This window comes from Nonomuraea sp. NPDC005501 (genome assembly GCF_040605905.1).
Taxonomy (GTDB): Bacteria; Actinomycetota; Actinomycetes; order Streptosporangiales; family Streptosporangiaceae; genus Nonomuraea.
Window position 1 is genome coordinate 1 of the sequence record NZ_JBEXDT010000016.1, and the last position, 56,174, is coordinate 56,174.

Genomic DNA, 56,174 nt, shown 5'->3' on the forward strand with positions numbered 1-56,174 from the left:
CGGGGGGCGCCGGGGGGCGGGCGGGGCGGGCGGCCCCCCCCCCCCCGGCCCAGAGCGCCACCCGGCAGGCTCCCCCGGGCGCCACCCCCGAGCCGGCGACGCCGGGCACCGGCCAGGAGCGGGGGGACGACCCGCCCGCCGCGGCGGGCGCCGACGTGCCCGCACCCGACGCGAGCATCCCCACCGACCCGGCCGAGCTGGCCGCCGCCCTGGAGAAGACCAGCACCGCCCTGTACGCCGCGATCGACCGCTGGACCCGCGCCGGCCAGGAGCGCCCGCCCCAGGACGTCGTGCTGCTCTCCCTGCACCAGCAGCGCGTCTACCGGGTGCTGGCCCGCGACGCGGCGCTGGCCCGGCGCACGGCCGAGCGGCTGCCGGCGCGGCTGGCCGCCGAGGCGCGCGACAACGCCAAGGCCGTCGGCAGCCTCCTGTCGCTGGCCCGCCCCATCAGCGCCGCCCGCCGCAAGCAGATGCGCCTGACCGAGCCGCTGCCCGCCGAGCGGCTGCGCGGCTACATGACGCGGGCCGAGAAGCGGTTCGGCGTCGAGTGGGAGGTGCTGGCGGCGGTCATGCTCGTGGAGACGAAGTTCGGCCGGGTCACCTCGTCCAGCTCGGCCGGGGCCCAGGGGCCGATGCAGTTCATGCCGGCCACGTGGGGGCAGTACGGGCTGGGCGGCGACGTGCACGACGCGCGCGACGCGGTGCTCGGCGCGGCCAACTACCTGAAGGCGTCGGGCGCTCCCGGCGACTACCGGCGCGCGCTGTTCGCCTACAACCACTCCGGCAACTACGTGGACGCGGTCCTCGCGCACGCCCGGCAGATGCGGCGCGATCCGCGCAGCTTCTACGCGTACTACAACTGGCAGGTGTTCGTGCTGTCCGCCAAGGGCGACGTCCGCCTCACCGGCCCCCGCTGAGCCGCCGTCTCCGCCTCGTCCGGAGGGTCCGGGCCGTCCGGGTCACCGCCAGCGCGGCGGCGACGCAGGCCACCGGGACGGCGGGCAGCACGTAGCGGTGGTCGAAGTCGAGCGCGGCCACCGGGGCGACCAGCAGGAACACCGCGAACGCCCAGGGCAGGACCGCCGGGCGGCGCTCCGCCTCTCCCCGACCGGCCTCTCCCCGACCGGCCTCTCCCCGACCGGCCGCACCGGGAGCGGTCCGCCTGAGGCGGCCCTCCCCCAGGCCGGCCGCCCCGAGGCCGCCCGCCAGCAGGACGACGCCGAAGACCGTGCCGTGCAGGAACCACGGATAGCGGTAGGCGGCCAGGACGGAGGCGTACGGCTCGACGGAGCTCATGCCGTGGATGTCCGTGTCGTACTCCCGGCGGACCTGGCCGACCAGCGGCTGCCGCTCCGGCAGCGGCCAGGAGCCGCGCGGGAAGGACGTCGTCGGGTTCATCCGCCGGGGATGGCGCACGGGCTCCCAGGTGAAGGCGAGCGCCGTGTCGCGGGCCACCTCCCGCAGGTAGTCGAGCGGCTGGGCGGCGATGGCGCGCAGCGCGAAGGAGCGGGCCAGGTCGTTGTGGGAGAACCGGTCGCCGGGCAGACGGTTCAGCGACGCGCCGGAGGCCCACACATACTCGGAGGCGGCGTCGGCCACGGTGCCGTTCGGGCAGAGCGCGGCTTCCTCCGGCGGCGGCTGGATCAGCGAGCAGTCGGCGAACGTCATCGTGCGGGCCCACAGCGCGACGCCGTCGGAGCCGCTGAGCGCGAACCGGCCGTGGTGCTGGGCGTACCAGCCGGCGTACGCGACCAGCGGCAGGGTCCCGGCGACGGCCGCCGCGGCGACCCGCCTCCAGCCCGCCCGCCGCAGGAGGAGGTGGAGGACGACGACGCCGAGCAGCGGGGCCGCGGCCGTGCGGGTGAGGCCGGCCAGGGCGATGAGCAGGCCGGCGAGGGCGGCGGCGCGCGTGGAGACCTCCTCGCGCCACATCACCACGAGCAGCGCCGCCACCAGCAGGAAGATCACCTGCAGGTCGGACAGGATCGCGTGCTCCAGCCGCAGGAACGACGGGTCGAACAGCACCGGGGCGGCGGCCAGGGTGGCGCCCCATCCGGGCACCGACCGGCGGCGCAGCAGCGCGTAGATCATCACGCCCACGCCGAGACCCATCGCGTGCTGCACGCCGGCGATCAGCTCCACGCTGTGGAAGGGCCGCAGCAGCCACAGGAACCACGAGTACCCGGCCGGATGGAAGGCGCCCTGCGGGCGCATGTGCACGGCCGTGTCCAGGTAGGTGAACGAGTCGTACCAGTACAGCTGCGCGGTGTCGTAGCCCAGCATGACGAGCACCCGGAGCGCGGCGGCCGGCATGAGGGCGAGGCAGAAGAGGAGATGTCCCTGGTGCCGCCCGCTGACGGGCGCTCCGGGCACGCGCGAGCGAAGGGACGCCGCGAACGCGGTCGCCATGGGTGTCCTCCCCGTGGACGGACCGGGCGGATCCGGCCATAGGGGAGGCAGTCCAGCGGGCGGGCGCTAACGTGAGGATCACCGAATTCGGTTATGCCCGCGTTACGCCCGTTGGGCGATACTTCCGGGGTTTTCGCGTCACATGGGGGCAACAGGTGCGTGTTCTGATCGCCGAGGACGAGCGGATGCTCGCCGACTCGATCGCGGAGGGGTTACGCGGGGAGGCGCTGGCGGTGGACGTCGCCTACGACGGTGACGCCGCGCTGGAGCGGCTGGGCGTGCACGACTACGACGTGCTCATCCTCGACCGGGACCTGCCGCTGGTGCACGGCGACGACGTGTGCTCGCGCGTGGTCCAGGAGGGCTGGCTGGTGCGGGTGCTCATGCTCACCGCCGCGGGCGACGTGCGCTCGCGCGTGGCCGGGCTGTCGCTGGGCGCCGACGACTACCTGACCAAGCCGTTCGCGTTCGAGGAGCTGGTGGCGCGGGTGCACGCGCTCGGCCGCCGCGCCAGGAAGGCCGACCCGCCGATGCTGGAGCGGGCCGGCGTGCGGCTGGACTGGGCGCACCGGCAGGTGTTCCGCGGGGGCCGGTACGTGCCGCTGGCGCGCAAGGAGTTCGGGGTGCTGGCCGAGCTGCTGCGCGCCGGGGGTGCCGTCGTCTCCGCCGAGGAGCTGCTGGAGAAGGTGTGGGACGAGAACATCGACCCGTTCACCAACACCGTCCGCACGACGATGATGAAGCTGCGCAAGAAGCTGGGCGAGCCCCAGGTCATCGAGACCGTGCCGGGAGCGGGGTACCGCATCCCATGAGCATGCGCCTGCGTTTCGCCCTGGCCTGCGCCGGGGTCACGGCCCTGCTGTCCGCGCTCGTGGTGACGGGCCTCTACCTGACCGTGCGGCAGAGCCTGGAGTACCGCAACGGCCTGATCACGCCCCGGTACATCAACGTGCAGGGCGGCCGGGGGTTCTACCGGTTCGACGACTACTACGAGGTGGCCCGTGACCGGGTCATGCAGGTCCGCTCCGTCTACGAGCGCGACACCCTGGCCAACGTACGCACGATCGGCGCGCTGGCCGCGCTCGCCGCCGCGGGCGCCGCGTTCGCCGGTGGCTGGCGGGCCGCCGGCTGGGTGCTGCGGCCGTTGACCGCGGTCACCGAGAACGCGCGCCGGGTCGCGCAGAACCACGACCTGACCGAGCGCATCGCGTACGAGGGCCCGCACGACGAGCTGAAGGAGCTGACCGACACCTACGACACCATGCTCGGCCGGCTGGCCCGCTCCTTCGACGGCCAGCGGCGCTTCGTCGCCAACGCCTCCCACGAGCTGCGCACCCCGCTGACCATCAACCGGACGCTGGTGGACGTGGCGGTGCGCCGCCCCGACGCCACCGACGACGTCAAGCGGCTCGGCGAGTCGCTGCTGCTCGTCAACGCCCGCCACGAGCGGCTCATCGACGGGCTGCTGGCGCTGGCCGAGGGCGAGCAGGCGGTGCTGGACCGGCGGCCGTTCGACCTGACGGACGTGGCCGAGCACGTGCTGGACCTGGCGGCCGACGAGGCGGCCGAGCGCGAGGTGACGATCCACCGGCTGCTCGACAGCGCGCCGACCACGGGTGAGGCGGTGCTGGTGGAGCGGCTGGTGCAGAATCTCGTGGAGAACGCCATCCGGCACAACCACCCCAAGGGCGAGGTGTGGGTGACGACGCGGCAGCGGGCCGAGCGGGTCGAGCTGGTGGTGGCCAACACGGGCCTGCAGGTGCCGTCGTACGAGATCGAGACGATCTTCGAGCCGTTCCGGCGGCTGCACGGCGACCGGCTGCGCTCGGACCGGGGCAGCGGCCTGGGGCTGTCGATCGTGCGGGTGATCTCGGAGGCGCACCGGGGCACGGTGGTGGCCCGGCCGCGCGACGAGGGCGGCCTGACCATCACGGTCGAGCTGCCGTCGGAGCCCTGACGGTTCCTTCCGGGGGCGGGGGCCCGGTCAGAGGGCGCCGGAGATCTCGTCCAGCGCGGCCGGGTCCTCGATCGTGGAGGGCGCGCGGTAGGGGCGCCCGGCCGCGATGTCGCGCATGGTGCCCCGCAGGATCTTGCCGGAGCGGGTCTTGGGCAGGCGGCCGACCACCACGGTCCTGCGGAAGGCGGCGACCGGGCCGATGCGCTCGCGCACCAGGGCGGCGACCTCTCGCTCGACGTCGGCCGGGTCCCGGTCGGCGCCCGCCTTGAGCACCACGAACCCGACCGGCAGCTCCCCCTTGAGGTCGTCGGCCACGCCGATCACCGCGCACTCGGCCACGTCCGGGTGGGAGGCGATGACCTCCTCCATCTGCCCGGTCGACAGGCGGTGGCCGGCGACGTTGATGACGTCGTCGATGCGCCCCATGACGAACAGGTAGCCGTCCTCGTCGACGTAGCCGCCGTCGCCGGTCAGGTAGTGGCCGGGGTAGCGGGACAGGTAGGACTCGGCGAAGCGGGCGTCGTCGTGGTAGAGGGTCGGCAGCGTGCCGGGCGGCAGCGGCAGGCGGAGGGTGACCGCGCCCTCCACGCCGGGCGGGCACTCCTCGCCGGCGGGGTCGAGGATGCGCACGTCGTAGCCGGGGACGGGCTTGGTCGGCGAGCCCGGCTTGACGGGCAGCAGGCCGAGGCCCGCGCAGTTGGCCGCGATGGGCCAGCCGGTCTCGGTCTGCCACCAGTGGTCGATGACGGGAACGCCCAGCAGGCCGGAGGCCCAGTGGTAGGTGTTCGGGTCGAGCCGCTCTCCGGCCAGGAAGAGATACCGCAGACTCGACAAATCCCATTTTTTGGCGAAATCCCCGGTGGGGTCTTCCTTCTTGATCGCCCGAATCGCGGTCGGCGCGGTGAACAGGGTCCGCACCCCGTGCGTGGCCACCACCCGCCAGAACGCGCCCGGGTCGGGCGTGCCGACCGGCTTGCCCTCGTAAAGCACGGTCGTGCAGCCCGCCAGCAGCGGCGCGTACACGATGTAGGAGTGCCCGACGACCCAGCCGACGTCGGAGGCGGCCCAGAACACCTCGCCGGGCGCGGCGCCGAACACGTTGCCCATGCTCCAGTGCAGCGCGACGGCATGGCCGCCGTTGTCGCGCACGACGCCCTTGGGGGCGCCGGTGGTGCCGGAGGTGTAGAGGACGTACAGCGGGTCGGTCGCGGCGACGCTCACGCAGCCGGCGGGCTCGGCGTCGCGCACGGTGGCGGCCCAGTCGAGGTCGCGGCCCTCGGTCAGGGTGGCGGGCTCCTGCGGACGCCGCAGGATCACGCAGTGGGCCGGCCGGTGCTCCGCCCGCTCCAGAGCGGCGTCGAGCAGCGGCTTGTACGCGACCACGCGGGACGGCTCGATGCCGCACGAGGCCGACAGCACCACGACCGGGCGGGCGTGGTCGATGCGGACGGCCAGCTCAGCGGCGGCGAACCCGCCGAACACCACGGAGTGGACGGCGCCGAGCCGCGCGCAGGCCAGCATCGCGATCACGGCCTCGGGCACCATCGGCATGTAGACGACCACGGTGTCGCCGGCGCCGACGCCGAGGTCGCGCAGCATCCCGGCGGTCCGCGCCACCTCGTCGAGCAGCTCGGCGTAGGTGTAGGCGCGCACGGCGCCGGTGACGGGGCTGTCGTGGATCAGCGCCGTGCGGTCGCCGTGGCCGGCCAGGACGTGCCGGTCCACGGCGTTGAAGCAGGTGTTGAGCCGCCCGTCGGGGAACCACCGGCCGTCGCGGAAGACGGTCGCGGGCGGCACGTCCCAGTCGACGCCCGCGGCGGCCTCCGCCCAGAAGCCCTCGGGGTCGTCGATGCTGCGCCGGTAGACGGCGTCGTAAGCGCTCACCCTTCGATCAGATCAGCGCGCGGACGCCCGGCGCAACCCCCGGCCGGGGCGCCGGCGGTCAGGAGGGGGCCGCCGGCTGCAGGTAGATCGTGGTGGCGAGCGGGACCCGGTCGCGGATGCGCCGCTCGGTGTCGGCCAGCGCCCGCGACGCCTCATTCACGCCCTGCTCGGCGGGCATGATCACGCGGGCGGCGACGAGCACGTCGTCGGGGCCGAGGTGCAGCGTCCGCAGCTCGGTGAACGACCGGATCGAGGGGTCGCTGTGCAGGACCTCCTCGATCGCGCCCAGTACCGCGGGCGAGGCGGCCTCACCGATGATCATGCTCTTGGTCTCCCGCGCCAGCGTGAACGACACGATGACCAGGAGCAGGCCGATCGCCACCGACCCCATGCCGTCGAACGCGGTGTTGCCGGTGACGAGCGACAGCGTCACGCCGGCGAGCGCGAACGCCAGCCCGGCCAGCGCGGCGGTGTCCTCCAGCAGCACCACGGGCAGCTCGGGGGCCTTGGCCTCCTTGACGAACCGGGCCCACGACCGCCCGGCGCGCACCTCGTTGGAGTGCCGTACGGCCGTGCGCAGGGACAGCCCCTCCATGACGATCGCCACCAGCAGGACGCCGATGGCCCAGGGCCAGCTCTCCAGCGGATGCGGGTTGACGATCTTCTCGTACCCCTCGTACAGGGCGAACAGACCGCCGCCGAAGAACAGCACCACGGACACCAGGAAGCCGTAGAAGTAACGAACGGCCCCGTAGCCGAACGGGTGCGCCCGGCTGGGCTTGTGCGCCGACTGCCTGCGGCCCAGCATCAGCAGCAACTGGTTGCCGGAGTCCGCGGTGGAGTGGATGCCCTCCGCCAGCATCGCCGACGAGCCCGTGAAGAAGAACGCCACGAACTTGGACACCGCTATCCCGACGTTCGCGGCCAGCGCCGCGAGTGTCGCCTCTTCTGATCCGTCCCTGCTCACGGTCGCCGCCTACCCTCCCGCGCGAGGATCTACCATGGCCCCGGTGCGAATCCGGGTCCGGCAGGTTCGATGACAGGTGCGATGACAGGGAAGGCGGCGTCATGGGTGCGGCGAGCCGGATCGAGCGGGCGAGGGAGCTCGACGAGGACGCCGTCTTCCGGGACGACGCCGGCGCCCTCGCCGAGGCGGACCGGGAGCTCGACGCGGTCGAGGCGGACCTCGCGCTGGCGCGCGGCCGGATCGCGCACGGCCGGTACCTGCGGGACCGTGAGGAGGGCCCTGAGGAGCTGCCGCTGTTCCGGCGGGCCGCCGAGCTGCGCCGCTCGCTCGGCGACGCGCGGGGCGAGGCCGAGGCGGTGTTCTGGCTCGGCACGTACCACCAGGTCGTACGGGGCGACCACGACGCGGCGGTGCCGCTGCTGGAGCGCTCGTACGAGCTGGCCGTGGCCGCCGGCGACGGGCTGACCGCGTCCTACGCGGCGCGTCACCTGGGCATCGCCGCGCATGTCGCGGGCCGCCTGGGCGTGGCGCGGGAGCGGCTGGAGGAGTCGACGCGGCTGCGCCGGGAGGCGGGGTTCCTGGCCGGCGTCGCCGCGAACCTCGTCGGCCTGGTCCATGTCGCCGTGGACGAGGGCCGGCTCGGGGACGCCGCGGCGCTGGCCGGCGAGGCGGCCGCGCTCGCCGAGGAGAGCGGCGCCCGGGCCGTGCTGCGCCAGGTGGAGGAGGCGCGTGCCCGCCTGTCCCCGTGAGGCCCTGACCGGGTCGAGGCAGCGGACGACGGTCCTCACGAGCCGGTCCTCACGAGCCGGACCTCACGAGCCGGTCCTCACGAGCCGGTCCGACATCACGACGACGCGCCGGCGTGGGCGCTCTGCCGCTTTCCGGCGGGTACGGCGTCACCCGTCCGGCGGCTCGGATGCGGGGCGGTGGCCACAGCGGGCCACGGGTCCGTCAGGATGAGTGCCGTGGCCACCAACGACGACGACACGCTGCCCCTCCAGCCGCCGGTCCGGCTGCCCTCCGAGACCGAGCTGGCCGCGGCCGTACGGACGACTCCCCTTGCGGCGGCGCTGCTGCGCGCGGCGGAGCCGGCGGACGGGACCGGTACCGGCGACGAGCCGCTTCCCGCCGGGGACCCGGAGACCGGGAAGCTGCTCGACGAGGCTGCCGGGGCCCGGGTGGCCGAGGTACTGCGGGAGGGCGACGACCGGCGGGTGCTCCAGACGTGGGCCGAGGTGTGCCGTGACGTCGTCACCCGCGAGGAGCAGGTGTTCCTGGTGCTGGTCCGCATGTTCATGCGGCGCGAGCGGCTGGCCGGCCCGCCCGGCGTCCTGGGCGCGCTGGGGCTGGTCCGGCGGCCCGGACAGGATGGGCAGCCCGCCGTGACCGGCAGGCGGGGACGCAGGGCGGAGAGCGGCCCGGCCGACGCGGAGCCGTACGTGCTGAGTCCCCTGGGGTCCTGGGCGGCGAGGGGCCTGATCAGCGAGGCGTCCGGGCAGGACATTCCCGTCATGGGAGCGTTCGCGGCGCGGGACGCCGCCGCGCTGCTGCTGGGCCTGCGCTCGTACCCGGAGCCGGAGCGGCTGGAGGAGCTCACCGGCTGGCTGGCCGGCAAGGACCGGGGTGAGGCGGCCGAGGAGGTGGGCGCCGCGCTCGCCACGGCCAGCCCGCTGAGCCGGGCCGTCGGGGTGGAGCTGCTGGCCACGGACTTCGGCGACGAGGGCAGGCGGGTGCTGGACCGGCTGATGGAGACGCCGCGGCTCGGCGCGGTGATCGCCGCGCGGCTCGGCCGCGACGAGCGTCCCTCGCCGCCGGAGGAGATCGCGTGGGCGCTGGTGGACATGGCGGCGACGCTGCTGGAGTTCGGCGGCGAGACGGACGAGGTGATCGCCTCGATCGCGATGGGGATGGACGCGGAGGAGCAGGCCGCGACCCTCGCGCTGTTCGCCCTGGGCGACCATCCGTGGACGGCCCAGGTGCTCCGGGTCTTCATCGACCACCACCCGGACGAGCGCGTCTCCGCCGCCGCCCGCAAGGCCCTCCGCCGCCTGCACGGCCTGGCCTCCGTCCGCGGCTAGGCGCCGTACGGCCCGCGGCCAGGCGCCGTACCGACCGCGGCCGGGCGCGGTACCGCCCACCGCTGGACGTCGTACGGCGGGCGCGGACCGGGGCGGGCCGCGGGTAGAGTCGGCGGCGATGACGAAGCACACGATCACTCCCCCCGCCGCCGCCATCCTGGGTGAGGCCCACGTCTGCGACTGCGGCGAGCAGCTGCCCACCCGCATGAGCGCCGAGGTGCACGCCGCCGAGACCGGGCAGTGCACCGTCTGCCTGGGGTCCGCGGAGGAGCAGGTGGCGCCGGGGTTCGCGCCGGGCCTGACGCGGGGCTGCACGTCGTGCGCCGCCACCGGCCGGCGGCGCGAGCAGGTCATCTGGCAGCTCGCCCACACCGAGGCCGAGCAGCTCATCACGATGAGCGTCGTCCGGGACGTCGTGGCGGGCTTCGACGGGCCGTTCCACCTGTCGGAGGTCGCCGACGCGGTCCGCGCCGGCCTGGGTGTCCAGGCGGGCCGCCTCCCGGTGGGGCCGAGGGTGCGCGACCTGCTGCTGGCTCTCCAGGCCGACGGTGAGATCACCATGCTGTCGGCCCCCGACGAGCTGCTGGCCGGCACCGACGTGGTCCTCTACCGCGACCCCCGGTGGCAGCGCGCCCGCACCCTCGGAATGTGACCGGGCGGCTGCGTCATGCCGTGACCTGGTCGAGAAGCTCGATGAGGTGGTGGTAGGGCTTCCCGGTGGCGCGGGTCAGACCCAGCTCACAGGTGCGGTTGACGGAGGCGTGGGCGGTGAAGTCGCCGCTCGTGACCGAGGCGGCCTCGGCCCGGGTGGCGGAGGCGGTCAGCTCCGGGTGGAGCAGGCCGCGGTCGCCGGCGAAGGCGCAGCACTGCCAGCCGTTGGGGACGACGACCTGCTCGGCGACCGCCTCGGCGACACGGCGGATGGCCCCGTCGAGGCCGAGCCGGGTCGAGGAGCAGGTGGGGTGCAGGGCGAGCGAGGCCAGGCGGCGGCCCTCGGGCAGGCCCGGCAGCACATGGTCCGCCACGAACTTCACCGCGTCGAGCACCTGGACGGCGGGCGAGGCCGTGGCGGCGAGCCGTTCGAAGCCCTCGGTGCAGGAGGCGGCGTCGCTGACGACCGGGATGCCTCCCCCGCCGGTGGCCGCCGCGAGCGAGTCGCGGACGCGGCGGGCCATCACGTCGTGGCCTCGGGTGAAGCCCTTGGACGACCACGGGGTGCCGCAGCACAGGCTCGCTATGTCCGTGGGCACGTGCAGCCGCACGCCCGCCCGCTCCGCGAGCCTGAGCAGCGCGGCCATGACGCCCGGCCCGCCGTCCGCCGGGGCGAACAGGGTGTTCAGGCAGGACGGCACGTAGACCGCGTCGGCGCCGGCGGCGGGTGCGGCCCTGCGCCGGGTTCCGCCCTTGGGCAGGTCGCGGCTCCACTGGGGGACGGCGTCGGCCCCGGCGACCGCGCGGGCGGCCCGTGCGGTGCCCTCGACGAGCCCGGCCGGCGCGGCCCCGGCCACGTCCATCGCCAGGTCGAGGGTGCGTGTCACGGCGCCCCAGTGGTCGGCGGCGGCCTTCCAGCCCGCCTGCGCGGCGCGGCCGTGCCGCTCGCCGCGCAGCCGCTTGGTGAGGTCTCCGGTGTTGATGAGGACGGGGCAGGCCGTGGCGCACATGCCGTCCACGGCACAGGTGTCGACGGCGTCGTAGCCGTACTCCTCCTCCAGCTCCCGCGCGAGGGCGTGGTCCCCGCGGGCGTGGGCGGCGGCGAGCTCGCGGCGCAGCACGATGCGCTGGCGCGGGGTGGTGGTGAGGTCGCGGCTGGGGCAGACGGGCTCGCAGTAGCCGCACTCGACACACCGGTCGACCTCGGGCTCGACGGTGACGACGGTCTTGAGGTCGCGCAGGTGGGCCCGTGGGTCGTCGGTGAGGACGACGCCGGGGTTGAGCGTGCCGCCGGGGTCGCAGAGCCGTTTGACCTCGCGCATCACGTCGTACAGCTCGTCGCCGTACTGGCGGCGGACGAACGGCGCCATGACGCGGCCGGTGCCGTGCTCGGCCTTGAGCGTGCCGCCGCGGTCGAGGACGGCGGCGACCATGTCCTCGGTGAAGTCGGCGTAGCGCTCCAGGTCCGCGCCGAAGCGCTCGTTGAGCATGAAGTGCAGGTTGCCGTCCTTGGCGTGGCCGAAGATGACGCTGCGCTCGTAGTGGTGCTTGGCGAACAGCTCGGTCAGGTCGTCGCAGAGGTCGGCCAGGGCCGGCACGGGGACGGCGACGTCCTCCAGCAGGGCGGTCGTGCCGCTGGGGCGGGCCCCGGCGACGGAGGCGTACAGCCCCTTGCGGATGTGCCACAGCGCGGCGCGGCCGCCGGTGTCCCTGCTCAGCCGTGCCGGGGCGGCGAGCTCCAGCTCGGCGAACGCCTGCCCGGCCGCGCGCTCGTGCTCGGCCAGCAGGTCGGCGTCCGGCTCCTGCCACTCCACGAGCAGCGCCGCGTGCCGGTCCACGGTCAGCGCGCGCAGGACGTCGTCGGCCCGCGGGTCGGTCTGCGCCACCCGCAGGGACTCGGCGTCCAGCAGCTCGACGGCGGCGGGGCCGGCGGCGACGAGCCGCGGCAGCGCCGCCGTCGCGGCGCGCAGCGTGGGCAGGATGAGCAGGCCGGTGGCGGCCTGGCGGTGCGCCGGGACGGTGCGCAGGACCGCTTCGGCGACGAAGGCGAGCGTGCCCTCGCTGCCGATGACCAGGTGGGCGAGGATCTGCGCGGGCGAGGTGTGGTCGAGGAAGCTGTTGAGCCCGTACCCCATGGTGTTCTTCAACGAGAACTGCCCGGTGATGCGGCGCACCGAGCCGGCGTCGCCGCGGACGCGGTCGCGCAGCCGTTCCAGGCCCTCGGCCAGCTCGGGTTCGAGGGCCCGCAGCCGGGCGTCGGCGTCGGGGGCGGCGGTGTCGACGACGGTGCCGCTGGGCAGCACCAGCACCATCGACTCCAGGGTCTGGTACGTGTTGGCGTGCGTGCCGCAGGTCATGCCGCTGGAGTTGTTGGCGACGACGCCGCCGATCGTGCACGCCGACTCGCTGGCCGGGTCGGGGCCCAGCTTGCGGCCGTACGGGGCGAGCCGGGCGTTGACCTGGCGCAGCACGGCGCCCGGCTGCACCCGCACGCGGGCGCCGCCGTCGAGCACCTCGATGTCGCGGAAGTGCCGCCGGGTGTCGACCAGCAGGTGCTCGCTGACCCCCTGCCCGCTGAGGCTGGTGCCGCCGGAGCGGAACGTCAGGGGCAGGCCCGTGCGCATCAGCGCGGCCACCTGCCCCGCGTTCTCGGGCACCAGGACGGCCTGCGGGGTGAGCAGGTAGTGGGAGGCGTCGTGGGCCATGCCCAGCCGGTCGCTCGCGCGTGACCGGGTGATCGCCGGCACGGCGTTCTCCACGGCCGCCAGGACGGCGGGGTCGGGGGCGCGCAGCCGCCGCGGTTCGGGGTCGGTCACAGTCGTGCTCATTTCCAGGGGTGGTTCTCGTCGCCGTGTCGACCGGGGTCCTATCTCGGGCCCACGACGTTCTGGCGCTGGCTGCCGAGCCCGTCGACGCCCAGCTCCATCACGTCGCCCGGCCGCAGCCAGACCTGCGGCCTGAAGCCCATGCCGACGCCCGGCGGGGTGCCGGTGTTGATGAGGTCGCCGGGCTCCAGCACCATGAACTGGCTCAGGTGATGGACGATGACGTACGGATCGAAGATCATCGTCTTGGTGGTGCCGGTCTGCCGCCGGACCCCGTTGACGTCCAGCCACATGCCGAGGTTCCTGACGTCGGCGATCTCGTCCGGGGTGACGAGCCAGGGGCCGGCCGGGTTGAAGGTCTCGGCGGACTTGCCCTTGGACCACTGGCCGCCGCGCTCCATCTGGAAGGCCCGCTCGCTGACGTCGTTGACGACGCAGTACCCGGCGATGGCGGCCGCGGCCTCCTCCACCGAGTCCAGGTACGAGGTGCGCCTGCCGATCACGATGCCCAGCTCGACCTCCCAGTCGGGCTTGGTGGACCCGCGCGGGATGCGCACGTCGTCGTACGGGCCGACGAGCGTGTTGGGCGACTTGGTGAACAGGATCGGCTCGTCCGGCACGGCCTGGCCGGTCTCGGCGGCGTGGTCGCTGTAGTTGAGGCCGATGCAGAGGATCTGGTGCGGGCGGGCGATGGGCGGGCCCACCCGCTCGCCGGCGAACTCACGGGTGTGACCCGCGGCGATCCGCTCGGCCACCGGCCCGGCCAGCAGGGCGGTGCCGCCCGCGCCGAAGAACTTCTCGTCGAAGTCGGGCGTGAGGTCGGAGACGTCGACGTAGCGGGCGTCGTCCACGCGGACGACGGGCTTCTCGGCGCCGGGCGCGCCGATGCGCATGAGGTACAAGGTGATCTCTCCGTGGGTTCAGGATCGGGACGACGGCGTCACGCGGCGCGCCTGGCCGGGCGCCGCGCGGTGGACCGGGACGGGCGCCGGAGTGGGCGCCGGGGTGGGCGTCGTGCGGTGCGCCGGGATGGGCGTCATGTGGTCCGCCGGCCGGTGACGATGGCCTGGATGGCGGGCAGGTCGTCGACGAGCCGCCGCAGCGGCGTGCGGTAGGCCAGGCCGCTGACGCTGACGGCGCCGCTGGGCACCGTGGGCGAGGTCAGGTAGGCCGGGACAGCGACGCAGTTGACGCCGGGCTCGTTCTCCTGGTCGTCCACGGCGTAGCCCCGCTCGCGGATGCGGACCAGCTCGGCGTGCAGCTCTCCGACCGTGCCGATCGAGCGCTCGGTGGGCCGTTTCAGCCGCCGGCCGGCGACCCAGCCGCGTACCGCGTCCTCGTCGCGCAGGGCGTCGGCGAGCAGCATCTTGCCGACGGCGGTGCAGTGCGCCGGGTTGCGGCCCCCCACGACCGAGGTCAGCCGCACCGCGCCGGCGGGCGGGTCGAGCTTGGAACGGTAGACGACCGAGGCGCCGTCCAGCACGGCGTAGTGCGCCGTCTCGCCGTAGCGCTCGCACAGCGCCTGGAGGACCGGGATGATCCGGACGTGGTCCGGCCGGGCCTCGTGGTGCTCGAAGGCCATCCGCAGGAACTCGTCGCCGAGCACGTAGCGGCCGTGGCTGTTCCTGGACGCGAACCCGGCGCGGCGCAGCGAGGCCAGGGCACGGTGGACGGTCGGCTTGGGGCTGGCCACGGCGCGCGCCATCTCCTCCAGGGCGATCCCGTCGGGATGCCGGGCCAGCTCGGCCAGCACCGCCAGCACGCGATCGGCTCCGACGAGCCGGGGCTCGGCGTCGCTCGCCGCGGCGACGAGGCCGGTCACCACGTCGGACATATTCCGGATGTTAGACCATCGTTCCGAAATCTGGAAGCTCACCCCCGAACCGCCGCCCCCGCCCGGCGCTCGAATCGGGTGGGGCTGCGGCAAGTAGGGGGTGGCCCTGGGTCAGGCGCGGCAGAGGATCTCGCCGTGCAGGACGGACAGCCAGCCGTCCTCGGCCGCTGCCCACTCACGCCACCCGTCGGACATGCGATGCAGGTCGTCGCGGGTGGCGGCGCCGGTGGCCAGGGCCTGGTCGGCCAAGGCGGAGCTGAGGATGCGCTCCGCCCACATGCCGCCCCACCACGCGCGGTCCTCCGGCGTGGCGAAGCACCAGGTGGACGAGGTGGCCGTCACGTCCTCGAACCCGGCCGCCCGCGCCCACGACAGCAGCCGCCGCCCGGCGTCCGGCTCGCCGCCGTTGCCCCGCGCGACCCGCTGGTAGAGGGCCATCCAGTCGTCGAGCGCCGGCACCCGGGGGTACCAGGTGAAGGCCGCGTAGTCACTGTCGCGCGCCGCCACGAACCCGGTGGGCTTGGCCACGCGCCGCATCTCGCGCAGCGCCCGCACCGGGTCGCCCACGTGCTGGAGCACCTGGTGGGCGTGGACGACGCAGAACGTGTCGTCCGGGAAGTCCAGCGCGTGCACGTCGGTCACGGCGAAGCCGGCGTTGACGACGCCGCGGGCGGCCAGCTCCGCCTTGGTGATCTCCAGCGCCTCGGGGGTCACCTCGGACGCGGTCACGTGCGCCACCCTGGACGCCAGGTCGGCGGTGATGGTTCCCGGCCCGCTGCCCACGTCGAGCACCGTCATGTGCGGCTTCAGCCACGGCAGCAGGTACGCCGCCGAGTTCTCGGCGGTGCGCCACCGGTGCGAGCGCAGCACGGACTCGTGGTGGCCGTGCGTGTATACGGCGTCCATCAGAACTCCTTCGTCCCCGTCCGGCCCCATGACCGGCCCGACGCGACAACCGTAGCTGCTGTCTCATGATGAGAGAAGATTCGTCTCGCAAAGCGAGATCACTGGAACAGGCGACGCCCCGCCCCTCCGGTCCTGTCCGGCCGTCGCGGCGGTCCGCCGGCGTCGGGGCGGGTGGATCGACGGCTGGATCGACGGGTGGATCGTCGGTGGGGGTCGCTAGGGTGGGCGGCATGGTGACGGTCGAGGACGTACGGCGGCTCGCGTCCACCCTGCCCCGGTCGTCGGAGCACCTCATCAGGGATCGGGTGAAGTTCCGGGTGGGGTCGATCGTCTACGTCGCGTTCTCGCGTGACGAGACCGTGATGGGCTTCGCGTTCCCCAAGGAGGAGCGAGAGGCGCTGGTGGCCGCCGAGCCGGACACGTTCATGATGCCGGACGAGCGCGACCTGCGGTATCACTGGGTGCTCGTCCGGATGGCGGCCATCGACCTCGACGAGATGCGGGAGCTGGTCGTCGAGGCGTGGCGGATGGTCGTGCCGAAGAAGGTCTACGCCGCGTACACAGCCGGCGTCCGCTGACCCCGCGCGCTCCCCGCGACGGCCGCCCGCGGGGAGGGCTTCAGCGCAGGCCGCGGTACAGGTCCGCGGTCAGGCGCGTGACGCGGCGCACCGAGGAGATCCACGTGCCGCCCGCCGGGTGCGCCGTCAGGACGGCCAGCACGTACCTGTCGTCCTTGCCCGCCAGGCCGGTCGTGTGCAGGACCGGCCGTCCCAGGTCCGGCACCCCGGAGCCGCGGGCGCGCAGCGGCCCGGCTGAGGTCGAAGCGTCCCGCGCCACGGCCGAGGCCCCCTGCGCCGCGGCCGGGTCCGGCCCGCCCAGGGTCACGGCCGAGGCCGACGGGGCGTGGGTCGTCGGGGAGGCCGGCGAGGCGGCGCAGCGTACGGGCGGCACCGACCCGAAGCCCGACCAGCCCTGCTTGACCGCCCACGGCCGGGGCACGGCACGCGGGATGCCGAAGTACTGGTCGAAGCCGTCGCTGCCGCACGGCGTTGCGGCCCGCAGGTGGCCGAGGATCGTGTCGCGGACCCGCGGCGCGGCCCGGTCGAGCAGGTAACGGTAGACGCGGACCACGTCGTACGCGCTGAGCGAGGTGTACCCCCAGAAACCGGGCTTGGAGGCGGGCGGCGGAGCCGTGTCGGACAGCCCGAGCCGGCGCGCCTGCCGCGTGATGACGGCGCCCTTGCCGGCCCGGTCCCACAGCGTCGAGGCGGCGTCGTCGTCGCTGGAGCGCAGCATGATCTTCAGCAGGCGGGCGTCGGCCGGCGCAACGCTCCTGCGGGACTCCAGGTAGTCGATGGCGAGCAGGATCTTCACCACCGAGGCCGAGCGGAACGCCCGGTGGGCGTTCCTGGTGGCCACGATCCGCCCCGTGCCACCGGCCCTCCGGTCGAACACCACCCAGGCGGCGGTGGTCCCGGCCGGCACCACGGGCGGCACCACCGACGCACGGGAGACCGCCGGAGCGGCGGACGCGGAGGGGAGGGCGGAGGCGGCGGCGGGCGGGGCCGACACGCAGCCCGCGGCGAGGGGGACGGCCGCCGCCACGGCGGCCCACGGCTTGATGCGCATCCGCCATACCTACCAGAACAGCCGCAACCACCGAAGATCGCGGCCCACGAGCTGCGGTGATATCAGGTTCCGTATGACGCGGCCGGTGGCGCAGTCTTGGACAGGCGGAGCCGGTTGTGGTCGGATGACCGCCATGCCCCAAGAGAACACCACGCGGAGCCATGCCCGGCTGACAGGCCTCGTCCGCCTGACCGGTGCGGCGGTGGCCGCAGGCGTCCTGGTCGCGGCCATCGCGCTGCCCGCCGTGGGCGGCTCCGGCGCGGTGGTGGTCTCGGCGGCCGAGGAGCTCGGCCTGCGGCCGATGGAGCTGGAGGAGCCGCCGCTGCCGCAGGCGTCCACGGTGTACGACGCCAAGGGCGGCCGGATCGCCCAGTTCTTCGCCCAGGACCGCAAGGTGGTGCGGCTGGACCAGATCTCCGAGATCATGCGCAAGGCGATCGTCGCCATCGAGGACGACCGCTTCTACCAGCACGGCGCGATCGACATCGAGGGCACCGTGCGTGCCCTGGCCAAGAACCTCAGCTCCGGCGGCGTGAGCCAGGGCGGCTCCAGCATCACCCAGCAGTACGTCAAGCAGGTGCTGCTCAACTCGGCCGACACCGAGGAGGGCAAGGAGAAGGCGCTGGAGGCCAGCTACGCCCGCAAGCTCAACGAGCTGCGCTACGCCATGGGCGTGGAGGAGAAGTACACCAAGGACGAGATCCTGGCCAAGTACCTCAACATCGCCTACTTCGGGGCGGGCGCGAACGGCGTGGAGGCGGCGGCCCGGCGCTTCTTCGGCGTGTCCGCGGCCCGGCTGAACCTGTCGCAGGCGGCGACCCTGGCCGGCGCCGTCCAGAACCCGAACCTCACCGACCCGGCCACCGGTGCGAAGGCGCGCAAGCTGCTGCTGGAGCGGCGCAACACGGTGCTCGGCCGGATGGCTGAGCTCGGCGTGATCACGCCCGCGCAGGCGGCCGAGGCCAAGACGGCCAAGCTCGGCTACAAGGGCGTCCGCCAGCCCAACGGCTGCCAGGCCAGCTCGTATCCGTACTTCTGCGAGTACGTCCGGTACGAGCTGCTGACGAACAAGGCGTTCGGCAAGACGCAGCGCGCCCGCGAGGAGGCGTTCCGCCGGGGCGGCCTGCGGATCACCACGAGCCTCGACCCCAAGGCGCAGGCCGCCGCGGACAAGGCCGTCAAGAAGTACGTGCACGCCTCCGACCGGGCGCTGGCCTCGGAGGCGCTGGTCCAGCCCGGCACCGGCATGATCAGGGCCATGGCGGCCAGCAGGCCGTTCGGCAGCGACACCAAAAAGAACCAGATCTCGTACAACCCGGTGGCCGACGTGCGGCACGGCGGGCTGATCGGGTTCCAGGCGGGCTCGACGTTCAAGACGTTCACGCTCCTCACGGCGCTCAAGCAGGGCATGAAGATCGGCGACGGCATCAGCGTCGGCGGGTCCTACTCCGCACCCTCCGCGTCCTCCTTCAAGGACTGCAAGGGCAACTCCATGGGCATCCCGTCGTGGCCGGTCACCAACGACGAGGGCACGGGCGGGTTCAAGACGCTGGCCACCGGCACGTGGGGGTCCGTCAACACGTTCTTCGTGGCGCTGGAGCAGCGGGTCGGCCTGTGCGAGACCGTGCAGACGGCCAAGTCGCTGGGCATCCGGCGGGCCGACGGCAAGAACCTGCACGAGGTCGAGACGTTCACGCTCGGCATCAACGAGATGGACCCGGTGACGGTGGCGTCCGCCTACGCGGGCATCGCCGCCCGGGGCAAGTACTGCGCGCCGCTGGCCATCACCAAGGTCACCGACGTCGCCACCGGCCGGTCCACCTCGTACGCGCCGCAGTGCCGGCAGGCGCTGGACGCGGGCGTGGCCGACGCGGCGGCGAACGTGCTGTCCGGCGTGTTCACCCAGGGCACGATGCGCGGCGTCGGCGGCATCGGCCGGCCCGCGGCCGGCAAGACGGGCACCACCGACGGGTACGCCAGCGCGTGGTTCGCCGGGTTCACGCCGGACCTCGCGGGCGCGGTGAGCATCGGCGACCCGCGCGGCTCGCAGCGGTACAAGCTGACCGGGATCACCATCGGCGGCCGGTACTTCGGCTCGATCCAGGGCGCCTCCGTGCCCGGCCCGATCTGGAAGGACACCATGATGGCGGCCCTGAAGGGGACACCGGCGACGCCGTTCACGCCGGTGGACACGGCCCGCTTCGGCGGCTGCGGCTCCTCCTGCGCGCCGGTCCGCGAGCAGGCCCCGGACGACGACCAGGAGCCCGCGGACGACGACGGTGTCATCGACGACACCCAGATCGCGGACCTCCCCGGGGGCGGCACGACCGGGCCCGGCAGCGAGGGCGAGATCGGCACCGACGGCGAGACCGGCACCGGGCCCGAGCCCGGGGTGGTGCTCAGCCCCGACCCCCGGGGGTAGGTTGCCAGGGAGCCGCCTCTGACCGAAGGAGCCTGATGCCCATCTCGACGGCGTACGTCCCCACCGACCGCCCGGAGCGCTACATCAAGCAGCTCGTCTCCCACCTCGGGCGCAAGGCCACCACGACCCTGTCCACCGACGGCCGGGCGACCATCGCCCTCTCGCACGGGGAGTGCGTGCTGGCGCCGGCCGGGGGCGCCCTGGAGATGATCGCGACCGCGGCGGACGCGGAGGCGCTGGCCGGGGTCCAGGACGTCGTCACGCGGCACCTGCTGCGCTTCGCCACGCAGGAGGAGCTGCGCACCGAGTGGACGGAGCCGGTCGCGGGCGACGAGCTGGAGATCCTCTCCCCCGTCGCCGGCGACTACCTGCTCACGCACTGCACCCAGCCGGACGAGCTGCTCCGGGAGCTGGTGGCGCGGACCCGCGAGGCCACCGGCGGCGCCGCCGGCATGCAGATCTCGCATGACGAGGGCGCGTTCCTGTCCCTGCTCGTCCGCATGACGGGGGCCCGGCGGGCGATCGAGGTCGGGGTGTTCACCGGCTACTCCTCCCTCTGCGTCGCCCGCGCCCTGCCCGAGGACGGCCACCTGCTCGCCTGCGACGTGAGCGAGGAGTGGACGTCCATCGCCCGCGAGTACTGGGAGCGCGCGGGCGTGGCGGACCGCGTCGAGCTGCGGATCGGGCCGGCGCTCGACACGCTGCGCGCGCTGCCCGCCGAGCCGGTCTACGACTTCGCGTTCATCGACGCCGACAAGCCGAGCTACCCGGCCTACTACGAGGAGATCGTCTCCCGGCTGCGCCCGGGCGGGCTGATCGTGCTCGACAACGTCTTCCAGGGCGGGCGCGTGTTCGACCCGGCGTTCCAGGAGGCCCACCAGGTGGCGATCCGGCAGGTGAACGAGCTGATCGCCCAGGACGAGCGGGTGGAGTCGGTGATGCTGCCGGTGCGCGACGGCGTCACGCTGGCCCGCAGGCGCTGACCACCCGCTCCACCCGCTCCACCCGCTCCACCCGGGAGGGCGCGGTCAGGCGCCGACCGGCTCCGGGTTGTGGGCGCGCAGGGACAGCCGGTCGTTCTCCACGTCCACCATCACCCGGCCGCCCTCGGCGACCTCGCCCGTCAGCAGCATCGCCGACAGCCGGTTGTCCAGCTCGCGCTGGATGGTGCGGCGCAGCGGCCGGGCGCCGAACTCGGGCTGGTGGCCGCGCTCGGCCAGCCAGTCCACGGCCGCCGTGGAGACCTGGAGGTCGATGTCCTGGCCGCGCAGCCGCTGCCGGGTGCGCTCCAGCAGCAGCTCGACGATCTGCCGGAGCTCCTCGCGGTCCAGCCGCTTGAAGATGATCGTCTCGTCGATGCGGTTGAGCAGCTCGGGCCGCATGGAGTGCCGCAGCAGGTCCATGAGGCGCTCCTCCAGGGCGGAGCCGTTCAGGGCGGGGTCGTCGCCCGAGTCGAGGATGAGCTGGGCGCCGATGTTGCTGGTCATGATGACGATCGTGTTGGTGAAGTCGACGGTGCGGCCCTGCCCGTCGGTCAGGCGGCCGTCGTCGAGCATCTGCAGCAGGATGTTGGTCACGTCGGGGTGGGCCTTCTCGATCTCGTCGAGCAGGAGCACCCCGTGCGGGCGGCGGCGGACGGCCTCGGTGAGCTGCCCGGCCTCCTCGTAGCCGACGTAGCCGGGAGGGGCGCCGACGAGCCGGGAGACCGTGTGACGCTCCTGGTACTCGCTCATGTCCAGCCGGACCATGTGATCCTCGCCGCCGAACAGGGCCGCCGCCAGCGCGCGGGCCAGCTCGGTCTTGCCGACGCCGGTCGGCCCGAGGAACAGGAAGCTGCCGATCGGGCGGTGCGGGTCGGACAGCCCGGCGCGGGAGCGGCGGACCGCCTCGGCGATCGCGACGACCGCCTCGTCCTGGCCGACGACCCGCAGGTGCAGGTGCTCCTCCAGCCGCATCAGCCGTTCGCGCTCCTGCTCGGTGAGCTGGCGCACCGGGATTCCGGTCCGGCGGGAGACGATCTCGGCGACGTCCTCGGCCATGACCTGCGGCGCCTCGTCGCGTACCTGCCGGGCGCGCTCCAGCTCGGGGCGCAGCTTGCCCATCTCCGACGACAGCTCCTTGGCCCGGTCGAAGTCCTCGGCGGCCACGGCCTGGTCCTTGTCGCGGCGCAGCGCGTCGAGGCGCTCCTCCAGGTCCCGCACGTCGGTGCCGGGAGTACGGGCGCGCAGCCGGACCCGGGCGGCGGCCTGGTCCATGAGGTCGATGGCCTTGTCCGGCAGGAACCGGTCGGGGATGTACCGGTCGGACAGGATGGCGGCGGCATGCAGCGCCTCGTCGGTGATGCGTGCCTGGTGGTGGGCCTCGTAGGCGTCGCGCAGGCCGCGCAGGATCTCGATCGTCTCCTCGACGGTCGGCTCGGGGACGAGGATCGGCTGGAAGCGGCGTTCGAGGGCGGCGTCCTTCTCGACGTTCTTGCGGTACTCGTCGATCGTGGTGGCGGCGATGACGTGCAGCTCGCCGCGCGCGAGGGCGGGCTTGAGGATGTTGGCGGCGTCCATGCCGCCCTCGGCCGAGCCGGCGCCGACGAGCGTGTGCATCTCGTCGATGAACACGATCGTCCGGTCGGCCTGGGCGCGCACCTCGTCCACGACCTTCTTGACGCGCTCCTCGAACTCGCCCCGGTACTTCGTCCCGGCCACCATGCCGGTCAGGTCGAGCGCGACGACGCGGCGGTCCTTCAGCGGGTCGGGAACGTCGCCGTTCACGATGCGCTGCGCGATGCCCTCGACGATGGCGGTCTTGCCGACGCCGGGCTCGCCGATGAGCGCCGGGTTGTTCTTGGTACGGCGCGACAGCACCTCCAGGGCCTGCTCGATCTCGTCCTCGCGGCCGACGACCGGGTCGATGCGGCCTTGGCGGGCCTCCTCGGTCAGGTCCCTGCCGAACTGGTCGAGCGACGGCGTGTCGCTCGCGGGGGCCCGGTCGGGCCGGCGTGGCTCGTCGCCGTACGCCATGGCGCGCTGGAGCTCCTGGACGGAGACGCCCTCTTCCTGGAGCAGCCGGGCGGCGCTGGAGCCGGGGTTGGCGGCGAGGGCGAGCAGGAGGTGCTCGGGGCCGATGTAGGAGGAGGCGAGGGCGCGGGCGATGCGCTGGGCGTCGAGGAGGGTGCGCTTGAGGCCCGGTGACAGCGTCGCGGGCGGCTCGCCGGCGGGCTCGCCGGGCGTGGCGGCGGCCTCGGCGCGTTCGCGCAGCCGCTCCACGTTGACGCCGGCCGCCTGGAGCAGGGCGCTGGTCCGGTCGGCCCGGGTCAGGGCGTCGAGCAGGTCGAGCACGCCGAGGTCCTCGGCGCCGCGCCGCCCGGCGGTCTCCATGGCGTCGGCGAGGACCTGCCGGGCCGGTTCACTGAGCAGCCTGCCGATGTCGACGCGCTGCACACTGGGCCGGGCGGGGGGCCACGCGTCGCCGAACATCCGTCCGGTGAGCTCCTCGAACCGCTTGAACGGGTCTCCCCCAAAGAGCGACATATCCGACATTACGGGTCCCTTCTCGCGCACTGAGGGAACCCTTAACCGGGGACGCCGCAAGCCAAAGCCAACCCCGCGCCGCCGAACGGCAAAACCCTGACGGCCCCGGACCCGCGGCTCGGCGCGGGAAGCGGCTCAGCGCACCGAGGCGATCGCCTCCGGGATCGGCGTGTCGCCGGAGACCAGCTCCAGGACCCGGCCGATCGCGGCCCGCTCGCGCAGCAGCTCGGCGAGCACGGCGGCCACGTCGTCGCGGGGCACCGTGCCGCGCGGCACCTCCGGCGCGAGCCGTACCCGGCCCGTGCCCGGCTCGTCGGTGAGCCCGCCCGGCCGGACGATCGTCCAGTCGAGCCCGCGGCGGCGCAGGTCCTCCTCGGCCGCGGTCTTGGCCGTGATGTACGCCGTCCAGACCTCGTCGCTTCCCGGCGCGGGCGGCCTGCCCGCGCCCATCGAGGAGACCTGCAGGAACCGGCGCACCCCCGCCCGCTCCGCCGCGTCGGCGAGCAGCACGGACGCGGCCCGGTCGACGGTGTCCTTGCGGGCCACGCCGCTGCCCGGCCCGGCCCCGGCGGCGAAGACCGCCGCGTCGGCGCCGTCGAGGATCGCCGCCAGCTCCTCGACTCCGGCGCTCTCCAGGTCGCAGAGCACGGCCCGGGCCCCGGTGGCCTCGACATCGGCCACGTGCGCGGGGTTGCGCACCAGGCCGGTGGCGGCGCTCCCGAGCAGCCGCTCGAGCCGGAGCGCGATCTTCCCGTGACCGCCCGCGATGATGATCCTCATCCGCTCATGGTGTCATGGAAGCATGAGTGACTTCCCGCAGGCCCCCACCCCGGCGTTCCTGTTCGACCTCGACGGCACCCTGATCGACAGCGTGTACCAGCACGTGATCGCCTGGCGGCAGGCGCTGTCCGGGATGGGCATCGACCTGTCGGTGTGGCGGATCCACCGGCGCATCGGGATGAGCGGCGGGCTGTTCGTCAGCGCGCTGCTGCGGGAGACGGGGCTGAAGCTCAGCCAGGAGCAGATCGACGAGCTGCAGAACACCCACGCCGACGCCTACACCGAGCAGCTCCGCTCCGTCCGCCCGCTGCCCGGCGCCGCCGAGCTGCTGGCGGAGCTGTCCTCGCGCGGCGTGCCGTGGGCGATCGCCACCAGCGGCTACGCCCGTACGGCGCGGTCGGCGCTCGGCATGCTGGGCCTGCCGGAGGACACGCCGATGGTCACCCGCGACCTGGTGCGCCGCGCCAAGCCGGACCCTGACCTGTTCCTGGCCGGTGCGGCGCTGCTCGACGTCGATCCGGCGCATGCGATGGTGGTGGGAGACAGCGTCTGGGACCTGCTCGCCGCCCGAAGGGCGGGCGCGCTCGGGATCGGGCTCCTGTCCGGCGGGTACGGCAGGGACGAGCTTGAGCGCACAGGAGCCTTCCGGGTGTACGCCGATCCGGCGGACATGCTGGACAGGCTGGACGAGCTCGGCGTGCGCGGCACCGACTGAGCGGGTGCGGCCCGGAGCGATCGGCGTGGCGGGGAATATCCGGTCGAACTGACGAGGCTTGACCGTGCGTATCCCCGATAGAGGAGCTGAAATGGACTTGGCAGACATCGGCGTCACCGGTCTGGCGACCATGGGACGCAACCTGGCCCGCAACCTGGCCAGGCACGGCTACGCGGTGGCCGTGCACAACCGTTCCACCAGCCGCACGCAGCAACTGGTCAAGGAGTTCGGCGGCGAGGGCACGTTCGTCCCCGCCGAGGAGCTCTCCGGCTTCGTGGCCTCCCTGAAGCGGCCCCGGCGGGCGATCATCATGGTGAAGGCCGGTGCGGGGACCGACGCGGTGATCGACCAGCTCGCGGAGCTGATGGAGCCCGGCGACATGATCGTCGACGGCGGCAACGCGCACTTCGCCGACACCCGGCGGCGCGAGGCCGCGCTGCGTGAGAAGGGCATCCACTTCGTCGGCACCGGCATCTCCGGCGGCGAGGAGGGCGCGCTCAACGGGCCGAGCATCATGCCGGGCGGCTCCACGGAGTCGTGGGAGGCGCTCGGGCCGATCCTGCAGGACATCTCGGCCAAGGTCGACGGCGTGCCGTGCGCGGTGCACGTGGGCCCCGACGGCGCCGGGCACTTCGTCAAGATGGTGCACAACGGCATCGAGTACTCCGACATGCAGCTCATCGCCGAGTCGTACGACCTGCTGCGGCAGGCGCTCGGCGCGACCCCGGCCGAGCTGGCCGAGGTGTTCCGTGAGTGGAACCGGGGCGAGCTGGACTCGTACCTCATCGAGATCACCGCCGAGGTGCTGGAGCAGGTCGACGCCGCCACCGGCAAGCCGTTCGTGGACGTGGTGGTCGACCAGGCCGAACAGAAGGGCACGGGCCGCTGGACCGTGCAGAGCGCCCTCGACCTGGGCGTGCCGGTCACCGGCATCGCCGAGGCGGTCTTCGCCCGTGCCCTGTCGGGCCACCCCGAGCAGCGCGCCGCCGCCGCGGGCCTGGAGGGGCCGAAGCTGTCGGGAGTCGGCGGGCGCGAGCTGATCGAGGACGTGCGGCAGGCCCTGTACGCGTCCAAGATCGTCGCGTACGCGCAGGGCTTCGACCAGATGGCCGCCGCCTCCAGGGAGTACGGCTGGGACCTCGACCTGGGCGCGATGGCCACCATCTGGCGGGGCGGGTGCATCATCCGGGCCAAGTTCCTCGACCGGATCCGCTCGGCCTACGACGCCGACCCGGCGCTGCCGACGCTGCTCGCGGACCCGACGTTCGCGGCGGCGCTCAACGTGGCGCAGGACGCCTGGCGACGGGTGGTCACCACGGCCGTCCAGATCGGCGTGCCGACGCCGGGCTTCTCCTCGGCGCTCGCCTACTACGACGGGCTGCGCCGCGACCGGCTGCCGGCGGCGCTGGTGCAGGGGCTGCGCGACTTCTTCGGCGCGCACACGTACCTGCGGGTGGACCAGGAGGGCGCCTTCCACACGGACTGGTCGGGCGACCGCGCCGAGCACCCGGCGTAACCGTACGGCTCGACCTCGGGTGCCGGACGCGCCGCGTCCGGGGGCTCGGGGCCGGGCGGGCCGGGTCTGGCGGGACCCGGCCCGTCGCTGTGCCGCCCCGGCGTCCCCGCCGGGTCTGCGCCCTCGGGGCGGTCTGGCCGCCGAGACGCAGAAGGGGTGGCCCTCGGGGTCGGTGAACACCGTCCACTCGTCCTCGCCCGGCTGGAAGTCCGGCACGGACGCGCCCAGGGCGACCAGCTCCCCACGGGCGACGCCGACGTCCGGCACCTGGAAGTCCAGGTGGAGGTGCTTGTCGCCGCCCGGCCAGCCAGGGCCGCCGCCGTAGCCGTCCACCCGCTGGAAGGCCAGTGTGACGGGGCCGCCCTCGACGGTGGCGTAGTCGGCGTCGCCCTGGCCGAGCCGCCAGCCGGCGGCCTTGGCGTAGAAGGCGGCGAGCGCGGCCGGGTCGGCGCAGTCGAAGATGATCGTGGAAAGAGTCGTCATGCGGCCCAGCCTGCCCGGTCGCGGACGCCACGGTCTTGAACATCCTTGCACCCCGGCCACGCCGCCGGAATTGTCGTACCCGGGGCGTAGCGTGCCGGGGGTGCGTACAGGTGTGCGGCTCGGGGGCGGGCCGGGGTTCACGGTCGACGCGGTGACCTGCGTCGACGACCATCGCGGGTGGTCGCCCGCCGAGGTGGGGTCCGCGTACCTGCTGGTGCTGGTGCGGCGAGGCCGGTTCCGGCGGATGGCGGACGGCCGGGGCGCGCTGGCGGACCCGACGATGGCCTACCTGGCGCTGCCCGGCGAGGAGGAGCGCTTCGCGCACCCGGCGGGCGGCGACGTGTGCACCTCGAGCTGGGCGTCTCCCTCACCTGCTACCGCAACCGGGTGCGCGTCGGACGGGCGCTCGACCGGCTGGAGGCCGGGGAGGAGAGCCTGGCGCGGCTGGCGGCCGACCTGGGCTTCGCCGACCAGGCCCACCTGACGCGCACGGTACGCCACCACGCCGGCCACACCCCCGCCGTCCTGCGCCGCCTCCTGACGCCGCCGCGCGCGGGCGCTCCGTGGAGAGCCTAGGATGCCCACGTGCACGATCAAGGTGAAGACCCGCGACCCCTCCGCGGCGCGGTGCGTGAGATCCACTCGACGGCCCAGGCCGCCACGCTGGCCTACTCCCCCGATCTGGACGGCCTGGCCGACCCCGGCGAGATCGTCTGGGCGTGGGTGCCGTACGAGGAGGACCCGGCGCGGGGCAAGGACCGTCCGCTGCTGGTCGTCGGCCGTACCGGGCGGAGGCTGCTCGGCGTCATGCTGTCCAGCAAGGGCGACGACGGGCCCGACTGGGTGGAGGTCGGCGCCTGGGGCCGTGACGGCAGGGTGTCGCACGCGCGGCTGGACCGGGTGTTCGTGCTGGACGAGGACGACATCAGGCGTGAGGGCGCCGTGCTCGACGTCGACCGCTTCACCCGGGTGGCGGCCCGCCTGATGAAGCTGCACGGCTGGTCCGCGGGACGATGACGCGGCACGTCGCGTTCGAGAGGGTGCACAACTTCCGGGATCTGGGCGGCTACCGCACCCGGGACGGTCGCGTGCTGCGCTGGGGCCGGCTGTACCGGGCGGACTCGCTGGCCAAGCTCCAGGGCGCCGACTGGGACCGGTTCGTGGAGCTGGGCGTCCGCACGGTGATCGACCTGCGCTACCCGTGGGAGATCGCGGCCAAGGGCCGGGTCCGGCACCTCGACGGGCTCGCCTACCACAACCTCAGCGTCGAGCACCGCCCGTACGACCAGGCGGCGCTCGGCCCGGACGTCGACCCGGCCCGCTTCCTGGCCGACCGGTACGCCGAGGTGGCCTACGACGGCGCGGCGGAGCTGCGGCGGGCGCTGGAGATCATCGCCGCGGACGACAACGCGCCCCTGGTGTTCCACTGCGCGTCCGGCAAGGACCGCACCGGGCTGCTCGCCGCCCTCGTGCTGGCGCTGGCCGGGGTGGACGAGGAGACCATCGTCGCCGACTTCGCCCTCACGGAGCTGGCCTCGGCACGGCTGATCGCGGACTGGCGCGCCGCGCACCCGGACCGGACCTTGGTCTGGCCCGGGTACGGGCGGGCGCCGGGTGACATCATGAGGTTCTTCCTGGCGGACCTGGCCGCCGCGCACGGCTCCGTCGAGGGGTACGCCGCGGAGCGCCTGGGGGTCGGTGGCGACCTGGTGGAGGCGCTGCGCGGGCACCTGCTGGAGCCGTGACGCGGGCGGCGCGGATCACCTCTCTTCCACCGCCCCCGTCCTGGGCGCCGGGACACGCCAGGCCCTGACGCGTTCCAGCGCGTGGGCCGTCGCGGCGACGGCGAGCGCGAGGGCCACCAGCGCCACGCTCACCCAGAGCGGCGAGCGGTAGCCCAGCCCGGCGCCGATCGTGACCCCGCCGAGCCAGGGGCCGGCGGCGGCGCCCACGTTGAAGGCCGCCGTGGCGAAGCTCCCGGCCAGCGTCGGCGCTCCCGGGGCCGCGTACAGGACCTGGGACACCAGGGTGGAGCCGACGGCGAACGACAGGGCTCCCTGCGTGAAGACCAGCACCGGCACGGCCGCCGGCCGGCCGGCGGCCGTCGCGAACACCGCCCACCCCACGACCAGCGCCGCCCCGCCGGCCGTCATGAGGAGCCGGGGACGGCTGTCGGCCAGCCGCCCGCTGACGGTGACACCGGCGAACGAGCCGAGGCCGAACAGCACCAGCAGAACGGGCATCCACGCGGGCGCGATCCCGCTGACGGTGGTGGCCAGCGGGGCGAGGTACGTGAACGTGCAGAACGTGGCGCCGTTGACCAGCGCGGCCAGCAGGAGGAGCACCAGGAGCCGCGGGTCGCGCAGCGCCCGCGCCTCACGGCGCGCCGCGGCGGGCCGGCCGCCTCCGGCAGGGCTGCCGCCCGTCCCGGCCACGACCGTCTCCGTACGGGCCGCAGCGGCCGGGACGGAGCGCAGGACGGCGACGACGGCGGGCGCCGACAGCAGGGCGACGGCCCAGAACGCCGACCGCCACCCCCACAGCTGCCCCAGCAGCGCCCCGGCGGGAACCCCGGCGACGCAGGCCAGGGTGACCCCGCCGAGGAGGATGGACGTGGCGCGGCCCTTGGCGGCCGGCGGCGCCAGGGCGGCGGCGGTCGCCACGGCCACCGCGAGGAACCCGGCGTTGGCCACGGCCGCCGCGAACCGGGTCACCAGCAGCACCTCGAAGCCGGTGGTGACCGCGCCGAGCACGTGGAGGAGCAGGAACGAGACCAGGAACACCAGCAGCGCGCGGTGGCGCGGCCAGCGCAGGCTGAGGACGGCCATCAGGGGCGCGCCGACGATCATCCCGGCGGCGAACGCCGAGGTGAGCGCTCCGGCGGCCGGGACGGACACGTTCATGTCGGACGCGATGTCCGGGACGAGCCCGGACAGCATGAACTCGGACGTGCCCATGGCGAACACCGCCAGTCCGAGCAGGTGAAGGGCGAAAGGCACGGCGAAACTCCGCAACGATGTCTCGTGATCGATTCGTCAGGTGAGCGGAGGCGGGCCGGCCGCGTTCGACGAGAGCCGTCAGGCCGGCACGCCCAGGCACAGGAGTGCCTGGGCGTGCCGAGACGGCGGTCGGGTGAGTCTGTGGTTCGAGGCGGACGCGGCCCGCGCTACGGCGATCCGGTGGCGACGGCGACCACGGCGGCCACGGCGGGGGAACCCTCGGGCCGCATCGGGCGGGAGGGGTGCCGGGCAACGTCGGAAGAGGCCACCGGACGACCGGCGGCTAGCGTCTTGACGCCTCGGGGCTGGACATGAGGCCACACCCTAGTGACGCCCCGCCGGACGTGTCCACCCGTTTCCCGGGGGCGCGTCCGCGCCAGGTGGTCTCATGCACGACTCGGCGGATCCCCTTCCCGCGTCGCTCCTAGAGCCCTCGTACCAGGGCGACGGTGAAGGGCAGGGTCGGCGTGCCGTCCCCCATCGGGCCGCCCTTGTCGAACTGCGAACGGACGACGTAGAGACCGTCCGGGTGCCAGGCCAGCGTCGTGGGGAGCTGGAGGGCCTCGTCGGTCACCCGCTTCTCGACCCGGGCGGCCGAGCCGTCGCGGGCGACGCGCCACCGGCTGATGGCGTTGACCGTGTTGTGCACCACCCACAAGGTTCCGCTTCGCAGTTCGAGCCCGTCGGCGTGGACCATGTCGCCTCCCTCCAGCGCGACCTTGCGGACGGCGCGGGTGGCTCCCGTGGCTCTGCCGGCCAGGTCGATGCGGTAGAGGCCGCCGCCGGTCATGTCGGCGGTCAGCAGGTAGCGGCCGGCGGGGTCGGCGACGATCCCGTTCAACGTGTAGGTCCCGGGCGCGACGGGCCCGGGCAGGCCGCTCAGGTCCGCGTACGGCGTGAGCGGCGCGCGACCGCCGCGCGCCCGGGCGAGCTGGCGCGGCGTCACCCGGTAGACGACGGCCCGCACGCTGTCGGTGAGGTAGGCGCTGCCGTCGGGCCCGACGGCGACGTCGTTGACGAATCTCGGCTCCTCCCCCGCGACCTCGAACCGGGCGAGCAGCGCGCGGGTGCGCATGTCGTAGACGGCGACGCCCCTGGTGGAGTCGGTGACCCACAGCCGGCCGGCCCGGTCGGCCTCCAGCCCGTTGGCGGTGTGCCGGCCGTCCGCGCCGGCCGGCAGGAACGTCTCGGCGACCCGGTTTCCGTGCGTCATCCTGAACACGGTCCCGTCGGTGAACGATGCGGCGTACAGGTCACCGGTGCGCGGGTCGGCGGTGACGCCCTCGGGGTAGACCCGGTTGCCGGGCAGCTCGAAGGCGGTGGAGATCTCGACAGGGGCGGCGGCGGTCAGCGCGGCGGGAGCGGCCGGCGCGGTGGCGTGGGCCTGGGCGGCGGTGAGGCCGCCGGTGAGCAGGGCGGCCAGGGTGGTGCCCGCGACGCCGGCGGAACGGAGGAAGGACATGAGACCCCATAAGTTATTCGCCTATTTGAACGCTTACATACGATAGTTAGAGCTCTAATGTTCGTCAACGCCTATCCGACAGGGTCGTTAACATGCGGAGATGACGTCAATGCCCGCGCCCGAGCGTCTGGGATTCCATCTCAAGCGCGCGGAGCAAGCGCTCAACGCGGCCAAGAACGCCGTACTCAGGCCCGCCGGCCTGACCGTGCCCCAGTACGCCGCGCTGCTCCACCTTGAGGAGAACCCCGGCATCTCGGCCGCGGCGCTGGCCCGGGCGTGCGGCGTGACGCCTCCGACGATGAACACGGTGCTCAAGAACCTTCAGGAGCAGGGACTCATCGAGCGGACGCCGCACGAGTGGCACAAGAACATCCTGGAGACCCGCCTCACCCCGAAGGGCGAGCGGGTGATGACCGCCGCCGACTCCGGCGCCGTACGCGTCGAACGGGGACTCGCCGCCGCCTTCAGCGATGAGGAGCGGGAGCTGCTGGTCGCCCTGCTCTCGCGCTGCGTGGAGCATCTGGAGAAACCGCAGCCGGAGCCCTAGCCGAGACCGCGCCCGCCCGAGGACGTCCGCATCGGCGTCGGTGGAGGCGGCGGGTGCGATCCGCTCACGAGCGGTGTCACCCCTGGATGAGGGCCAGCGCACGACGGGCGGCGTGCTGGTACCGCTCGTCGGCCCAGACGTCCCAGGACGTCACGCGGGCCCGGCCGTTCGCGATGAGCTCCAGTTGCGGTACGGCGTGCTCGGCCGCGGGGCCCATCAGGCCCAGGGCCTCGACCGCGCGCAGCCCGGAGGCCGGCCCTGGGTGGCCCGCGGTGGGCAGGGGCCTGACGGTGATGGCGTTCAGCAGCGGCGCGACCAGCCCGTCGCTCTCGCCGGTGATCGCCCACAGCGCCCGCGCCGGCGCCACCTGGTCGGCCTGTCCGCGGCACTCGGCGTCGTGGAGCTGCTCGCGCAGGACGGGGACCGCGATCCCGGCGGCGGGGCCGAGCTGTTCGAGCAGCGGCGCGATGTCGTCCGCCGCATGTGGGCCGAGGCGGGCGAGGCGCTCGGTGAGCAGGGTCGCCGCCTGTCCCGCCTGTCCCGGCTCGCCGGTGATCCGCCATGCCGCCCAGGCCGCCACGTGCCGGGACTGCTCGTCGTCGAGCAGGGCCAGCACCCGCGGCAGGACCTCGGCGGCCGCCGGGCCGACCGCCCCGAACAGCGGCAACGCGACGGAAAGGCACATGCCGGGGACCCGGGCGGCGATCGCCGGCACCACCGGCGCCGCGACCTCGCCCCACGAGACCAGCGCGTCCATGCAGTCCACACCCTGCATGCCGCCGCCACCTGAGGGTGACGAAGGGCCGAGCAGGGTTCGCAGGGCCGGTGTCAGCGCGGGCGCGTGCGCCACCATGGCGGGGATCATGTCGGAGACGTCGAGATGCTTGACGTGGCCGTACTCGTCGAGGAGGGCCGCGACGAGCCAGGGCACGCAGCGGCCGTCACCGAGCCTGGCGAGGCCCTCCACAGCGGGAGCGGCCACCTCCGGCCACGGCTCGGCGGGGTCGCCGGTCAGCATCCCGGCCAGCAGGTCGGCCTGCGCCGCGGCGGCCTGCCCCGACTCGGAGATCACCCGGACCGCGTACGCGAGCGGGTCCCGCCGGCCGCGTTCGCGCCTGCGTGGTCGCGCAGGCGCGTCCGCGATGAGGTCCCGCACGGTGTCGGCGAGCATCGGCAGCAGCTCCGCCGGGGACGCCCGCCAGGCGCCGATCGCCTGGCGGGCGGCGAGGCGGGCATGGTCTGTCTCCCTCTGCTCCGGTCGGCCCAGCAGCTCCCGGGCCAGGGCGCGATGCCAGCGCTCGGCACGCAGGAGAGCCGACCCGAGGGGCGTCATGCCATCGCCGTGCCAGGGGATGCGGTGGAAGACCCTCCTCGGGTCGGCCTCCGCGTCGGCCAGCAGCGTGATCACCGCTTCGCTCGGCGGTGCCGCTTCGGGTGCGGCCAGGGCCCGCCCCGCGGCCGCGGCCGCGCGTACGTCACGCTGCGCGACGCCGGCGGCGAGCAGCCCCGCGAACCAGTCCGCGTGCTCGGCCGCCGCCAGCCATGCCACGGCGAGCACGCAGGCCACCGCTCCGGTGTCGCCCGCCCGCCGCGCGCCCTTCTCGGCTCGCGCTCGTAAGGCCGGGACGCTGCTCGGCGCGGCCTCAGGCAGGCAGGCCAGCAGCCGCGCCGCCGCCACCACGACCTTCGGCGCGACATCGTCCAGCGACAGCACCAGCGCGCCGGCGCACTCGACCATGGCCGCACGCGCCAGTGCCGCGTGATCGGGCTCGGGCCCGGCACGGAGGTCCCGGAACGGGTCACGGTGGGGGGCGCTGAGCGCGATGCCCGTCATGAGGTCCAGGACCAGCCCCCGGTGCGGCTGCCTCGCGACCCCGGCCGCCTCCACCAGGTACGGCACGAGGCAGGGAGCCGCGCCGACGACCTCGCGGGGCTCAAGGGTGGGGAAAAGCCCGTGCCAGAGCCGCCGCACCGGCGACTCCGCGCGACCGCCCGACGGCGCCGCCGCGATCTCACGCAACAGGCCGGGCACCGAACCCGTCCCACCGAACCCGAGCCACTTCCACGGCACGTCCTCCACGCCCTCGAACACCACATCACCCTCTCTACGCCGTCGTCCTATGATCACCGGCCCTTGGGGGCGAAGGCCCTGTCGTCAGCGGGGTTGTCGCCCTGTGTCGGCTCGTACATCCCGGCGGACCTGCGGCGGAGGTTCCGGTCGCCTGGGCGGGCCGTTCGCGTCCTTGTCCGGGGCGGTCGCCGGGTGGTGGTCCGGGACGGGCTGGAATCATGGCGGCATGCGGGTCGTAGTGATCGGAAGCGGGATCGTCGGGGCGAGCGCGGGCTACCACCTGAGCCGTCGCGGAGCGGACGTCATCGTGGTGGACGCGGCGCTGGAGGGGCAGGCCACGGCGGCCGGCGCGGGGATCGTGTGCCCGTGGGTGGACCATCCCGGTGACGACGCCTGGTACGCCCTGGCCCGCGAGGGCGCGCGCCACTACCCGGAGCTGGTGGAGGCGCTGGGCGAGGACATCGGGTACGAGCGGGTGGGGGCGCTGCTGGTCGCCGAGGATCCGGCGGAGCTGGAGCCGGTACGGGCGCTGCTGGAACGCCGCCGGGCCGGTGCGCCCGAGATGGGCGAGGTGACCGTGGTGCCGGACCCGTCGCGGCTGTTCCCGCCGCTGGCGGCCGGGCTGAGCGCGCTGCACGTGCCGGGCGCGGCCCGCGTCGACGGCCGTGCCGTACGGGACGCGTTGCTGCGCGCGGCGGTCCGGCAGGGGGCCGAGGTCCGCACCGGCACGGCCACGCTGACGGCGGAGGGCGAGGTGCTGCTGGCTTCGGGGGCTGCGGCGTCGTCCCATGACGTCGCGGGCCTCCCCGCGGACCGTCTCCGGGAAGGGCGGCCCGGGGAGGGTGGCGCGTTCGCGGGCTCGGGGACGGGCACGCCGGGGCGGGTGGAGACGGACGGCGGTGGGTCGTGGCGGCAGGCCGCGCCCCTCTCCGCCGATCGCCCCGCGCCCCTCTCCGCCGATCGCCCCGCGCCCCTCTCCGGTGATGGCACCGCGTCCGGCTCCGGCGATCGCCCGGCTGCTGGCTCTGAGACCCGCGGCCGGGAGGCCGCCGGCGGGGAGCCCTCCGGTGAGCAGGCCGCCGGTGGGGAGAGGGTTGCGGCCGATGTGGTGGTCGTGGCGGCGGGGGCGTGGACCGGGGCGGTGTGCGGGCCGCTCGGGGTGGAGGTGCCGGTGTTCCCGAGGCGGGGGCAGATCGTGCACGCGACCCTCGACGGCGCCGACACGGCCGGGTGGCCGATCGTGCTCCCCCACAACGGCCCCTATCTGCTGGGGTTCCCGGGTTCGCGGGTGGTCGTGGGGGCGACGGTCGAGGACGTGGGGTTCGCGCCGCGCGTCACGATGGGCGGGCTGGACGAGGTGCTGCGCGCCGGGCTCCGGCTCGCGCCCGGGCTGGCCGGGGCGACGATGGCGGACGTGCGGGTGGGGCTGCGTCCGGTGCACGCGGGCGGGCCGCCGATCGTGTGCCGCGCCGGCGAGCGGGTGGTGGTGGCCACGGGGTTGAGCGCGTACGGGCTGACGGCGGGGCCGTTCGCCGGACGCCTCGCCGCGGACCTCGCGCTGGGCGAGCGCCCGCCGCTGGACCTGTCGCCCTATCGCCCACGTTGATATGCGAAGATCCACAGGGGTGCGGCGCGGCTCGCGGCCTCGCCGCGCCTGGGGCACGAGCAACCGCTCGCGGGGTGCCGCCGGGCAGCGGGACGGCGACCGGTAGGTTCGTCCAACCGGTGGCGGTCGCCGCCCTGGTGACGTGTCCGGCCTCGCCGCGCGCCGCGAGCGTCAACGGCGCCGGCTACGTCATCGACGGCGGAGCGATCAAGGCAGCATGAATCTATCGCGATATATCGTCGTATCGGGAACACCACGGGCGCCCCGCTCGGTTGAGCAGGACGGAACATACTTCCAGGGGAGAGTGAACGGATGGCGGCACTGCGGACGGCACGACGGATCCTCATGGGCGGGGCGGCCCTGGCCGTGGCGGGGTGGGCCCTGCGCGACGTACCCGCGGAACTGGGCGTGCGGCCCCTGAACTCGGGGCCCGGGCGGGTCGAGCGGATCAGGCGCTCGCCGCAGTTCAGGGACGGCGCGTTCGTCAACACCATGCCCGAGGCGACGGAGGTGCTGAACACCCCGCCGGCGAACATGCTGGGCGAGCTGGCCAAGGACCGCGACCAGCGCCGGCCGGCCGGGCCCGTGCCGCTGCGCGTCCCGCCCGCGGGCGAGGCGCCGCCGGACGGCGTGCGCGCGATCTGGTACGGCCACGCCTCCACGCTGGTGGAGATCGAGGGGCGGCGGGTGCTGTTCGACCCGGTGTGGAGCCGGCGCCCCTCCCCCTCGCAGCTCGTCGGGCCCAAGCGGCACCACCCGGTGCCGGTGCCGCTCGCGGGCCTGCCGCTGGTGGACGCCATCGCGATCTCGCACGACCACTACGACCACCTCGACATGGCGACGGTCCGCACGCTGACGGCCACGCAGAAGGCGCCGTTCCTGGTGCCGCTGGGCATCGGCGCGCACCTGGAGCGCTGGGGCGTGCCCGCGTACCGGATCATCGAGCTCGACTGGGAGGAGGAGGCCGAGGTGGCGGGGCTGCGCTTCGTCGCGACGGCCGCCCGCCACTTCTCCGGGCGCACGCTCGCCCGCAACGACACGCTCTGGGGCTCGTGGGCGGTGGCCGGGCCGACCCGCCGGGTCTTCTACGCGGGCGACTCCGGCTACTTCGAGGGTTACCGCGGCATCGGGTCGGCGCACGGGCCGTTCGACCTGACCCTCATGCCGATCGGCGCCTACAGCCCCGCCTGGCCGGACATCCACATGAACCCCGAGGAGGCGGTCAACGCCCACCTCGACCTCGGCGGCCGGCTGCTGCTGCCGGTCCACTGGGCGACGTTCACGCTGGCGCTGCACCCGTGGGCGGAGCCGGTGGAGCGGCTGTGGCGGGAGGCCAAGGCGCGCGACGTGTCGATCGCGGTGCCGCGACCCGGCGAGGCCGTGGACCCCGACGCCGCCCCGGCCGTGGACGGCTGGTGGGAGACCCTCGCCTGACGGCTTGACCTCGGAGGCCGGCGGCTGATGACCGGAGATCCGGCCGTACAGTCACTGCATGAGCAACCTGGAGCGGGACCCCGGCGCGATGGTCCGGTGCGGCGCGGCGGACGGCGGCGCGACCGAGCTGCTCACCGGGAGGGAGGTGCCGCTGGGCGGGCCACGCGCGATGCGCGTGAGCAGGACCCTGCCCGGCGTGCACCGCCGGATGATCGGCGCGTGGTGCTTCGTCGACGCCTACGGGCCCGAGGTGGCCACGATGCGCGTGCCGCCGCACCCGCACACCGGCCTGCAGACCGTGAGCTGGCTGCTGTCGGGCGAGGTCCTGCACCGTGACAGCGTGGGCAGCCTCCAGGTGGTACGCCCGGGGCAGCTCAACCTGATGACCGCCGGGCGCGGCATCTCCCACTCGGAGGAGTCGGGCGAGGAGCTGCTGCACGGGGTGCAGCTGTGGGTGGCGCTGCCCGGCGAGGCCCGGGGCATGGAGCCGGGGTTCGAGCACCACGCGGAGCTGCCGCGGGTGTCCGGGCCGGGCTTCGGCGCGACGGTCGTCATGGGGTCGTTCGCCGGGGAGAGGTCGCCGGCGACGGCCCTCACGCCGCTGACCGGGGCGGAGGTCACCGTGTCGGGGACGGCCGAGCTGCCGCTCGACCGGGGGTTCGAGCACGGGCTGCTGCTGCTCGACGGCGAGGTCGAGCCGCTGGAACGGGGGCCGCTGCTGTACGTTCCGCCGGGCCGTACGAGCCTGACCCTGCGCGGGGACGGGCGGGTCCTGGTGATCGGCGGCGAGCCGTTCGCCGAGGAGATCGTGATGTGGTGGAACTTCGTGGGGCGCGACCACGACGAGATCGTCGCGTTCCGCAAGGAGTGGATGGAGGGCGAGGGGTTCGGGACGGTGGAGGGGTTCGACGGCGATCCGCTGCCCGCGCCCGTCCTGCCCGGCACGCGGTTGCGGCCCCGGGGCCGCAGCCGCTGAGCTCACCTCCGGACGTGGGAGAAGATCACGTCCATGGCCCCGCCGGGCTAGTAGACCGAGATGTGCGGGTGGTCGTAGTGGTTGGCGGTGGCGCCGCCGCGGTCGGACATCATCCGCCAGGTTCCCCTCCGGGCGTGCCAGATGCGCTGCCGGTAGATGATGTACATGATCCCCAGCCGCTGGGAGTTCTTGATCGCCCAGGCGGCGATCTCGTTGCCGCGCGCCACCTCGGCGGCCGTCGGCATGGCGCCGCCGCGGCTCAGCATGAAGTCGCACGCCCGCCCGAGCGGGTGCTCGCCGCCGTCCTGGATGGTCCGGTAGCAGCCGATCCCGAACGGCACGTCGAAGCGCTCCTGGACGAGGGCCTTGACCAGGCGCATCCGGGGCGTGATGTGGTCGGGCCCCTCGGGGAGCTGCGGCACCCAGGTGCCGTCCGAGCGGCGCACCCCCGGGGCCTGGTAGAGCTGGTCGATCTTGTCCTTGATCTTGTCGATCTGCTTCTGCGCCTTCTCCTTGCTCCCGGCCAGGTCCTCGATCTGGTCGGCCAGCTCGGCGGTGCGGGCGGCGGCCTCGGCCTCGGCGGCGGCGTGCTCGTCCCTGACCCGGGCGAAACCGGTCAACCTGGCGTGCTGCCGGTCGGCGAGGTGGCGGGTGAGCGCGAGCCGGCCCAGCAGCGCGCCCGGGTCCACGCTGGAGATCAGCTCCTGCTCGCTGGGCACGGCGCCGGTGTACTGGGCGACGGCCATCGCGCGCAGCTCCGACGACTCCCGGTCGAACACCTCCTGGGCCGCGGCGAGCCGCGCCTTGGCGGCCTTCTCCGCCTTCTCGGCCTTCTCGTGGGCGATGCGGCCGTTGTAGTAGTCGGTGATGAGCCGGTCGGAGTCCTTCTGCAGCGCGGCGAGCTCCTTCTTGAGCTGCTTGACCGTGGGTTTCGGCGCGGCCTGCGCCGGGCGGACGAGGGGCTCCGCGCGTGCGGACCGTAAGGCCGGCTCGGCCTGCGCCGGCTGGCCCGTCATGGTCCCCGCCAGGGTCAGGACCAGCGCCAAGGGGAGGTGGAGGGTTCCGAGCGGGCTGCGCCGCCGATCGGCGGGGGACGCAACCGCCACGCTTCTCCTTCGGCCGTGCCGCAGGGCGGAGCCGGCCGAAATCCGTGACGGTCCGGCGAACGCCCTCTTACCGAGGGTAGATAGTAGGGGATCACACCACTCCGCCGGGAATCGCCGCGTTCGTGACGGCTGACACGGCCGGGTGCGCGACGGGTGAGACGGCGGCTCGCCCAGCAGCGGGGTGTGCGGCGGGTGAGCCAGCGGCTCCCTCGGCGGCGGCTTGCGCGGGGGCGTAGAGGGCTCCGTCGGCGGGGCGGCCGTTCCAGATGGCGAGGGCCGCCGCGAGGGCGGCCACGGTGGCGAGCAGGAGCCCGCCCGCGACCGCCCGCCTGGCCGTGGGACTCAGCACGGCCTGGAACGGGTCGCGCTGCCGCCGGGGCATGGGGGCCGGCGGCGCGGGGGCCGGCGGCGTGGGGGCCGGTGGCGTGGGGGCCGGTGGCGTGGGGGCATCGTGGTGGCCGGACGGGCGGGGGGACGCCTCTCCGTCCTGCCCCGTCAAGACTGGCCCCGTCAGGTCGCGTGCGCCGGTCAAGCCGCATCGGCCTTTCGTCTTGCGTGGACCCTTGACGTGGTTCGGCCCCGTCACGTCGCGTTCCGTCACGATGGCGGCGCACCTCCCGACCCGATATTCAATCCTTTTACGCGATAAAGATCCTGATGTCGGGACGTTACCTCTCAGTGACGCCGCGTGTCGAGGCACGGGCCTGCCGCACCCGTAACCTCGACATGATGGGTATTTCCCCTTGCGCGAACCGCCGAGTGCTGCCTCACGCGGCCCGGGTGGCGGCTGTGAGGAGGTGGCGCACGTTGGAGGCGGCCGTGCGGCCCGCGCGGTTCGCGCCGATCGTGCTGGCCGACGGGCCGTAGCCGACGAGCTGGAGCCGGGGCTCGGCCACCACCTGGGTGCCGTCCACCGCGATCCCGCCTCCCGGCTCGCGCAGCCGGAGCGGCGCCAGGTGGTTCAGGGCCGAGCGGAACCCGGTCGCCCAGACGACGGCGTCGGCGTCCTCCTCGGTGCCGTCGGCCCACGCGACGCCGTGCGGGGTGAGCCGGGCGAACATCGGCAGCCGTTCCAGCGCGCCCTTCTCCATCGCCTCGCGGACGACCGTGGAGGAGCCGAGGCCGGTCACGCTGACGACGCTCTGCGGCGGCAGCCCCGCGCGTACCCGCTGCTCGACCTGGGCGACCGCCTCGCGGCGGGCGTCCTCGCCGAAGTCGTCGTCCCGGAACAGCGGCGGGCGGCGGGTCACCCACAGCGTGCCCGCCGCGACGCCGGCCAGCTCGGACAGGACGTGCGCGGCGGAGCTGCCGCCGCCCACCACGACCACCCGCAGGCCCCGGAACTCCTCAGGCCCCCGGTAGCCGGCGTAGTGGAGCTGCCTGCCCCGGAAGTCGCGGGCGCCCGGATAGTACGGCCAGTGGGGACGGGTCCAGGTGCCGGTGGCGTTGACGACGGCACGCGCGGCCCACTCCCCCGCGCCGGAGGCGACGGTCAGCCGCTCGCCCGGACCGCGCGTGACGGCGCTCACCTCGACCGGGCGGAGCACCCGCAGGCCGAGACCGCGCTCGTAGGAGTCGTAGTAGGCGGGCACCACGGCGGCGGCCGGGCGGTCGCCGCCGGCCGTCCGGTCGCGCCTGCTGCCGGGCAGGTCGAAGACGCCGTGGACCTTGTCCATGGTCAGCGTCGGCGACCGGTGCCGCCACGCCCCGCCGGGCCCTTCGGCGGCGTCCAGGACCAGGGGGTCCAGGCCGAAGCGGCGCAGGAAGTACGCGCTGGACAGTCCCGCCTGCCCGGCGCCGATGACCACGACGTCGATCTCCTCCACGCCCCTTGCAACCACGCGCTCCCGCCGGGTCTTCCCCCGTGCTCAGGGACGCGGCGCGCCGAGCGCGGGCACGAGCGTGGCGTGGTCGGCTTTGGTGTGCGGCAGCGCGATCCGCACGGCGGCACCCCTCTCACCGGGTCGGGGCGTGGTGGGACGGGGTGCCGTCACCGTGCTTCCCGTCCGTACGGAGGACGTGGGGCGGCCGCCGAGGCGAGGAAGCGTTCGTACGCGGCGTCGTAGGCGGTGGCGAGGGCCGGGTCGCGGGGCAGGGGCTCGCGGGGCAGGATCGGGACGTCGTCGAGGGAGCCGCCGGCGTGCCCGGCGATGAGGGCGGCGCCCGCGCACGCCGCGTCGCCCGCCGGCACCACCTCCACCGGCGGGGCGGACACCGCCGCCTTGACCCGCATCCACAGCGGGACCCTGACCTGCCCGCCGAACACGGCCAGCCGCCGGACCTCCGTCCCCGCCAGCGCGGCGAGCTCGGCCAGCGTCCAGCGGGTGTGCAGGCAGGTGCCCTCGATCGCGGCGGCCAGCAGGTCGCCGGGCCCGTGGCCGGCGTCGAGCCCCGACAGCGTCACGCGCCGGCCGGGGTCGGGGGCCGGCGCGGCGCGCCCCCGCAGGTACGGCTCGGCGATGACGCCCGTGGGCAGAGCCACGTCCTCCAGCAGGCCGGGCAGCGCGGCGTACCGGTCGGCGGCGGAGGCGGTGGGCAGGAGGAGGGCGAGGAGCCAGTCGAGCAGCGCGCCGCTGCTGGACAGGCCGCCGACCAGCATGACGTGCCGGCCGTCGAGGGACGGGTCCGCCGTGATCCCGAGGTCCAGGGCCGCCCGGGGGCCCGGCGGGGCGGTGGCCGGCACCATGACGGCCTCGGCCGTGCCCAGCGAGTCGCCCGCGTCGCCCGGACGGCGGACGCCGGCGGCCCAGCAGCCCACCGCGTGGTCGTGGCCGGCGATCATCACCGGAGTCCCGGCCGTCACCCCGTCGAGGCCGGCCACCGCGCCGCCGACCGGCTCCACGGCACGCGCCGGCGGCGGCAGCCGGTCGGGGTCGAGGCCGGCGAGCGCGAGCAGGCCGGCGTCGTACGCGCCCTTCGCCGGGTCGTAGGCGAGGGTGCGGGCGGCGAGCGTCTCGTGGGTGCGCAGCGCGCCGGTGAGCGCGTGGGCGACGGCGTCGGGCGCGCCGGCCCACCAGCGCATGCCGTCCAGTACGGCCGGCTCGTGGCGGCGCAACCACAGCCACTTGGCCAGCGGCGTCTTGGCGGTGGCGCGGTGCCCGGTGACGGCGAACAGCGCCACCTCGTCACGGGCCAGCTCGGCGGCCTCCTCGGCGCCCCGGGGGTCGGTCCACCAGATGAGCGGGGTGAGGGGGCGGCCACCGGCGTCGAGCGGCACGCCGGTCTCGGCCATGCCGGTGACGCCGATGGCCTCGGGCGGGCGTCCGGTGCGGTCGGCGCACCGGCGCAGGCCCCCGGCCACGGCCGCCACCAGGCCGGGGAGGTCGCGCGGGGTGGGCCACCGGTCCTCGGCCAGGCACCGGCCGGTGTCGTCGTGGAAGGCGACCTTGACGTGCGTCGTCCCGACGTCCACACCAGCCAGTGCCCGCATGGGCGGGAGCCTACGCGAGAGCGGGCCGGGCGTAGGAGCCGCCGATCCACGCCTCGTCCACGCGCAGGCGGGCGGCGCCGTGGGTGCTGACCTTCTCCAGCCGCACGTACCGGGCCGTGGTGGCGGGCACGTCGATGACCTGCACGCCGCGCTGGTTCGGCAGCGTGCCGGTCTTGATCGCGCTGCCCCAGCTGGAGCCGTCGGAGCTGACGTACACCCGGTAGGAGTTGATCCGGGCCGAGTTGGCGGCCGGGTAGGTGGTGGAGTCCTCGCGCTGGTTGAGGCCGATGTAGCGGATCGGCTTGGCGCTGCCGAGGTCGAAGCGGAGCGACACCGGCTCGGCGGAGCCGGCGTCCCAGTAGGTGAGGTAGTCGCGGTCGCCGGCGTGGGAGGCCGGGTGGCCGCTCGCGGAGGCGGACGCGGACAGGGTGACGCCCGTGAGGATCCCCTCCCGTCCGCGTGAGACCACCTTGAACACCGTGTCGTACTGGTCCCACGAGGAGACGCCGCTGAGCTTCAGCGAGCCGTTGGACTGGGTGAAGGAGACGGCGGCGCCGGTGCGCAGGTTCGTGACGGAGGCGATGCGGTAGCCGTTGTCGCGCAGCGACAGCGTGCTCCCGGACGGGCGGGTGAGTACGTGGACGTAGTGCAGGTTCGGGTCGGCGCGGCTGACGGTGGTGACGCCGTGCGCGCCCGAGTTCCAGAAGCCGGGATCGAGGCCGCCGTTGAGGTAACCGCCGCCCTCGGTGCCGCCGATCGACTCCCAGATGGCGCCGAGGTAGCCGTCGGCGAAGGTGTTGAACGCCTCCTGCGCGGGCGGCATGCGGCCGGCCTTCATCGGCGTCTCCGCCATGAGGGCCTTGACGGACGAGCCCACGTTCGTGATCAGCCGGCCGAGCGTCAGCCGCCGGTCGACGGCCTGGTCCGACCCGCCGTACCACCAGGGGCCCGCGGTGGGCAGCTTGAAGTCGGCCTCGGTGAGCCGGGGCAGCGCCGTGTAGACCGCCTGCGGGTAGTCGTAGTCCGGCGTCATGCCCGTCTTCTGCTCGTTGCTGATCATGTCCATGATCGGCGTGTCCTCGTTGTTGTTGGACAGCGTCATGTCGGGACGGTCGCGGCGGATCCGCTCGTACAGGCCGTTGCGCTCCCAGTAGGCGTTGTCGTTGTCGATCCAGAAGCCGGCCAGCTTGGGGTAGCGGGCCATCTGCTCGACGAACAAGTCGTAGCTGTACTCGCCGAACCCGTCGCGGGTGTGCAGGTCGACGGTGTGCCCCTTGTAGGCGGAGTAGGCGGCCGAGTCGAGCCACGACTGGCCGGCGGACAGGCCCTCGTTCCACCACTGCGGGTCGTCGGTCATGTAGTGGATGACCTTCAGCCCGCGCGCGTCGGCGGCGTCGATCAGCTCCCCGAGGAAGTCCCTGCTCGTCCGGCAGGAGCCGGGGATGCCGGAGGGGTACGGCCGGGCGTAGCCGAGCCGGGAGTGGAAGGTGGCCAGCACGATGTACTGGGTGTGCAGCTTCCTGGCCTCGTCGACCCAGTAGTCGGGTTTCCAGCCTCCGGCGGTGACGGCCGACTCCCAGGCGGAGCAGCTCGTGTGCTGCGGTGCGGTGCGCATGCCCCAGTGCAGGAACAGGCCGCCGACGGCGGAGCGCAGGAACGCCTGGCGGGGATGGGTCAGCTCGGCGCGGGCGGTTCCCGCGACCAGGAAGGTGAGCAGGAGGGCGAGCACGGCGGGTAACGCCATGCGGCGGGATCGGCTCATGGGCGGCTCCTCAGGAGGGCGGGGGTGGACGGTGGGCGGGGAGCCGGGTCGACGGCCGGTCCCGTGACGCGCCGGGCCCTCGGCCCGTCGCGTCCGGGGAGGTTCATGTGACGGCCTTGTACGCGCGCAGGTTCGTCAGCAGCAGATGGCAGTCCTGGAGCGAGCCGGAGGTGTCGCCCAGCGAGCGGTAGATGCCCCACTTCGGGCGGACCCGGTCGCCGAGGAACGTGTCGACGCCGGTCTTGACGGCGTCCACCACCGTGGCGCCGCCCTTGCGGACCACCCAGCGCACCCCGCCGGCGCCGCCGTCGCCGATCCTGAGCTCGTAGTCGATGTCGATCCACGTGTTCTGGAGCGGCGTCAGGTCGGTTCTGCCGACCAGGATGTCCGGCTCGAACACCTTGTGCTCGATGGTCTGCGCGCCGTTCACCCGGCGCAGCGAGGTGACGGTGATCGGGCCGGTGCCCGTGCCCGGCATCTTGGTCTGGAAGATGTGGGTGAAGGTGGTGGTCGCCTTCAGGGTGCTCGGGATGTACATCGAATAGGTGACCCGCCACAGCTCCCCGGACTTCCACTTCAGGTAGCCGCCGCTCGTGCGGTTGCCGGTGACCTCCTGGCGCTGCCTGTCGGTGCTGGTGTCGCGGTCGGCCAGGTGCATGGTGAAGCGGTAGTCGTTCCCGTCGGGGCGGATGTGCGGCTGACCCGCCGGGTGCGAGTCGGCGCGGTCGTCCTCGACGGTCTCCCACGCGTTCATGCCGTCCGAGGACGCCGACGGTGACCACAGGAGCTGCCAGCGCATCCCGGACGGGAGCAGGCTGGCGGCGCGGGCGGCCCCGGCCGCGCGGGCCGGGACGGCGGAGAGGGCGGGGGTGAGGGCGGCGGCGCCGAGGAACGCGCCGAACCGGCGTCGTGAGATGTCCATCTGTCCTGCCTCGGTTTGATGTCTCGGAGGTTCTCAGGGGTTCTTTCAGGGGGTGATTCTGCGGCGGTCAGCGGATGTCCGTCCTGCGGATCACGTCCGCCGGGCCGCTGCCGTTGTTGTCGGAGTTGGTGGAGCCGAACCAGATGGCGCTCGCGTTCGGCACCTTCTCCACCGCGCGCAGCCGGCCGTACGTGCCGTTGAAGTACGAGTCGACCGTCGAGGCCGCCCTCTCCGTCCGTGGGTCTGGACGTCGGGGACGGTGCCGACCTGCGTCTTGGCGCCACCGGCGGTCAGCTTGTACACGCGGAAGGTGTCGCGTTCGGTGACGAGGGCGAACGAGCGGCCCGGCGCCCAGGAGACGTTCCACGGCACGTCCCAGCCGCTCGCCACCGTGGTGGGCGGCTGCGGGACGGTGCCGCACGCGCCGGTGGTGAAGCTCGCGGACGCGGCGCTCGGGGTGGAGAGCCGTCCGGCGGTGTCGCGGGCGACGACGTCGAGCTGGTCCGTGTGGTCGCACTCCAGCGGGACCGTCGCGGTGGTGGCCGGCGGGGTGCCGGTGACGGTCTGCAGGACGGTGCCGCCCTGGTCGCGTACGAGGTAGGCGCGCACGCCGCCGTCGTCGGTGGAGGCGGCCCAGGCGACGGTGGCGGAGGTGGGCCGGACCCCGGACACCGTGGGGCGGCCGGGCCGCGACGCCGATGTCGTCGGGTCGAGGCCGGTCTCCGGGGCCTTCGTAAGATCATGGGTGCTCCTGCTGGGGGTGTGATCGTTGGAGTAAAGATGGGAGCTTTTCATGGTGTTCCCACAAATAGTCACGCCCGTCAACAGATTCCGGATCTTGGAACGCTCCATTTCTTAGTAAACTTTCCTAATCCGAGGTTGATGGTCGAAGGTAAGACATCCGATATAAGAGGGCCTGAACGCGAGAAGATCGCTGATGTAGCGCTCTCAAAGGTGTAAAGGTGGGATCTGTCTGCACTGAGATCGGTTGGGCGTGGGCCAGAACCTCCGCAGGTGCGGTGAGTTCGTTTTTGATGCTGCCTCACCGGGGAAATGCTGCCTGGTGAGACATAGGATGTCTCGCCCAGGCAGATCCCCATACGGTTCGGCAGACCCAGCTCTTCACCGAGTGGACCAGTCGCGCTCGGTCCAGGAGGACGAGCAGCACAGCGGCCGCTGCGAGGGCAGCCCCGATCAAGCAGACCGGCGTGAGAGCCAGCCCCGTTTTCCGCACGTGGGTGATCGTCTGACAGTTTTCTGGGCGGTGGCTGCCGTCAGCCCTTGTGTTCGTGGTCGTAAGCGGCCTGGGCGGCGGCGACGGCGGCGCCGTGTCGCTTGGCCCAGCCGGTGAGCTCCAGCAGCGACGTGTGCAGCTCCCGGGCCATCTCCGTCAGTGTGTACTCGACCTTGGGCGGAACACCGGATGGACGGTGCGTACGAGCAAGCCGTCCCGCTCCAGCTTGCGAAGCTTGAGTGTGAGCATGCGCCTGCTGATTCCGCTGATCGAACGTTCCAGCTCCGTGAACCGAACCGGACCCTGCGCAGCGGCTACCAGGATGCCGATGCTCCACTTCCCGGAGATGTGATCGAGGACCTCCGAGACCGGGCACGCCTCGCTGGCCAGGGCTGACACATCGATGTGACTCTGGGACATGAAAGTGCCTTCTTCCGCTGGGCTCGACAGTCACCAATCATGTACTCCGTATCAAATCGTGCACCAAACCGGAAGGCGGCCCTATGCTGCAGGAACTCGCAGACCGCACCGCGATCGTGGACGCCGTCATCGCGTATGCGACGGCCCTGGACACCAGGGATTGGGAGACTCTGGGCGCGCTGTTCACCGACGACGCCTGCTGGGAGTACAGCGGTTCGGGCGAACGGCTCTGCGGGCCCGACGCGATCATTGCCAGGATCAGTACCAGCTTGGAGCGATTCGACGCCACCCATCACCTGAACGGCAACCATGTCACCGTAGTGCACGGCGACGAGGCCGAGCACACGTGCTACTACCAAGCCCAGCATGTCCGCCTTGGTCTGCCCGATGGCGAGAAGTTCCTTGGCGGGGGTCGCTACGACGACCGGCTGCGCCGCACCCCGGACGGCTGGCGGTTCACCCACCGCAAGATCACCAGCGTCTGGAGCGAGGGAAACCCCGCCGTGATCACGTCCTGACGGCAGGCGAGTGATCTTCAGCGGAGGTCTCGTGCATCGATGTCGAGAAGGGCTGGAGGTGGATTAGTGGGATGGCCGGGGGTGACTAGCCGCGGGTGCCCCGGATCAGCCGGATGCCGGCCAGCGCGTCGATGATGAGCTTGCCGGTGGGATCGCGAGGCGGCCGACCCCCGACGTACGGAAAACGGGGCTAGCGCGTGGCGAAGGCGACTGCCGTGGTGGAGGCGATCAAGGTGGTCACCACCACCATGATCAGCACCGAGCCCAGCGGGCTGCGGCGTTCGCGTGCCGGGGCGGCCTGCTTGCGGGGCGGGTGGAACGCCGCCCGGGTGGGCGTCGGCTCCGGCTTCGGGGACGTGGTGGGCGAGGGCACCGGTGCCTCGGTTCGTACCGTGTGGCGTGCCGGGGCGCGGACCGGCGCCGAGCTGCGTATCGGTGTGCTACGGACCGGGACCGGGGTCCGGGTGGGAGTGGGGCGGCGGGTCGGCGTCGCCCGGGGCGTGGGGATGCGGGTCGGGGCCGGTGGCGGCGTGAGGGTGGGGGTCGGTCTGACCGTGGGAGCGGGCGCCGCCGCCCGGGGCCGGCGGCACGATCCGATCTCGACGCTGACCACCGGCGGCACGTCCACGCAGACCGGGCCCGGGGGCGGGCCGCAGGAGCCGATGTGCACGACGGCCACCGGCAGGTCGGCGCACACGGCGAGCCCGCCGCCTCCGTGGTCGCCGCCCAGGAGGTCCAGCACGCCGCCTCCGTGGTCGCTGCCCGGGTCGTCCAGCTCGTCCGCCAGAGGGTCGGCCGCCAGGCGCAGGTCCGCCCGCACGGCCGCCGGCCGGCCTCCACTCCCGGATCGGCGGGCTCCGGCCACGTGGTCGGCAGGTCCCCGGGTGCGCCCCGATGACCGCGCCGCGCTCAGGCCCCGCCCGTCCGTGCCGCCGGCCCCCTCGTTGCCGCCGGCCCCCCTGTTGCCGTCGGTCGCCTCCCGGGCGCGGGCGGAGAGCGGCGCCAGGGGGTGCCCCGGCATGCCGGTCAGGTGGTCGCCACCGGCCGGCGATCCCGAGGTGGCGGCCGCCGTGCCGGCCGGTGGCCGGTCGGTGGACGGCACGCCGGTGCCCGGCCCGGGGGCCGCGGCGAGAGGCGCGCCGGCCGTCTCGGACGCGGGTGCGGGGAAGGGGGCCGCCGTGGCCGGGGCGCCCACGTACAAGGCCAGCAGGACACCGGCCAGGAGGAGCGGCGTGCGCCCGGCGCCCACGGTCACACGCCTCCGCCGATGCGCGCGAACTCCTGCAGCGCCGCCTTGAACGCGTCCGGCCCCACCGCCAGCGGCCCCGCGAACACGTGCGCGATGTCCCACGTCAGGTACGTCCCGAAGCCCAGCAGCGCCGCCATCGCCACGAGCGGGGCGAGGGCGACGCCGCGCGGCCGGGCACCCGCCAGGAACGGGAAGACGATGACCACGATCCCCGTGAGGATCGTCAGGAAGAGCAGCCCGGGCGGCGGCGTGGAGGCGGCGTCGGCGGCGCGCTGGGAGCGGGCGGCGGCCAGGTCGGCCACGTGGTCGAGCACGGTGGCCCTGGCGTCCTTGGCGTCGTCGTCGTCCGTCACGATGGCGGCGACCCGGGCGCGCAGTGCGTCGAGCCGCTCGGTGCCGACGGGGTGCATGCGCCCCTGCTCCATGGCGGGCCACTCGTCGCCGACCACGAACGTGACGTAGTCGCGCAGCGCGCCGCGGACGAGGCCGGGCGCGGTGCCGGGCAGGCCGGAGGCGGCCCAGTAGGCGTCGACGGCGGCCTGGCTCTCGGCCTGGGTGTTCTGCCGGGCGGCGTCGGCCGTGGTCCAGGGCACGATGATGGCGATCGCGAACACCAGCAGGAACAGCGCCGACAGCATCGAGCCCGCGTGGCCGGCCGACGGCCCGTCGGGCTGCCGGTCGTCCTCGCCGCGGCCGGTCATCCTGTACGCGAGCGCGGTGAGCGCCACCACGCCCACCGCCGCCGCGATCGCGAGCGCGTACGCCACCATAACGATCTCCTGTCGCCCTGCCGGATACGGAATGTCACTTGACTATCACAGTCCGCATTCAAAGGTGAAGTCGTGATAACCGGAAAGCAGGGCGCGGGAGGCGGCGGGCCGTCCGGCGGCCGGATCGACGCCCGCCGCACCCCTCCGGGGCGGGCGGCTGGACGGATCGACCGCGACGCCGTTCTGACTGTGCCATTCGTCCAGCCGCGTTCTCCTTGTCAGGAGATGACCAGGATCATGCGGCGGGTGGAGAACCTTCTTAACGACCGCTCGTTCGTCATGGTGAGCTCGACCGCCAGCGCGGTGGACCCCGAGCAGCCCACCGCGTTCCGCTACCGGGAGTCCGACGGGGTGGTGTGGGGCGACTACGACGGCGACACCGTCACGCTGGGGCGCTTCGTCGGCAGCCGCGAGGGCGACGTCGTGACGATCACGTACGTGCACGCGCTCAAGGCCGGCGGCAGGGCCTCCGGGCAGAGTGTCAGCCGCGTGGAGCGCGAGGAGGACGGGCGCCTGCGCCTGGTCGAGGAGTTCCAGTTCGAGGGGGACGACACGCGGCACGTGAGCGTGTGCACCGAGGTGCCGTCCGCCTCCTGAGCGGTCCGCCTCCCGCGAGGTCCCTCCCGCGACGTCCGGGGAGGGCCGGTCAGGTGTCCTTGCGGAGGGCCGCCCGGCCCTCCGCCGCGCCGACGAAGCGCATCTTGCCGAGCGGCACGTCCCCCGGAGCCTCCTGAGGGGCACGGCGGGCGGGCCGCGCGGTGCGCGCGTCGCGGTCGCTCGGCAGCACGTACGGCCGCCTGAGCACCTCGTCCAGGATGAACACCGTCTCGGTCGCCTTGACGGCCGGGATGTTGGCCAGCCGGTCCGTCACCATGGTGTGGACCTCGGCCACGTCGGCCACCCGCACCTGGATCATCGCGTCGTGCTGCCCGGTGGTGATCGCGCAGTACTCGACCTCGGGCATGCGGGCCAGTTCGGCCCGGAACTGCTTCCACATCTGCTGCCGCACGGTGACGAAGATCAGGGCGGTGATGCCCAGGCCGGTGCGGACGTGGTCGATCTCGGCGGTGAAGCGCTTGATGGCGCCGTCCGCGCGCAGCGCCTCGAAGCGCGTGTAGGCGTTGGCGCGGGAGATGCCGACCCGCTCGGCCAGCGCCGACACCGAGATCCTGCCGTTCTCGCGCAGGACCTCGAGGATCTTCATGTGGACGGAGTCCAGTTCGAGACCGATGCCGATCCGTCCAGACGGGCCGCCAGCGCCGCCGCCATTCCTGGAAATATCACTCATTGCTACCCCTTGCCTATTTATATACGTCTTGGCGACCACACGGCTCCTGGACGTTCTGCCAGACAATCCTGGACACCTTTCGACTGATCGTCCAACTGATCGTCCACCTGGAGGACCCTATGGCGACCCGCTCGCAGACGGCGGCCGTACTGCTCGCCGGTGCACTCGCTCTCGCCGCCTGCGGCAGCGGCGGCTCCGGTAAGAGCGGCGGCGGCCCCACCGCGCAGGCCGGCGGCGGCAGGACCCTGGTCATCGACACGTCGTTCGACCTCAAGACCGCCGACCCCGGGCGCACCTACGAGCCGACCGGCCTGATCGTCGGCAAGGCCGCGTACGAGACGCTGCTCACCTTCGACGGCTCCGACGTGACCAAGCCGGTCCCGGCGCTGGCCGACTCCTACAAGCTGTCCGCGGACGGCAAGGTCCTCACGCTCACGCTGAAGAAGGGCGCCACGTTCGCCGACGGCTCGCCTGTCACGGCCGACGACGTGGTCTTCTCGCTGACCCGGGTGCGCGACATGAAGGGCACCCCCTCGTTCCTGCTCGACGGCGTCGAGGTGGCCAAGACGGACGACTCCACCGTCACGCTCACCTCGAAGCAGGCCAACCCGGCGCTGCCGTACATCCTGCCGAACCCGGCGCTCGGCATCCTCAACAGCAAGCTCGCCAAGGCGCACGGCGCCACCGCCGACGCCCAGGACAAGGCGGAGCAGTACCTGAACGGCTCCTCCGCGGGGTCGGGCCCGTACGAGATCGAGTCGTTCAACGTGAGCAGCCAGGTGGTGCTCAAGGCGAACGGCAAGTACTACGGCCCCAAGCCGTTCTACGACAAGGTCGTCATCCGCAACGTCGAGGCCGCCACGCAGAAGCTCAACGTGCAGCGCGGCGACAGCCAGGTGGCGCTCAACCTGTCGGGCGACCAGGTGACCGGCATGCCGGCGAACCTCCAGGTGAAGAAGACCGCCTCGGCCAACGTCATCTTCCTGCTCGTCAACCAGGACTCCGGGGTGAGCCGGACCACGCCGAACCCCAAGTTCGTCGAGGCGGTGCGCAAGGGCGTCGACTACGCGGGCCTGCTGGAGCTGGCCGGCGAGGGCGCCACGCAGGCGCCGGGCGTCATCCCGTCGCAGCTGCTCGGCGCGCTCGGCGCCGACCAGGCGGCCAAGCGGGACGTCGAGGGCGCCAAGGCGGCGCTGGCGGCCAGCGGGGTGAGCAACCCGACGGTCAAGCTGGAGTACCCGAGCGAGCTGACCGTGAACGGCCTGTCGTTCCAGCCGCTGGCCGAGCGGATCCAGGCCAACCTCAAGGAGGTCGGCATCACCGTGGACCTCCAGCCGGCGCCGGTCACCACGGCCCTGGACAACTACCGCAACGGCAAGGAGGAGATGGGCCTGTGGTACTGGGGCCCGGACTACCCCGACCCGAGCGACTACCTGGTGTTCCTGCCCGGCAAGACGGTCGGCCTGCGGGCCGGGTGGAAGGCCGGGGCCGACAGGACGGTCTCGACGGCCGGTGACAAGGCCGCGGCGGCGGTCGGCGAGGACGCGCGCAAGCAGGCGTACGCCGAGATGCAGACGCAGCTCAACGCCACGGGCCCGTTCGTCCCGCTGATCCAGCCGAGCCAGAACATCGTGACGGCCGCGTCCGTCGCCGGCCTGGAGTACCACCCGGTGTGGACCGTCGACGTCGCCGACCTGACCGGTAAGTGAGGCTCGTGACGTGTCAGCCATGACGTCCGCCAAGGAGACCGCGGACGCCGCCCCCCGGGCGCGGCGGGGGCGCGGCGGGCATCCGCTCGCCCGCTTCCTGGTCCGGCGGATCCTGACCGCCGTGCTGCTGGCCCTGGGCATCACGCTGGTGACGTTCGTGCTGACGAACCTGGTGCCGGGCGACCCGGTGGCCGCCAACCTCGGCCAGCGGGCGCTCGGCGACCCGGCCATCGTGGCGCAGTGGCGCGCCGAGCACGGCCTGGACAAGCCGCTGTGGGAGCAGTACGCGATGCACCTCGGTGGTCTGGTCCAGGGCGACTTCGGCGTCAGCCAGCAGAGCCACCGGCCGGTCGCCGAGGACCTGGCGCAGTTCGTCCCGGCGACGCTGGAGCTGGCGGGGGCGGCGATCGCCGTCTCGCTGGTGCTCGGCGTGGCGTTCGGCGTGGTCGCCGCGCTGCGCCGCGACCGGCTGCCGGACCACGTCCTGCGGGTGCTGAGCCTGGTCGGCATCTCGGTGCCGACGTTCTGGCTGGCGCTGGTGGCGTTCTACGTGTTCTTCTACCGGCTGCAGATCACGCCGGGCAGCGGCCGGGTGGACCCGGCGATCGGCGAGGCCCCCGGGGTCACCGGGCTGCAGACGGTGGACGCGCTGATCGCCGGCCGGTGGGACGTGTTCACCTCGGCCGTCGGCCACCTGATCACCCCGGCGCTCGTGCTGGCGCTCTACACGATCGGCCTGCTGACCCGGTTCACCCGGTCGGCGGTGCTGGAGGTGCTCGGGCAGGACTACGTGCGGGCGGCCCGCGCCAAGGGGCTGCCCGGCCGGGTGATCCTGTTCCGCTACGTGCTGCGCTCGGCGCTGGTGCCGATCATCACGGTGGCGGGCCTGGCGTTCGGCAGCCTGCTGTCCGGCACCGTGCTGGTCGAGGCGATCTTCGCCTGGCCGGGCGTCGGACAGTACGCCTACAAGAGCGCCACCACCCTCGACCTGCCCGCCGTCATGGGCGTCGGCCTGGTCGTGGGTGTGGTGTACCTCGTCATCAACCTGATCGTGGACGTGCTGTACGGCGTCATCGACCCGCGTGTGAGGCTCCAGTGAAACGCGATCCCCTGGCCCGCAGGGGCCTGCTCGGGCGGCTGCCCGAGGCGTGGCGGCAGCCGCTGGCCGTCGTGGGCGCCCTGGTCGCGGTGGTCTGGCTGGTGGTCGCGCTCGCGGCGCCGGTCCTGGCGCCGCACGACCCGCTCGCGCAGGAGCTGCCGCGCCTGGCCGCGCCCGGCCCCGGGCACTGGTTCGGCACCGACCAGCTCGGCCGCGACATCCTCAGCCGCGTCATGTACGGCGCGCGGGTGTCGATCCCGCTGACGCTCCTCCTGGTGACGCTGTCGGTGCTGATCGGCGGCCTGCTCGGCGCCTGCGCCGGCTACTTCGGCCGGTGGGCCGACGAGACGATCATGCGGGTGGCGGACCTGGTGTTCGCCTTCCCGACGGTCATCCTGGCCATGGTGGTGGCCGCGGCGCTGGGCGCGAGCCTGGTCAACGCGGTGCTGGCCGTGCTGGTCGTCGCCTGGCCCGCCTACGCCCGCGTCACCCGCGGCCTGGTGCTCGGGGTGCGGGAGCGGGAGTTCGTGCTGAGCGGGCGGCTGCTGGGCTTCTCCGCCTGGCGCTCGCTGCGCGTGGACGTGCTGCCGAACGTCACCGGCCCGGTCCTGGTGCTGGCGACGCTGGACATCGGCACCGCGCTGCTGCTGCTGTCGGGCCTGTCGTTCCTCGGCCTGGGCGCCAAGCCGCCGTCGCCCGAGTGGGGCGCCATGGTGGCGGGCGGGGTCGAGGTGTTCGACAGCTGGTGGGTCGCGACGTTCCCGGGCCTGGCGATCCTGACGGTGGTGCTCGCGTTCAACTTCCTCGGCGACACCCTGCGCGACGCCCTCGACCCGCGTACGGCCCGTGCCATCAAGGAGCGTGCCCTGTGACCCCCGACAAAGCCGGCGGGACGACGCTGGACATCACGGACCTGAAGGTCACCATCGGCGGCAGGGAGATCCTGCGCGGCGTGGACCTGTCGCTCCAGGAGGGCCGGGTGCACGGTCTGGCCGGGGAGAGCGGGTCCGGCAAGACCATGACCGGCCTGGCGGTGCTGGGGCTGCTGCCGCACGGCGCGCGGGCCACCGGGCGCATCGCGCTCGGCGACCGTGACCTGCTGACGCTGCCGCCCCGCGAGCTCAACAAGGTGCGCGGCGGCGAGGTGGCGATGGTCTTCCAGGACCCGGCCACAAGCCTGCACCCGATGCTGTCGGTGGGCAGGCAGCTCACCGAGCACATGCGCCACCACCTCCAGCTCGGCAGGAAGGAGGCGCGGGCCAGGGCGGTGGAGCTGCTCGGCAAGGTCCGCATCCCGGGCGCCGAGGAGGCGTACGGGCGTTTCCCGCACCAGTTCTCGGGCGGCATGCGGCAGCGCATCGCGATCGCCATCGCGCTGGCCTGCTCGCCCCGGGTGCTCATCGCCGACGAGCCGACGACCGCGCTCGACGTCACCGTGCAGGCCGGCGTGCTGCGGCTGCTGCGCGGCCTGTGCGACGAGCTGGGGCTGGCGGTGCTGCTGGTCACCCACGACCTGGGTGTCATGTCGGCGATCGCCGACGAGGTCAGCGTGATGAAGGACGGGCTCGTCGTCGAGACCGGGCCGCGCGGCCAGGTCCTGCGGGAGCCGTCGCACGCGTACACCCGATCGCTGCTGGACTCGCTCCCCGGGGAGACCGCATGACGCTGGAGATCGCATGACGCTGGAGATCACGGACCTGGTGGTCGAGCACCGCTCCCCCGGCCGGCCGGTGGTCCGGGCCGTGGCGGGGGCGAGCCTGACCGTGCGGCCCGGCGAGGTCGTCGGGCTGGTCGGCGAGTCGGGATGCGGCAAGTCGACGCTGGCCCGCGCGGTCTGCGGGCTGAACCCGGTCACCGAGGGGTTCATCACGTTCGAGGGGCAGCCGGTCACGCCGCTCGGGCTGCGCCGCCGTACGCTGACGGGCGTCCAGATGGTGTTCCAGGACCCGTACGCGTCGCTGAACCCGCGGCGGCGCGTCGGCGACCAGATCGCCGACGGCCTGCGCACGGCGCGCGACGACGGCACCGACCCGGCCGACCTGCTGGAACGGGTGGGGCTGCCGCGGGAGTTCGCCGGGCGGCATCCGCACGAGTTCTCGGGCGGCCAGCGGCAGCGCATCGCGATCGCGCGGGCGCTGGCGGCCCGGCCGCGGATGCTGATCGGCGACGAGCCGATCTCCGCGCTGGACGCCTCCGCCCAGGCGCAGGTCGCCACCCTGATGCGGGACCTGGCGGTGGACTCGGGCGCGGGGCTGCTGTTCATCAGCCACGACCTGTCGGTGGTGCGGCTGATCGCCGACCGGATCGCCGTCATGTACCTGGGCCGGATCGTCGAGGTCGGCGACACGGCCGAGGTGTGGGACAACCCCCGCCACCCGTACACGCAGGCCCTGCTGCGGGCGATCCCCAAGCCGGACGGGATGGGGATGCTGCCGGAGGAGCTGCCCGGCGACGTGCCGGACCCGGCGGCGCCCCCGTCGGGCTGCCGGTTCCACCCGCGCTGCCCGTTCGCGATGGACGTGTGCCGGGAGAAGGAGCCCGAGCCGGGGCCGGTGGCCTGCTGGCTGCACGAGCCCGCGTGACCGGCGGCCGGACCGGGGGCCCGGCCGGGGACGGCACCGGGGACGGGATCGGGAGCGGGGTCGGCGGCGGGCGGCTGGGGGCCGTGCGCGCCGCCATGGCGGAGGCGGGCGTGGACGCGCTGGTGCTGCGCCCGTCGCCGGACTTCCGGTTCCTGGGGGGTACGGGCCAGGGCTTCCTCGTGGTCACGCCCGCGGCGTGCGAGGAGACGGACGACCCGGGCCTGATCGTCCCCGCCGGGGCGCGGCGGGTGGGGGTGGACCCGGAGATGCGGGTCCGTGAGCTGTTCGGGCTGTCGCTGGAGGCGGAGCTGGTGCCGGCGACGGCCGTGCTGGCGCCGCTGCGGCTGCGCAAGGAGCCGGACGAGGTCGGGGCGGTGGCGCGGGCGGCCCTGGCGGCCGATGCGGTGCTG

The 56,174-nt window shown here is 73.8% G+C and carries 50 protein-coding genes and 2 pseudogenes (1 of these 52 running past the window's edge); 27 read left to right on the top strand and 25 right to left on the bottom strand.

Annotated features, from left to right (window positions below):
* Window positions 1-917: transglycosylase SLT domain-containing protein (locus ABZS51_RS11415; protein WP_355438780.1), on the top strand; the 917-nt coding region annotated here is incomplete at its 5' end.
* On the opposite strand, the gene ABZS51_RS11420 is transcribed toward ABZS51_RS11415, so the two are convergent.
* Window positions 901-2,409: a hypothetical protein gene (locus tag ABZS51_RS11420; protein WP_355438781.1), complete on the bottom strand. Its 1,509-nt coding sequence runs from the start codon at window positions 2,407-2,409 to the stop codon at window positions 901-903. The two genes, ABZS51_RS11415 and ABZS51_RS11420, sit on opposite strands and share 17 nt — an antisense overlap.
* A gap of 155 nt (window positions 2,410-2,564) precedes the next feature.
* Here ABZS51_RS11420 and ABZS51_RS11425 point away from each other — a divergent pair, with 155 nt between their 5' ends.
* Complete coding sequence (locus ABZS51_RS11425) at window positions 2,565-3,221, top strand: response regulator transcription factor (protein ID WP_355438783.1); 657 nt, start codon at window positions 2,565-2,567, stop codon at window positions 3,219-3,221.
* A complete protein-coding gene (locus ABZS51_RS11430) occupies window positions 3,218-4,366 on the top strand; it encodes a HAMP domain-containing sensor histidine kinase (RefSeq protein WP_355438785.1) in 1,149 nt (382 codons plus the stop codon). The genes ABZS51_RS11425 and ABZS51_RS11430 overlap by 4 nt, the downstream gene beginning before the upstream one ends.
* Window positions 4,367-4,393: 27 nt before the next feature.
* On the opposite strand, the gene ABZS51_RS11435 is transcribed toward ABZS51_RS11430, so the two are convergent.
* Entirely contained in the window at window positions 4,394-6,250 is a 1,857-nt protein-coding gene (locus tag ABZS51_RS11435) for a propionyl-CoA synthetase (RefSeq protein WP_355438787.1), read from the bottom strand.
* 58 nt (window positions 6,251-6,308) lie between these two features.
* Window positions 6,309-7,217 (bottom strand): cation diffusion facilitator family transporter, encoded by a 909-nt coding sequence (locus tag ABZS51_RS11440; protein ID WP_355438789.1) that lies wholly within the window; start codon window positions 7,215-7,217, stop codon window positions 6,309-6,311.
* Between the two features lie 101 nt (window positions 7,218-7,318).
* Between ABZS51_RS11440 and ABZS51_RS11445 the strand changes: the two genes are divergently transcribed.
* The 3 genes from ABZS51_RS11445 (at window position 7,319) to ABZS51_RS11455 (ending at window position 9,947) form a co-directional block, all read left to right on the top strand.
* Window positions 7,319-7,966: a hypothetical protein gene (locus tag ABZS51_RS11445; protein WP_355438791.1), complete on the top strand. Its 648-nt coding sequence runs from the start codon at window positions 7,319-7,321 to the stop codon at window positions 7,964-7,966.
* Window positions 7,967-8,182: 216 nt separating this feature from the next.
* Window positions 8,183-9,295: a hypothetical protein gene (locus ABZS51_RS11450; protein ID WP_355438793.1), complete on the top strand. Its 1,113-nt coding sequence runs from the start codon at window positions 8,183-8,185 to the stop codon at window positions 9,293-9,295.
* A 118-nt stretch (window positions 9,296-9,413) separates the two neighbouring features.
* Window positions 9,414-9,947, top strand: a complete 534-nt coding sequence (locus ABZS51_RS11455) for a hypothetical protein (protein WP_310709990.1) — start codon at window positions 9,414-9,416, stop codon at window positions 9,945-9,947.
* Window positions 9,948-9,960: 13 nt separating this feature from the next.
* Here the strand turns inward: ABZS51_RS11455 and ABZS51_RS11460 are convergent, their stop codons facing one another.
* The 4 genes from ABZS51_RS11460 to ABZS51_RS11475 form a co-directional block, all read right to left on the bottom strand.
* Window positions 9,961-12,762 (bottom strand): FAD-binding and (Fe-S)-binding domain-containing protein, encoded by a 2,802-nt coding sequence (locus ABZS51_RS11460; protein ID WP_355438795.1) that lies wholly within the window; start codon window positions 12,760-12,762, stop codon window positions 9,961-9,963.
* Between the two features lie 50 nt (window positions 12,763-12,812).
* Entirely contained in the window at window positions 12,813-13,673 is an 861-nt protein-coding gene (locus ABZS51_RS11465) for a fumarylacetoacetate hydrolase family protein (RefSeq protein ID WP_355438797.1), read from the bottom strand.
* A 134-nt stretch (window positions 13,674-13,807) separates the two neighbouring features.
* On the bottom strand, window positions 13,808-14,605 hold the full coding sequence (locus ABZS51_RS11470) for an IclR family transcriptional regulator (RefSeq protein WP_355438799.1): 798 nt from the start codon (window positions 14,603-14,605) through the stop codon (window positions 13,808-13,810).
* Between the two features lie 111 nt (window positions 14,606-14,716).
* Window positions 14,717-15,511, bottom strand: a complete 795-nt coding sequence (locus tag ABZS51_RS11475; RefSeq protein WP_355438801.1) for a methyltransferase domain-containing protein — start codon at window positions 15,509-15,511, stop codon at window positions 14,717-14,719.
* A gap of 230 nt (window positions 15,512-15,741) precedes the next feature.
* On the opposite strand from ABZS51_RS11475, the gene ABZS51_RS11480 reads away from it, so the two are divergent.
* Window positions 15,742-16,089, top strand: coding sequence for an MmcQ/YjbR family DNA-binding protein (locus ABZS51_RS11480; protein WP_355438803.1), 348 nt, complete (start codon window positions 15,742-15,744; stop codon window positions 16,087-16,089).
* Window positions 16,090-16,129: 40 nt separating this feature from the next.
* On the opposite strand, the gene ABZS51_RS11485 is transcribed toward ABZS51_RS11480, so the two are convergent.
* A complete protein-coding gene (locus tag ABZS51_RS11485; RefSeq protein WP_355438805.1) occupies window positions 16,130-17,140 on the bottom strand; it encodes a hypothetical protein in 1,011 nt (336 codons plus the stop codon).
* Between the two features lie 133 nt (window positions 17,141-17,273).
* On the opposite strand from ABZS51_RS11485, the gene ABZS51_RS11490 reads away from it, so the two are divergent.
* Together ABZS51_RS11490 and ABZS51_RS11495 are read left to right on the top strand one after the other, a co-directional pair.
* Window positions 17,274-19,562 (top strand): transglycosylase domain-containing protein, encoded by a 2,289-nt coding sequence (locus tag ABZS51_RS11490; RefSeq protein ID WP_355438807.1) that lies wholly within the window; start codon window positions 17,274-17,276, stop codon window positions 19,560-19,562.
* Between the two features lie 35 nt (window positions 19,563-19,597).
* Complete coding sequence (locus ABZS51_RS11495; protein WP_355438809.1) at window positions 19,598-20,545, top strand: DUF2218 domain-containing protein; 948 nt, start codon at window positions 19,598-19,600, stop codon at window positions 20,543-20,545.
* Between the two features lie 45 nt (window positions 20,546-20,590).
* On the opposite strand, the gene ABZS51_RS11500 is transcribed toward ABZS51_RS11495, so the two are convergent.
* The gene (locus ABZS51_RS11500) at window positions 20,591-23,095 is read right to left on the bottom strand and encodes an ATP-dependent Clp protease ATP-binding subunit (protein ID WP_355438811.1); all 2,505 of its coding nucleotides are present in this window, start codon (window positions 23,093-23,095) and stop codon (window positions 20,591-20,593) included.
* Between the two features lie 126 nt (window positions 23,096-23,221).
* Complete coding sequence (locus ABZS51_RS11505; RefSeq protein ID WP_355438813.1) at window positions 23,222-23,866, bottom strand: SDR family oxidoreductase; 645 nt, start codon at window positions 23,864-23,866, stop codon at window positions 23,222-23,224.
* Between the two features lie 22 nt (window positions 23,867-23,888).
* Between ABZS51_RS11505 and ABZS51_RS11510 the strand changes: the two genes are divergently transcribed.
* Together ABZS51_RS11510 and gndA are read left to right on the top strand one after the other, a co-directional pair.
* Entirely contained in the window at window positions 23,889-24,581 is a 693-nt protein-coding gene (locus tag ABZS51_RS11510; protein ID WP_310710011.1) for an HAD family hydrolase, read from the top strand.
* Window positions 24,582-24,672: 91 nt separating this feature from the next.
* Window positions 24,673-26,097 carry an NADP-dependent phosphogluconate dehydrogenase gene (gene gndA, locus ABZS51_RS11515; RefSeq protein ID WP_355438816.1) on the top strand — a complete coding sequence of 475 codons (1,425 nt, stop codon included), beginning with the start codon at window positions 24,673-24,675 and terminating at the stop codon, window positions 26,095-26,097.
* A gap of 156 nt (window positions 26,098-26,253) precedes the next feature.
* Here gndA and ABZS51_RS11520 read toward each other — a convergent pair.
* Window positions 26,254-26,580, bottom strand: a pseudogene (locus tag ABZS51_RS11520) (VOC family protein); the annotation flags it as partial.
* A 342-nt stretch (window positions 26,581-26,922) separates the two neighbouring features.
* Here ABZS51_RS11520 and ABZS51_RS11525 point away from each other — a divergent pair.
* From ABZS51_RS11525 to ABZS51_RS11535, 3 genes are read left to right on the top strand one after another with little or no spacing between them, the layout of a single operon-like run.
* Window positions 26,923-27,156: an AraC family transcriptional regulator gene (locus ABZS51_RS11525; RefSeq protein ID WP_355438818.1), complete on the top strand. Its 234-nt coding sequence runs from the start codon at window positions 26,923-26,925 to the stop codon at window positions 27,154-27,156.
* 9 nt (window positions 27,157-27,165) lie between these two features.
* On the top strand, window positions 27,166-27,597 hold the full coding sequence (locus tag ABZS51_RS11530; protein ID WP_355438820.1) for a type II toxin-antitoxin system PemK/MazF family toxin: 432 nt from the start codon (window positions 27,166-27,168) through the stop codon (window positions 27,595-27,597).
* Window positions 27,594-28,325 carry a tyrosine-protein phosphatase gene (locus ABZS51_RS11535; protein ID WP_355438822.1) on the top strand — a complete coding sequence of 244 codons (732 nt, stop codon included), beginning with the start codon at window positions 27,594-27,596 and terminating at the stop codon, window positions 28,323-28,325. The genes ABZS51_RS11530 and ABZS51_RS11535 overlap by 4 nt, the downstream gene beginning before the upstream one ends.
* A 15-nt stretch (window positions 28,326-28,340) precedes the next feature.
* Here ABZS51_RS11535 and ABZS51_RS11540 read toward each other — a convergent pair whose 3' ends face one another.
* A complete protein-coding gene (locus tag ABZS51_RS11540; protein WP_355438824.1) occupies window positions 28,341-29,579 on the bottom strand; it encodes a Cmx/CmrA family chloramphenicol efflux MFS transporter in 1,239 nt (412 codons plus the stop codon).
* A 424-nt stretch (window positions 29,580-30,003) separates the two neighbouring features.
* Window positions 30,004-31,041, bottom strand: coding sequence for an SMP-30/gluconolactonase/LRE family protein (locus tag ABZS51_RS11545; protein ID WP_355438826.1), 1,038 nt, complete (start codon window positions 31,039-31,041; stop codon window positions 30,004-30,006).
* A gap of 100 nt (window positions 31,042-31,141) precedes the next feature.
* Between ABZS51_RS11545 and ABZS51_RS11550 the strand changes: the two genes are divergently transcribed.
* Window positions 31,142-31,588, top strand: a complete 447-nt coding sequence (locus ABZS51_RS11550) for a MarR family transcriptional regulator (protein WP_355438828.1) — start codon at window positions 31,142-31,144, stop codon at window positions 31,586-31,588.
* A gap of 76 nt (window positions 31,589-31,664) precedes the next feature.
* Here ABZS51_RS11550 and ABZS51_RS11555 read toward each other — a convergent pair whose 3' ends face one another.
* Window positions 31,665-33,680, bottom strand: a complete 2,016-nt coding sequence (locus ABZS51_RS11555; protein WP_355438830.1) for a hypothetical protein — start codon at window positions 33,678-33,680, stop codon at window positions 31,665-31,667.
* A gap of 205 nt (window positions 33,681-33,885) precedes the next feature.
* Between ABZS51_RS11555 and ABZS51_RS11560 the strand changes: the two genes are divergently transcribed.
* The 3 genes from ABZS51_RS11560 to ABZS51_RS11570 all read left to right on the top strand — a co-directional run bounded on the left by ABZS51_RS11560 (window position 33,886) and on the right by ABZS51_RS11570 (window position 37,675).
* Complete coding sequence (locus ABZS51_RS11560; RefSeq protein WP_355438832.1) at window positions 33,886-35,265, top strand: FAD-dependent oxidoreductase; 1,380 nt, start codon at window positions 33,886-33,888, stop codon at window positions 35,263-35,265.
* Between the two features lie 312 nt (window positions 35,266-35,577).
* A complete protein-coding gene (locus ABZS51_RS11565; RefSeq protein WP_355438834.1) occupies window positions 35,578-36,699 on the top strand; it encodes an MBL fold metallo-hydrolase in 1,122 nt (373 codons plus the stop codon).
* Between the two features lie 58 nt (window positions 36,700-36,757).
* Window positions 36,758-37,675, top strand: a complete 918-nt coding sequence (locus ABZS51_RS11570) for a pirin family protein (RefSeq protein WP_355438836.1) — start codon at window positions 36,758-36,760, stop codon at window positions 37,673-37,675.
* A 47-nt stretch (window positions 37,676-37,722) separates the two neighbouring features.
* Here the strand turns inward: ABZS51_RS11570 and ABZS51_RS11575 are convergent, their stop codons facing one another.
* From ABZS51_RS11575 to ABZS51_RS11605, 7 genes are all read right to left on the bottom strand, one after another.
* Complete coding sequence (locus ABZS51_RS11575) at window positions 37,723-38,781, bottom strand: hypothetical protein (RefSeq protein ID WP_355438838.1); 1,059 nt, start codon at window positions 38,779-38,781, stop codon at window positions 37,723-37,725.
* A 91-nt stretch (window positions 38,782-38,872) separates the two neighbouring features.
* Window positions 38,873-39,163 (bottom strand): hypothetical protein, encoded by a 291-nt coding sequence (locus ABZS51_RS11580; protein ID WP_355438840.1) that lies wholly within the window; start codon window positions 39,161-39,163, stop codon window positions 38,873-38,875.
* Window positions 39,164-39,548: 385 nt separating this feature from the next.
* Window positions 39,549-40,607, bottom strand: coding sequence for an FAD-dependent oxidoreductase (locus ABZS51_RS11585; protein WP_355438842.1), 1,059 nt, complete (start codon window positions 40,605-40,607; stop codon window positions 39,549-39,551).
* Between the two features lie 42 nt (window positions 40,608-40,649).
* On the bottom strand, window positions 40,650-40,775 hold the full coding sequence (locus ABZS51_RS11590) for a hypothetical protein (protein WP_355438844.1): 126 nt from the start codon (window positions 40,773-40,775) through the stop codon (window positions 40,650-40,652).
* Complete coding sequence (locus ABZS51_RS11595) at window positions 40,772-42,211, bottom strand: FGGY-family carbohydrate kinase (RefSeq protein ID WP_355438846.1); 1,440 nt, start codon at window positions 42,209-42,211, stop codon at window positions 40,772-40,774. The genes ABZS51_RS11590 and ABZS51_RS11595 overlap by 4 nt, the downstream gene beginning before the upstream one ends.
* A gap of 10 nt (window positions 42,212-42,221) precedes the next feature.
* On the bottom strand, window positions 42,222-43,973 hold the full coding sequence (locus ABZS51_RS11600) for a discoidin domain-containing protein (protein ID WP_355438848.1): 1,752 nt from the start codon (window positions 43,971-43,973) through the stop codon (window positions 42,222-42,224).
* Window positions 43,974-44,076: 103 nt separating this feature from the next.
* Window positions 44,077-44,895, bottom strand: a complete 819-nt coding sequence (locus ABZS51_RS11605) for a hypothetical protein (protein WP_355438850.1) — start codon at window positions 44,893-44,895, stop codon at window positions 44,077-44,079.
* A 322-nt stretch (window positions 44,896-45,217) separates the two neighbouring features.
* Between ABZS51_RS11605 and ABZS51_RS11610 the strand changes: the two genes are divergently transcribed.
* Complete coding sequence (locus tag ABZS51_RS11610; protein ID WP_355438852.1) at window positions 45,218-45,496, top strand: hypothetical protein; 279 nt, start codon at window positions 45,218-45,220, stop codon at window positions 45,494-45,496.
* Window positions 45,497-46,280: 784 nt separating this feature from the next.
* Here the strand turns inward: ABZS51_RS11610 and ABZS51_RS11615 are convergent.
* Window positions 46,281-46,549: pseudogene (locus ABZS51_RS11615) on the bottom strand (helix-turn-helix domain-containing protein); the annotation flags it as partial.
* An 83-nt stretch (window positions 46,550-46,632) separates the two neighbouring features.
* On the opposite strand from ABZS51_RS11615, the gene ABZS51_RS11620 reads away from it, so the two are divergent.
* Window positions 46,633-47,067, top strand: coding sequence for a nuclear transport factor 2 family protein (locus tag ABZS51_RS11620; protein ID WP_355438854.1), 435 nt, complete (start codon window positions 46,633-46,635; stop codon window positions 47,065-47,067).
* 190 nt (window positions 47,068-47,257) lie between these two features.
* Here the strand turns inward: ABZS51_RS11620 and ABZS51_RS11625 are convergent, their stop codons facing one another.
* Together ABZS51_RS11625 and ABZS51_RS11630 are read right to left on the bottom strand one after the other, a co-directional pair.
* On the bottom strand, window positions 47,258-48,322 hold the full coding sequence (locus ABZS51_RS11625) for a hypothetical protein (RefSeq protein ID WP_355438856.1): 1,065 nt from the start codon (window positions 48,320-48,322) through the stop codon (window positions 47,258-47,260).
* Complete coding sequence (locus tag ABZS51_RS11630) at window positions 48,319-49,086, bottom strand: DUF4239 domain-containing protein (RefSeq protein WP_310710069.1); 768 nt, start codon at window positions 49,084-49,086, stop codon at window positions 48,319-48,321. Before ABZS51_RS11630 ends, ABZS51_RS11625 begins: the two co-directional genes overlap by 4 nt.
* Window positions 49,087-49,332: 246 nt before the next feature.
* Here ABZS51_RS11630 and ABZS51_RS11635 point away from each other — a divergent pair, with 246 nt between their 5' ends.
* Window positions 49,333-49,683, top strand: a complete 351-nt coding sequence (locus ABZS51_RS11635; protein WP_310710071.1) for a hypothetical protein — start codon at window positions 49,333-49,335, stop codon at window positions 49,681-49,683.
* 49 nt (window positions 49,684-49,732) lie between these two features.
* On the opposite strand, the gene ABZS51_RS11640 is transcribed toward ABZS51_RS11635, so the two are convergent.
* Window positions 49,733-50,374: an Lrp/AsnC family transcriptional regulator gene (locus tag ABZS51_RS11640; RefSeq protein ID WP_355438858.1), complete on the bottom strand. Its 642-nt coding sequence runs from the start codon at window positions 50,372-50,374 to the stop codon at window positions 49,733-49,735.
* Window positions 50,375-50,493: 119 nt separating this feature from the next.
* Here ABZS51_RS11640 and ABZS51_RS11645 point away from each other — a divergent pair, with 119 nt between their 5' ends.
* The 6 genes in view from ABZS51_RS11645 to ABZS51_RS11670 are tightly spaced (at most 19 nt apart) and all read left to right on the top strand, a layout consistent with a single transcriptional unit that may run on beyond the window.
* Window positions 50,494-52,083, top strand: coding sequence for an ABC transporter substrate-binding protein (locus ABZS51_RS11645; RefSeq protein WP_355438860.1), 1,590 nt, complete (start codon window positions 50,494-50,496; stop codon window positions 52,081-52,083).
* 19 nt (window positions 52,084-52,102) lie between these two features.
* A complete protein-coding gene (locus ABZS51_RS11650) occupies window positions 52,103-53,182 on the top strand; it encodes an ABC transporter permease (protein ID WP_355438862.1) in 1,080 nt (359 codons plus the stop codon).
* On the top strand, window positions 53,179-54,054 hold the full coding sequence (locus ABZS51_RS11655) for an ABC transporter permease (protein ID WP_310710076.1): 876 nt from the start codon (window positions 53,179-53,181) through the stop codon (window positions 54,052-54,054). The genes ABZS51_RS11650 and ABZS51_RS11655 overlap by 4 nt, the downstream gene beginning before the upstream one ends.
* Window positions 54,051-54,845, top strand: a complete 795-nt coding sequence (locus tag ABZS51_RS11660) for an ABC transporter ATP-binding protein (RefSeq protein ID WP_355438865.1) — start codon at window positions 54,051-54,053, stop codon at window positions 54,843-54,845. The genes ABZS51_RS11655 and ABZS51_RS11660 overlap by 4 nt, the downstream gene beginning before the upstream one ends.
* A gap of 13 nt (window positions 54,846-54,858) precedes the next feature.
* On the top strand, window positions 54,859-55,764 hold the full coding sequence (locus tag ABZS51_RS11665) for an ABC transporter ATP-binding protein (protein ID WP_355438867.1): 906 nt from the start codon (window positions 54,859-54,861) through the stop codon (window positions 55,762-55,764).
* A protein-coding gene (locus tag ABZS51_RS11670) for a M24 family metallopeptidase (protein ID WP_355438869.1) crosses the window boundary here: on the top strand, window positions 55,761-56,174 show its beginning. 630 nt of this gene lie beyond the right edge of the window; only the first 414 of its 1,044 coding nucleotides appear in the window; the start codon lies at window positions 55,761-55,763; the stop codon falls past the right edge of the window. Before ABZS51_RS11665 ends, ABZS51_RS11670 begins: the two co-directional genes overlap by 4 nt.

What these genes read in the sequence shown, in the direction of transcription:
- ABZS51_RS11665 (WP_355438867.1), top strand. Translation starts at nt 54,859, where the DNA reads ATGACGCTGGAGATCACGGACCTGGTGGTCGAGCACCGCTCCCCCGGC.
- ABZS51_RS11480 (WP_355438803.1), top strand. Translation starts at nt 15,742, where the DNA reads ATGGTGACGGTCGAGGACGTACGGCGGCTCGCGTCCACCCTGCCCCGG.
- ABZS51_RS11420 (WP_355438781.1), bottom strand. Translation starts at nt 2,409, where the DNA reads ATGGCGACCGCGTTCGCGGCGTCCCTTCGCTCGCGCGTGCCCGGAGCG.
- ABZS51_RS11640 (WP_355438858.1), bottom strand. Translation starts at nt 50,374, where the DNA reads ATGAGTGATATTTCCAGGAATGGCGGCGGCGCTGGCGGCCCGTCTGGA.
- ABZS51_RS11560 (WP_355438832.1), top strand. Translation starts at nt 33,886, where the DNA reads ATGCGGGTCGTAGTGATCGGAAGCGGGATCGTCGGGGCGAGCGCGGGC.
- ABZS51_RS11490 (WP_355438807.1), top strand. Translation starts at nt 17,274, where the DNA reads ATGCCCCAAGAGAACACCACGCGGAGCCATGCCCGGCTGACAGGCCTC.
- ABZS51_RS11535 (WP_355438822.1), top strand. Translation starts at nt 27,594, where the DNA reads ATGACGCGGCACGTCGCGTTCGAGAGGGTGCACAACTTCCGGGATCTG.
- ABZS51_RS11570 (WP_355438836.1), top strand. Translation starts at nt 36,758, where the DNA reads ATGAGCAACCTGGAGCGGGACCCCGGCGCGATGGTCCGGTGCGGCGCG.
- ABZS51_RS11495 (WP_355438809.1), top strand. Translation starts at nt 19,598, where the DNA reads ATGCCCATCTCGACGGCGTACGTCCCCACCGACCGCCCGGAGCGCTAC.
- ABZS51_RS11510 (WP_310710011.1), top strand. Translation starts at nt 23,889, where the DNA reads ATGAGTGACTTCCCGCAGGCCCCCACCCCGGCGTTCCTGTTCGACCTC.
- ABZS51_RS11600 (WP_355438848.1), bottom strand. Translation starts at nt 43,973, where the DNA reads ATGAGCCGATCCCGCCGCATGGCGTTACCCGCCGTGCTCGCCCTCCTG.
- ABZS51_RS11650 (WP_355438862.1), top strand. Translation starts at nt 52,103, where the DNA reads ATGACGTCCGCCAAGGAGACCGCGGACGCCGCCCCCCGGGCGCGGCGG.
- ABZS51_RS11605 (WP_355438850.1), bottom strand. Translation starts at nt 44,895, where the DNA reads ATGGACATCTCACGACGCCGGTTCGGCGCGTTCCTCGGCGCCGCCGCC.
- ABZS51_RS11430 (WP_355438785.1), top strand. Translation starts at nt 3,218, where the DNA reads ATGAGCATGCGCCTGCGTTTCGCCCTGGCCTGCGCCGGGGTCACGGCC.
- ABZS51_RS11505 (WP_355438813.1), bottom strand. Translation starts at nt 23,866, where the DNA reads ATGAGGATCATCATCGCGGGCGGTCACGGGAAGATCGCGCTCCGGCTC.
- ABZS51_RS11620 (WP_355438854.1), top strand. Translation starts at nt 46,633, where the DNA reads ATGCTGCAGGAACTCGCAGACCGCACCGCGATCGTGGACGCCGTCATC.
- ABZS51_RS11445 (WP_355438791.1), top strand. Translation starts at nt 7,319, where the DNA reads ATGGGTGCGGCGAGCCGGATCGAGCGGGCGAGGGAGCTCGACGAGGAC.
- ABZS51_RS11545 (WP_355438826.1), bottom strand. Translation starts at nt 31,041, where the DNA reads ATGTCCTTCCTCCGTTCCGCCGGCGTCGCGGGCACCACCCTGGCCGCC.
- ABZS51_RS11475 (WP_355438801.1), bottom strand. Translation starts at nt 15,511, where the DNA reads ATGGACGCCGTATACACGCACGGCCACCACGAGTCCGTGCTGCGCTCG.
- ABZS51_RS11500 (WP_355438811.1), bottom strand. Translation starts at nt 23,095, where the DNA reads ATGTCGGATATGTCGCTCTTTGGGGGAGACCCGTTCAAGCGGTTCGAG.
- ABZS51_RS11455 (WP_310709990.1), top strand. Translation starts at nt 9,414, where the DNA reads ATGACGAAGCACACGATCACTCCCCCCGCCGCCGCCATCCTGGGTGAG.
- ABZS51_RS11485 (WP_355438805.1), bottom strand. Translation starts at nt 17,140, where the DNA reads ATGCGCATCAAGCCGTGGGCCGCCGTGGCGGCGGCCGTCCCCCTCGCC.
- ABZS51_RS11470 (WP_355438799.1), bottom strand. Translation starts at nt 14,605, where the DNA reads ATGTCCGACGTGGTGACCGGCCTCGTCGCCGCGGCGAGCGACGCCGAG.
- ABZS51_RS11630 (WP_310710069.1), bottom strand. Translation starts at nt 49,086, where the DNA reads ATGGTGGCGTACGCGCTCGCGATCGCGGCGGCGGTGGGCGTGGTGGCG.
- ABZS51_RS11595 (WP_355438846.1), bottom strand. Translation starts at nt 42,211, where the DNA reads ATGCGGGCACTGGCTGGTGTGGACGTCGGGACGACGCACGTCAAGGTC.
- ABZS51_RS11580 (WP_355438840.1), bottom strand. Translation starts at nt 39,163, where the DNA reads ATGCCCCGGCGGCAGCGCGACCCGTTCCAGGCCGTGCTGAGTCCCACG.
- ABZS51_RS11565 (WP_355438834.1), top strand. Translation starts at nt 35,578, where the DNA reads ATGGCGGCACTGCGGACGGCACGACGGATCCTCATGGGCGGGGCGGCC.
- gndA (WP_355438816.1), top strand. Translation starts at nt 24,673, where the DNA reads ATGGACTTGGCAGACATCGGCGTCACCGGTCTGGCGACCATGGGACGC.
- ABZS51_RS11645 (WP_355438860.1), top strand. Translation starts at nt 50,494, where the DNA reads ATGGCGACCCGCTCGCAGACGGCGGCCGTACTGCTCGCCGGTGCACTC.
- ABZS51_RS11550 (WP_355438828.1), top strand. Translation starts at nt 31,142, where the DNA reads ATGACGTCAATGCCCGCGCCCGAGCGTCTGGGATTCCATCTCAAGCGC.